We start from the raw sequence: 57,671 nt of genomic DNA on the forward strand, positions 1-57,671 counted from the left end.
ATATAAAACCCTTTTTTAATCCCACAACCCTTTTTTTAATCTTTTTTTATCTTTTTTTTATTTTCCTTTTTTGAACCCTTGTTTTCAGCACTTTACACAGCAAACTTTTTTAATGTTTTTTATTCTCACCCCTACTAATCCCTTTTTATGTAATTATTATAGTGCTTTCTGATTTAATATATAGATAGTTTATCTTTAAAAAACCTCACTGATTTACCCGCGTTAGGGATTAAAAGACTTGTCTGAACTGTTTTTTATCTCCCACAACCTTGATAAACGATATTTGCCCTTGCCTTTTGTAATTACCTCTTTATATAAACATCTTCTCCCCTAAAAAAAGAGAACAGTGAAAGACCTATCCTAAAGGAAACGCTATAAAAAGAAATTCCACACTAAACCAAATCGCACTGCAAAGTCACGGAATGGTTGGTTTGGTGCTGAGTAATAATTATACCCTGTAAAAGCCGAATTGAAGTGTTCTGCTTTTAAAAAGATTCGGGTTTGGCGAATTTTTGCGTTTATAAAAAAGTCTAGTCTTGGAAATCCTCCTAGCTTTTGTTGGTTTTGAGTATAAAATTCTGCTAGTAATGGATCGTATCCATTCATATTGTATTCTGTGAAGTAATTAAAAATGATTCCTGTTTGAAGGAACATTGCTTTTTTAAAGACGTGATTTGAATAGTATAATGTATTACGTGTTACTATTTGAGGTACGTTTAATGTATTATTTTCATCAGAGACATTTTGATATAGTATTGTGTTATCTAAAGCGAAGTTTTTATATCTTATCTCTTTTTGAAGTTTTGCTCTTAGATATGTAATTGTTGCATTGTTTTGAAAAGGCTTTACGTTACCGTCTTCGTTTTTTGCAAAATAGACATTATCTGTTATGGTATTAAAGTCTAAAGATAGGTTTACATATTTATCTGACTTTATATCAAAAACTAGTTGTTGCGTCTTTATATTATTGAAATTGTTTTTCCAATTATAATTTACATAATCACTTTGATATAATAAGGTATTAAAGTTTGGCGCTACAGAATGATGATTTATCCCTACGGACGCATCAAAGTTTTCACTTAGTTTGTACCTTGCTTTTGCTGACAGAAAATTTGAGTCATAGTCACCAACGACATTTAATTGAGCTTCACCAGACAACAAGAATCCTTTATATTGCTTTTTGTACTTACCTCCTACACTTAATATATCCCCTTTAATTCTGTTTGGTATTGTTCCTGAATCTAAATACAATACTTTGTCATAACCATAATTATAATTGTTATGACTTACATTAAATTGAACATTGCCAATTATTCCGTTAGTATAATCTACTCTTAATTGATTATAAAAACGCTCATACTCATTTCTATCTACTAGATTTGAGGTCTTAAAAGCTTCTCCAAAATAATCATCGCTCCTACTTTGTTCAAACTTATATATTTTATCTTCTAACATCATTACATGACCTACTTGTAACTTATTGGTTTGTGTAGAATCGTTTTGTTTAATTATATCATATGTATGGTTAAGATAAAATCGTTTTCCCAAAAATAAACTTTCGGCATTTTCAAAATTTACTTCAAAAACACCTCTATCTAAGAAATCTTCATCTCCAGTTTCAAAAAACTCAATACTTTCATCTGTAATACCTCCATTTTCTTCATTTAAAATATCTTGAGAGGTAAAGTGCATATTAGCTATATATCTATTGTTTTTAGTCTTGTAGCTTGCTGTCATCCTTAAGTTTCCTGTACTTGATAAAGAATTTTGATAAAATCCCAAAGATCGCATTCCTTTGTATGCAATAGATAAATTAAGTCGTTTTGAAGTGTTTACCGTAAAAAAAGCATCTAATTGCTGACCTTGTGTGAAAGCTGTTTTATAGTAAATCTCTGTTAAAGGCGTCGGGACATGGTAATAATTAACATCTTCCGCATTTAGATAATTAAAATGTTTTGCGTTAGCACCAAATTTGGGTAATAAATTATTATCACTAAAATTATGCGTCAAACTATTATACGTTTGTCCAACATTAGCAAAAGGCATTAAACCAAAATCATCACGTCTTAAATAGTTGTACTTGTATTCTTTTTTTATTGAAAGTGTAGTATCTAAATAAGTAGTATCTCTTTCTGAAGTGATTATTAAATAATCTGTTATAACAGCATCTGGATTTTTAACACCTTTTGATTTAGAAAAACTTCTGTTATCTGTAGAATCAGAAAACTTAGAATTACTAGATTTAGGTTCTAAGCTTCTATCATCTCTTAATATTTGTTTGTTTTGAGCGTTAACAGATAACACCACAAAAATTAAAATTATGCTGAAAATTATTTTTTTCATTAAATGCTGACTATTTTAGTCTTTTAATTTTATTAAAATTATCTAAGTGCCAAAAATAGCAAATATCTTTATGGTATTTGATTTTTAGTAAAGAAAGGCATAAAACTATAATTTTTAAACGTTTTATTATTCATTTTATTTAATGCTTAAACTAAATTTTTCTGGTTTAAATCTTGAATGCGGTACAGATGAAGCTGGTCGTGGTTGCCTTGCTGGACCTGTTACTGCAGCTGCTGTTATTTTAAAACCCGATTTTAAAAACTTAATCTTAAACGATTCTAAACAAATAAGCGAAAAAAAACGCGACATTTTAAGACCTATTATTGAAAATGAAGCTTTGTGTTTTGGGTTTTCTCATATTTATCCTGAAAAAATTGACGAGATAAACATTTTAAATGCTTCAATTTTAGCAATGCACAAATCTATTGAAGCTTTAAAAAAAACACCAGAATTTATCATAGTTGATGGTAACAAGTTTAAGCCTTTTAATGAAATTCCGCACGAAACTATTATTAAAGGTGACGGTAAATTTTTAAGTATAGCTGCTGCTTCGGTTTTGGCAAAAACGTATCGTGATGAGTATATGAATAAAATCCATGAAGAATTCCCCATGTATAATTGGAAAAAAAATAAAGGTTACCCAACAAAAGAACATCGCGAAGCCATTAAAAAATTTGGTATCACAAAATATCACAGAAAATCTTTTAGGCTATTACCTGAACAATTGAAATTAGAACTGTAACTTTCTATCTTTGCATAAACCCTCATAATTTATATGAAACATTTTTGGTATTACCTTTCAATAGTATTCTTAGTTTTTTCTTGTAATTCGGATTCAAAAAAAGTTAAGGTTGTAGATTTTATTTCAGAAAGTGCAGATGTTGTTTTAACCATAAACAACCTAGAAGGTTTTACAAACAACCTTAATAATAATGACCTTCTTTCTTCATTAAACAAAACTAAAAGCTATCAAAATACAGTAGCGCAGTTTGCCTTTATAAAAAACCTAAAAACAAAACATCCTATATATATAGGTATAAATTCTGAAAAAGAAACTGTTTTTAGTTTTACAACTAGATTATCAGATTCTATTTTTACTTTAGATAGTACAAAAAGAAAATCTTTACAATTAAAAGGGTTTTCTGCTGAAGAAATTTTAATAGACAGTTTAAAACTTTACGTTACTAAAAAGGATAGCTTATTAATAGGAAGTAATACTAAAACCGAATTAGAGCAAATCATAAACAGCAAGCAAAAACCTGAACACATTAAAAATTTAATTAACGTCCAGGATAAAAATGCTTCATTTTCTGTAATTGCAACAAACAATTCACCAGTAAAAAGTCTATTTAAAAACGAAAAGATTGCATTTTTAAATTTTACTAATTCGCTAACTTTTGATGCAGATGTATCTCAAGACCAAATTATACTAAATGGTATTACAAAAGCAACAGATAGTAGTAACAGTTTAATTAATGTTTTTAAAAACACAATACCACAAACTAACCAACTGGCACAAATTGCACCATCTAACAGTAATGGTTTTTTAAGTTTAACTTATAACAATTACAAAACATTTAAAAACAACCTAAACGCTTTTACTAAGAAAAATGACACTTTAGCAAATTCACTTTTAAAAAATAGTATTGAGTTTGGAGAAGTTTATTTTGAATCTGGCAACCTATTTATCATAAACACCGAAGATATTATTGCTACAGAAGAAGCCTTAATAAGCGAACAACACCTTGTAGAAACTTACCGAAATGTAGATGTGTTTAATTTTAGTAATCCTGAAATTTTCAATAACACATTAGCTCCATTTATTAATAAAGTTGAAGCTAATCATTATTGTGTACTAGATCAATTTGTAGTGTTCGCTAAAACGAGAGAAGCTATAGAAAACGTTATTGCAAACTATCAAAATCAAACCACTTTTAGTCATCGTGATTATTACAAAAACATAAAATCTAAAATTAGCAATGATGCATCAATCTTACAGATTTTAACTCCTGAAAGTTTAGAAACTACCATTAAACATAATTTAGATTCAGAAGAAGATTTCAACTTAAAAAGTTATAAAACGTCTGCTATTCAGTTTATTTATGATCGAGATTTTGCACATTTTAATGCTATTTTCAGAAAAGCAAAACAAAGCTATAGAGACAATATTATTTCTGAAGTTTTCAATATAAAAATTGAAAATGACGTACTTAACACGCCGCAATTTGTTACTAATCATACAAACAATCAAAAAGAAATTATAGTACAAGACATTACTAACAAGTTGTATTTAATTTCTAATAACGGAAAAATCTTATGGACCAAACAACTAGACGGTCCAATTTTAGGTGAAGTCAACCAAATAGACATGTACAAAAACAGCAGGTTACAATTAGCTTTTGCAACTCCGCATCGTGTTTATGTTATAGATAGAAATGGTAAAGACGTAGATCCTTTTCCTCTTAAATTTAGTGACGAAATCACACAACCTTTAGCTGTTTTTGATTATGATAAAAGACGTAAATACAGATTGTTTGTCACTCAAGGTAAAAACGTATTATTATACGATGCAAAAGGAAAAACGGTAAAAGGATTTGAATTTGAATCTGCTAAAGACATCATTAATACACCTCCAAAACATATAAGGATTGGCTCTAAAGACTATATTGTTGTAAAAACAGATAATCATTTACACATTTTATCAAGACGTGGTAAAACCAGAATCAAAGTAAAACAACAGTTAAATTACTCTAATCAACCAGTTTTTGAATTTAATAACGGGTTTATAACCACAACAAACAACGGAAAATTAGCTACAATTGACCAAAACGGGAATGTAAACGTTGCTAATACCAATCTAAAAGAAAAACATCAACTAGTTACAACTACAAAAACATTGGTTTCGCAATCAGAAAACATACTTAATATTAAAGACAATACGCTTAATTTAGATTTAGCAAATTACACGGCGCCAAAGTTATTTTATATCAATAATAAGATATATGTTTCGGTGACTGATGTTCAAAATCAAAAAATACTTCTATTTGATAGTAATGCCGAAATGATTGAAAACTTCCCGGTTTATGGTACATCAAGCATTGACCTAAACAATATTGACACAGACAATAAACTAGAATTTGTTACTAAAGGAGAAAGCAACAATATTTTAGTTTACAAAATCAACTAATAGCTCTAATGATAAACAGAAACAAAGCCAGCATACTTAAATGTATAATACATAAAGTTGGCAATAAACATAACGATACAAAAAATGCATTTTCTGAAAACGAATTACAGTTTGACGAAGAAAGCTACGAGCTAATGTTACCCTTTTTACTAAGACCTTTTACCAGCTTAGTACAAAGTCACAGATTTAATCATCACGCCAATATCGAGTTAAATGAAATTAACGCCTACTCTAAAGAAATTTTTAGTGATGATAATGCATTAGTAGAAACCTCAAAAAACATAGTAAAACATTTATATGAGCAATCTACAAGTGCACAAATTAAAACAGGAGATGTTATTGTAGCGTATTTTGATGGTATAGAATATAATGAAATGGTCATTGATGCAGTTGGTATTTTTAAAATTGAAAACAAGAGCAATTTCTTTCAAACCTATTTAGAAAATAATAGCTACGATGTTATTGTTCAAAAAGGAATCAATGCCAAAAAACTAGACAAAGGTTGTTTAATTTTAAACACAGGTGATGCAGAAGGAAAAGTAGTGCTTACCGTAGATAACAATAATTATGATGCTGCATATTGGACAGACAAGTTTTTAAACATAAAATATGCAGACGATTATAATAGTCATACCCAAAACTATTTAGAGTTATGTAAAGAGTTTTCTACAGAAGTTATAAAAACCAGTTACGGATCTAAAGAAAGAAATGACTTTTTAGCTAAAACCATAGACTTTTTTAAAGAAAATGAAATTATAAATGTAGAGCGTTTTAAAGAAGAAATCTTTGAAGAAGACAAACACATAGATTTATTTGAAAGCTATAAAAAAGATTTTGAAGCAGAGCAAAACATAATTATCAGAAATCAATTTGATGTTTCTGAAAAAGTATTAACCAAAGAAAAAAAGAAAATAAAAACCGATATAAAATTAGATACGCATATCCAAATAAAACTTGATATTGACGCACCAGATGCTGCTAGCGAACATCTAGAACGCGGTTACGACGAGGACAAAAAAATGCATTACTATAAAGTATATTTTAATGCAGAAGATTAAAAACAAAAAAGCGATTTGAAAATTTCAAATCGCTTTTTTTTATACTGTCGCTGTTACAAATTCAGCTTCAAAAAGAGTTTTAAAATGATTAAGCAGTTTTTCTTTTACTTCAGCTTCATCTACTTCCTTTACACCTAACTCTACATTTAAAGAAGTTACTGCTTTTCCTCTTATGCCGCAAGGAATAATATTATCAAAGTATCCTAAGTTAGCATTCACGTTAAGTGCAAAACCATGCATGGTAACCCATCTACTAGCACGTACGCCCATAGCACAAATCTTACGCGCAAACGGTGTACCTACATCTAACCAAACGCCTGTTTCGCCTTCACTACGTGTGGCTTCTAATCCATATTCTTTTAAAGTTAAAATAATAACTTCTTCAAGAAAACGTAAGTATTTGTGTATATCTGTAAAAAAGTTATCTAAATCTAAAATAGGATAGCCTACAATTTGTCCTGGTCCGTGATAAGTAATATCTCCACCTCTATTTATTTTATAAAATGTGGCGCCTTTTTCTTCTAGCTGTTTTTCATCTAAAAGCAAATTAGACATATCGCCACTTTTACCTAAAGTATACACATGTGGATGTTCTACAAAAAGAAAATAATTTGGCGTTTCTAAACAGGCGTCTTCTCTTCTATTTTGTATTTTAATATCAAGGATTTCTTTAAACAAAGCTTCTTGATAATCCCAAGTATCTTTGTAGTCTTTATATCCTAAATCTTGTATTGTTATTTGTTTGTTCAAATCTTAATCTTCTAAAATTACTTCCAAATTTAAAGCTTCTGGATCTGTTACATAGGTTGCAAAAGGAAATTCTACCATTATAGTTTTTCTATCTGCACTAAACATAGCATTATCATTATTTACAGATTTTACTGGTCTAGGAAAATGATAATTTAATTTATACGTAGAAGACCCAAACATAGCCATCATATCTTTAATACTGTCTGCTCCTTTTTGATGAGCTTCTGGATCCAGAATTTTTACAGTTCTTGTAAATGTTTTTCCGTCAAAATTATAGTCTAGTTTTGTAGCTGTATTATCTAATTGACTAAAAGGATTTGCTGGATCATTAATTGGTTGCTTCTTACCCTTTTTATTACCTTCTAACTCACTAAAAGTATTCATAGCTTCAAACATATTTTGCATTTCAGAAGCATTATTAAATTCTGTAAACAACTCAAATGTCATTTGTTCTGTTTCAGGATTCATAACCATATGCATACTAAAGTTTTCTAGCTTTTTAAACTTGGCTTGCTCTTCTTCAGATAATTGTGCAATGCTATCACGCTTTTCGTCAAAAACTTCTTTAAAACTAAAGGTAGAATCTATAGCTTTTTCGCCATCTTCTTTCATTTTATCTCCAGCCATTTGCATTAACTGAGAACCATCAAAAGAAAATGAAATTTTACCAGAACCGTCTTCGTTAATGTAAACATCTTCAGAAAAATTACAGCTGGTTAAAAACAAGGTCATAAGACCAAAAACAAGAGTGAGAAATTTATTCATTTTATATTTCTTTAATTTATGCAAAGATACAATTTATCTGTTAGGATTATTTACAATAATTAAAGCTGCGATTGTTCCAGGAATCCAACCCAAACACCATAATATAAATACGATTAAAATTGATCCGCAACCTTTATCTAAAACGGCTAAAGGCGGAAAGAAAACACATAATAATACGCGCCAAAGTGACATAATTATTTGATTTTTAATGATTGATGATTACCAATAAGACGTTATCTTAACCAGTTTGTTACAGAAAAATTCATTTCATTTTTAACTAAAATTACAACACATGTAATCCCTTAAAAAATAGTTTTAATTCCTCTGTTAATATCTTATCTTTGCTAGCTAAAATTATATTCAAAATAAACATGTCACAATTATCTGAGCAAGAACTTGTAAGAAGAGAAAAACTAGGTAAATTAAGAGAACTTGGTATTAACCCTTATCCTGCGGATTTATTTCCTGTAACCGAAAACTCTAAACAAATAAAATCTCAATTTGAAGAAGGTAAAAAGGTAGTTATTGCCGGTCGTTTAATGAGTCGTCGTATTCAAGGAAATGCTAGTTTTGCCGAACTACAAGATAGCGAAGGTCGTATTCAAGTTTATTTTAATAGAGACGAAATTTGTACTGGCGAAGACAAAACAAAGTACAATACTGTTTACAAAAAATTACTTGACATAGGTGATTTTATTGGTATTGAAGGCGAATTATTTACAACTAAAGTTGGCGAAAAAACAGTTTTAGTAAAAGACTTTACCTTATTAAGTAAAGCATTAAAACCTTTACCATTACCAAAAGTAGATGCCGAAGGTAATATTCACGATAAATTTGATGATCCAGAATTACGTTACCGCCAACGTTATGCAGATTTAGTGGTTAACCCAAAAGTTAAAGACGTATTTGTAAAACGTACTAAATTGTTTAACGCCATGCGTCAATTTTTTAATAACTCTGGTTATTTTGAAGTTGAAACACCAATCTTACAACCAATTCCTGGTGGCGCTGCTGCACGACCATTTATAACGCATCATAACAGTTTAGACATTCCTTTATATATGAGAATTGCTAACGAACTGTATCTAAAACGATTAATTGTTGGTGGTTTTGAAGGTGTTTATGAGTTTTCTAAAAACTTCCGTAACGAAGGTATGGATCGTACGCACAATCCAGAATTTACCGCTATGGAAATTTACGTGGCTTACAAAGACTACAATTGGATGATGGAATTTTGCGAGCAATTATTAGAGCATTGCGCAACAGCTGTAAACGGAACAACAAAAGCCACCTTTGGAGAACACGAAATAGACTTTAAAGCGCCATACGCAAGAGTGACTATGGCAGACTCTATAAAACATTTTACTGGTTTTGATATTACTGGTAAAACAGAAGCAGAAATTAGACAAGCTGCAAAAGACATGGGTATTGAAGTTGATGAAACCATGGGTAAAGGAAAATTAATTGACGAAATTTTTGGAGAAAAATGTGAAGGTAATTACATCCAACCAACATTTATCACAGATTACCCAAAAGAAATGAGTCCATTATGTAAAGAACACCGTGATAACCCTGAATTAACAGAACGTTTTGAACTTATGGTTTGCGGTAAAGAAATTGCAAATGCCTATTCAGAGCTTAACGATCCTATTGATCAAAAAGAACGTTTTGAACACCAATTAAAATTAGCCGAAAAAGGAGACGACGAAGCTACAGAGTTTATAGACTACGACTTTTTACGTGCTTTAGAATATGGTATGCCACCTACATCTGGTATGGGAATTGGTATGGATAGACTAATTATGTTTTTAACCAATAACCAATCTATACAAGAAGTATTGTTTTTCCCTCAAATGAAACCTGAGAAAAAAGCAATACCAATGACAGATGAAGAAAAAGCAGTGTTTGCAATATTAAAAGCAAATAACCCAATAGACCTTAACGAGCTTAAATCTCAATCTGGATTAAGTAATAAAAAATGGGACAAAACCATAAAAGGTTTAACCAAACTTGGTGTTGCAAAAGTCAACAAAACCGACGAAGGTTTATTTGTAGAAATAGCTTAAAACCTAAATTAATTAGCACATAAAACCTAAATTTTATCTATCGATATAATTTAGGTTTTTTTTGTAAATTGTACTAGTAAAGTTATTTTACTTAACCCTAACAAAAGCTTATATCTTCAAAGATCATGTAAGCCAAAACCTATTACAATGTTTAAAACATTAAACAAAAAGATTGTTATATTTCCTTTGGCTACATTTTTAGTAATAACACTAATTGTAATCACTGCATGGCAAGAATCTTTAAATAATAATAAAGATTTAGTTAGAGAAAGCGTCCTGCAAAATGGCAAGTTAATAACTAAAGAATTTAAAAACATCTTTAAAGCTGATGTCGCTAGGCTTGAAAACCTAAAAAATAGAATAGAATTTACCAATGGTTTATATTTAGATTATTGGGAAAAAGATGCAACCATGCTTCTTGAGCAAAACCAATCTTTTAAGTTTTTAGAATGGATTGATAGCGCTATGGTTATCAGAAAAATAAACCCTTTAAAAGGAAACGAAAAAGCTATAAATTTAGATATCTCTAAAGTCGAATATCGAAGACACGAATGGATAAAACACAGTAAAGATAGTTCTGTAAACATAACTCCATGGGCAAAACTAACACAAGGCGGAAATGCTTTTTTAGTAGATGTACCAGTTTATTTTGAAAATAAATTTCAAGGAACGATTACTGGCGGAATGAATTTTAAAGACAATTTTGATAAGCTAGCTAAAAACTTAAACAACCATCTTTCCATACAGCTATTTGACCACAACAACATTTTATTTTACGAATTAAATAAAGACTCAAAAACTAACAATGACATCATCTTTCAAGATAGCATTCTTGTAGATAAACTAGACAACCAAAAATGGAAACTTCAAGTAACTGCTAACAACAACCTGTTTACAGCAAACGGAAGATACATAACTAACATAACATTAATAATAGGTCTTGTTTTAAGTTTTTTAATTAGTTTATTAATTTACTTTTATCAAAGAGCAAGAGCAGAAAGAAAACTTGTTTTAAAATCTAATAAAGAGCTTTTACAAACCAACAAACAACTAAACATAGAACGTAAAAAGGCAGAAAAAGCTTCTTTAGCTAAAACAGAGTTTTTATCTAATATGAGTCATGAAATTAGAACACCTTTACATGCCATATTAGGATTTATAGATCTTTTAAAAAGCAATCTTAAAAAAAGCGATAAAGAATATCTAAATTTAATGAGTAAGTCCTCAAGCAACTTATTAAATATCGTAAACGATATTTTAGATATTGATAAAATCGAGTCTGGCAAACTAGAATTAACAAAAGTTAAATTTAACCCATATCAAAAAATAATTGAATTAATAGAGGTTAATCAATTTTTATTTATACAGAAGGACTTATACCTTAAAGGAAAATACATAAACATAGAAAACAAATTTGTTTTAGGTGACGAAAGTAAATTTATTCAAGTCGTAAATAACATACTTAAAAACGGGTTAAAATTCACAAATAATGGAGGTGTTACACTAACATATAATGAAGAAATCACAAACGATAACAAGTTACATATTAATATATCTATAGCAGATACTGGTATTGGTATACCAAAAAATAGATTAAATACAATTTTTGAAAGGTTTACACAATTAGAAAACAGTGTTAAAAAGCAATATGAAGGTAGTGGTTTAGGACTTGCTATTTGTAAAATCTTTATAAAAATGATGGGTGGAGAAATTTCTGTAAAAAGCACACCTAATAAAGGAACAACGTTTGAATTTTACTTAAAATATCCAATTTTAAAAAACCAAGAAGACAACAATATTAAGTTTGAAAACCAAAAAGACATTAACCTTAAAAATCTAAATGTATTAATTATAGATGACAACAAACTAAACATCATTGTTCTTAAAAAAATTCTTGAAGATTTTGGTGTTAAAGCTGACTCTGCTAATAATGGAAAAGTTGGTCTAAAAAAATTTAAAGAAAAAAATTACCAGCTTATATTTATGGATATACATATGCCAGAAATGGATGGTTGGGAAACAACAAAAAAGATTAGAGAGTTAAATAAAGACGTTATTATATTTGGACTATCTGCTAATGTAACAACAGAAGCTATAGACAAAGCTTTAGAAAGTGGCATGAATAACTATCTTTCAAAACCTTTCAAAAAAGAACACTTGTATAAGCTGTTATTTTTCCACTTCAACAAAGAATAAATAATTACTTCCTTTTATTAATTGATAAAAGTATACCTAATTATCAACAATTAAAATATTCTTTCTTAAAAAGCACAACTAACCTTATACATTAAAGTTAAAGGCAAAAATAAACAAATTGCTATTGTAGTTTAAAGAAAGACAGATTGTTAATTAATTCACAAAAATAAAATACTATTAAACCATTTAACTTTTTAAAGGTCAAAGCAGTAAATAACTTAAAAAAACAAAACAGATGAAAAAATTAGCAATACTAGCTTTGGCTTTGATAACTTTTCAAGCTAATGCACAGGACAAAAAAGAAGTAAGAAAAGAACGTAAAGAAAAAATGATGCAGTTAGAGCCGCAAGAAATGGCAGAGCTTCAAACTAAAAAAATGACTTTACATTTAGATCTTACCGAAGCGCAACAAAAAAAGGTAATGGAACTTAATTTAGAACAAGCTAAACAACGTAAAGCTGCAATGCAAAAACGCATAGAAGCTAAAGAAAAGGGAGAGAAACCTACAAAAGAACAACGCTTAGCTTTTGAAAATAAAAAATTAGATGCTCAAATAGAAAATAAAAAGAAGATGAAAAACATCTTAAATGACGAGCAGTACAAAAAATGGGAAACCATGCTAGAAAAAAGAGCTCATAAAAGAGCTGAAATGAAAGGAAAAATGAGAAGAGGAAAACGCATGGAGGAGAAAAAAATGCAAAAAGAACTTTCGAATGACTAGACTAAAATGTTAATATTTTAGCAATTTTTCACCTTTAAAAGATAAAAAGCATTGATTTGTCTAATCAGTGCTTTTTTATTTGTAATTATTAATCAAAAAGCGTTACTTTGAGATACAATTAATTAACTATTACTACAATGAAAAAATTATTTACTCTTTGTTTATTTGTTTTTGGACTTTTATTAACTACTCAAACGGTTAATGCACAACAACAAAAATTTAGCACCGAAGTTAACCAAAAGGCTTATCAAAAAGCGGTAGAATACGGTAGACACTTAAAAGCAGATCAAGATACACAAGAAGCTATGTACACAGCTTTTCAAGAGTATTATGATAAAACAAACACATTAAACAATACTCATAAAGTTGGCACTAGCGATTATACTGAGTTACAAACTCAAATCAATAAACGCTTACTTTCTTTATTAGAAAACGCTTTAAATGAAGAACAATTTGGAAGATATTTAGAGCTTACAGACCAAATTAAAGAAGAGTAATATTAACTTATATTAATTCATAAAAAAATCCGATTGAAGTTTTCAATCGGATTTTTTTATTTAAATCTATTTTATTTTCTAACTAAAAACAGTATCACAAGCTGCTATAGTTTTATCTAAATCTTCGTAAGTTAAAGCATCGTTTAAAAACCAGCTTTCAAATGCGCTTGGCGCTATATAAATACCCTGGTTTAACATACCGTGAAAAAACGTTTTAAATGTTTCATTATTCCCTTTTGCAGATGTTTCAAAATCTAAAACTTCATCTTCACAAAAATGTACCGAAATCATAGAACCTACTCTGTTAATAGTATAAGTTACATTGTGTCTATCTAAAACTTCTACTAAACCATTATGCAAATACTCTGTCTTTTTGGCCAAGCTTTCAAAAACATTACCTTTATTTAGTTCTGTAAGCATTGCTAATCCTGCAGCCATAGCTAATGGATTTCCGCTTAAAGTTCCTGCTTGGTACACTGGTCCTAAAGGCGCAAGATGATTCATAATTTCGTTTCTTGCTGCAAATGCACCAACTGGTAATCCGCCACCAATTACTTTTCCGAAGCAAACAATATCTGCTCTAATACCAAATAATTCTTGCGCGCCACCTTTTGCTAATCTAAAGCCTGTCATGACTTCGTCAAAAACTAACAAAACATTATTATCGTCACATAAAGCTCTAAGTCCTTCTAAAAAACCTGCTTTTGGTGGTATACAACCCATGTTCCCTGCAACTGGCTCTAGGATAATACAAGCAATTTCATCTTTATTGGCTTCAATTAAAGCCTTTACATTGTCTAAATCATTATATTTTGCCAACAAGGTGTCCTTTGCTGTTCCTTGAGTAACACCTGGACTATTTGGCGTACCAAAAGTAACAGCGCCACTTCCTGCTTGTATTAAAAACGAATCTGAATGCCCATGGTAGCAACCAGCAAATTTGATTATTTTTTCACGTTTTGTGAAACCTCTTGCCAATCTAACAGCGCTCATACAAGCTTCTGTACCTGAGTTTACAAATCTAATTTTATCAATATTTGGAACCATTGATACAGCTAGTTCTGCAATTTTAGTTTCAATTTCGGTTGGCGTACCAAAAGATGTTCCTTTTTTTGCTTTTTCGATTACTGCGTTAACTACAGGCTCATGTGCGTGACCTAAAATCATTGGTCCCCAAGATGCTATGTAATCTATTAATTGGTTACCATCTTCGTCATATAAATAAGCTCCTTTGGCTTCTTTAATAAAAATTGGTGTACCACCAACTGCTTTAAAAGCTCTTACAGGACTATTTACTCCACCAGGAATTACCTTTTCAGCTTCAGCAAATAAGGCACTACTTCTTTTATAAATCATGTATTAAAAATCTTTTGGGATTGGTTTTACAAATAAAACTTGACCAATATTTAAATCGTTACTTTCTAAACCGTTTAACGATTTTAGCTCGTCTATAGTAATATTATATTTTTTTGAAATTGCATAAAGTGTATCTCCTTTTACAACAACATGCTTATCATTGCTAACAGTTTGTTTTCCTAAAACCTCAGCGTCAAACTTATGTAATTGATAACGCTCTATTAGGCTAATTAATTTATCTGGATATTTTCTATCTGTTGCGTAACCTGCTTTTCTAAGCTCTATTGCCCAGTTTTTATAATCGTCTTTATCTAAAGTAAATAGTTTTGCGTAGCGCTTTCTTTCTTTTAAAAATAATGAATGATCTCTAAAAGAGTATTTAGAGTTTTTATACTTTCTGAAACATTCTTGCGAAGCATCATCATCATGGTAGATTTTTGCGCCTGTCCATTCATGACATTTAATACCAAAGTGATTATTAGCCTCTACTGAAAGTCTTCCTTGCCCAGAAGCAGATTCTAAAATACCTTGCGCTAAAGTGATGCTTGCTGGTATGCCGTAATTACGCATTTCTTCTTGAGCTATATCACTGTAAATTGCTATATATTCTTCTGTTTTATTTGCAAAAACCCTAGGTGTAATTTTTGGTGTTACTTCGACAACTACCTCTTTTGTTTCTTCTTTAGGAGTTGTTTTTGGAGTCGTTTTTATAACAACTCTTGGTTTTGTTTTAGTTTTTCTAGTTGTTACTTTTCTAGAACTACCGCAACTTACTATTAATATTGAAAGTAGTAAAAGCGTAAATATTTTCTTCATCAACCTATATAATTAATGGTTTATTTTGTTTTTTTAGTTTAGCGTTCATTCCATCAATTCCTTGTAATCCTCCGGTATGAATTGCTAAGATTTTTGAGTTTGGTTTAAAATACCCTTTTTTAATTAAATCAAAGATACCAAACATCATTTTTCCTGTATAAATTGGATCTAACGGAATTTCAGTTTCTGCTTTAAACTTATTGATAAACGCAATTAAACTGTCATTTATTTTTCCGTAGCCTCCAAAATGATAATCTGTAATTAATTCCCAATTTGTACTTGTGGCAAATTTACTAATATCTTTATTTAAAAAGTCACCTTTTAATGACGAAAACCCTAAAATTTTTTGATTAGATTTTGACGCATTAATTATCCCTGAAACTGTACCACCTGTTCCAACAGCACAACACAAATAATCAAACTTACTATCCTTCTCATTTAAAATTTCTTGACATCCTTTTATGGCTAAATTATTTGTTCCTCCTTCTGGTATTAAATAAAAATCACCAAACCAATCTTTCAAATTTGAAATAAAATTAGGATTAGACTTATCTTTATAGTCTTTACGACTTATAAAATTAAATGTCATTCCGCAAGATTTAGCAAAACTTAGTGTAGGATTAGTGTCAACTTTACCTTTCAATTCCTCTCCTCTAATAATTCCTATAGTGTTAAAGCCTTCAGCTTTACCTGCAGACGCAACTGCTGCAATATGGTTAGAAAATGCACCTCCAAAAGTTAGCAAGGTTGGTTTATTTTCTTCTCTAGCTTGTAAAACGTTGTATTTAAGTTTTCTATACTTATTACCAGATACAAAAGGATGTATTAAATCTTCTCTCTTTATTGAAAGCTCAATATTTTTTTTATCATCTAACCAAACATGCTGATTATCTGATAAAAAATTAGAAGAAAATAAATTTAAACTCATTACTTATTTTATTAAGTACCAAACTTCAAAAAAACTGATTTAAAATAAAAAGAAAAACTATATAAATAAATTTAAATACAAAATTGACCGAAAATTCATTTTTTAGCAATTAAGTGTTTTCTTACAAGGCAAAAAAACTCCAAAAAACCAGCAAAATCAACAAAAAAAGCATATGAACAATTTTAAATAACATGTTTTTTATCGATAAAAAAAGCATATAAATATTAAAAAGTAAAGAACTGATTAATTTTGTTATTTAAAATGTTAAAAAAAACTTAAAGCAATGAAGAGAATTTTCACAAAAAAAAACACACTTGTTTTATTTGCATTTTTAAGCTTTTATTATAGCTACTCACAAGTTGGGATTGGGACTACTGCACCAAGAGGCGCAGTAGATATAGCTTCTACCACACAAGGTTTAGTTTTCCCTAATGTAGCTCTTGTAAATACCATTACAGAAACCGCTGTTAATCCTCAAGGAGGATCTATACCTACAGGAACTGTAGTTTATAACACTGCAACATCTGGTACATCACCAAACAATGTAGCTCCTGGTTTATACTATTGGAACGGATCTAGATGGATTGCTTTTGCAGGCTCTCCTGGTGGATTAGATTGGTCATTAACAGGTAATAGTGGTACAACTGCAGGTACAAATTTTTTAGGAACAACAGATGCTCAAGATTTAAGACTATATACAAATAATGTTGAGAGAGCTAGAATATTAAGCACTGGAAATATTGGAGTTAACTCGGCAGGAACTGCATCAAGTCAAATTTTTGTTGAAGCTGATAATACAGAAGATGCTGTTGCGGGTATAAATGATGACACAGTTGGTAATGCTTTTTGGGGGAGAAACTCAAATAGTGGTGGGACAGCCATCATAGGTGCAGCCAATGGACTTGGTGGTGTTTATCCTACAAAAGGTGCGGGTGTAGCAGGATCAGCTATCGACGGACATGGTATATCTGGTATGGCTGGTAATGGAGCACCAAACAATACTGCTCATGATGGAAATTCTGCAGGATATTTTTCATTGGATTCTGACAATAATCCAAACACAAATAACTCTAGTGCATTTGCTTTAATTGCTGGTAAAACCGAAATTAATCCACCAGGAGGTGGTACTCCTTTAAGCAGATCTTTATTTGGAGGGTATTTCGTTTCTGGAATTGGACCTGGACAAGCTTATGCATATGTAGGAACTAAATATGACCATGATAATACAGGAGCAGGAGGAACAAATTATAAAATTTTAGGTGATGGAACTGTTTCAACTATAGTAAAAGATAAAGATAACAATCCTAGAATTATGTTTGCTCCAGAAGCACCCGAAGTACTTTTCCAAGACTATGGAATTGGTAAACTAGTAAACGGAACAGCAGTGATTAAACTAGATGAAATTTTAAGTAGAAACATCTTAGTTGACAACACTCATCCTCTAAAGGTTTTCATTCAATTAGAAGGAGATTGTAACGGTGTATACGTAACAAACAAATCAGACAAAGGCTTTACCGTTAAAGAATTACAAAACGGAAATAGTGATGTTACTTTTTCTTGGCAAATCGTTGCTACAAGAGCCAATAGTAAAGATACGAATGGAGAAATAACATCTCATTTTGAAAACTTAAGATTTCCTATCGGTCCAAAATTAGTACAAGAACCAGGATTCAAATCAAAAGAAGTAAAGAAAGAAGAAACTAAAAACTAAACATACTTAAAAAAACTCCAAAAAGACCTCCTCTTTAAATAGTCGAGGTCTTTTTCATTTTCATAAGCTTCACGCTCAAAAGAAATATTTCGATATGCCCTACTCCAATTTTTAAATTGTACAAGTCTAATTAAAAACTCAATTCCATACCAAATAAAAAAAGGAAGAACCAATAACTCTAATTGTTGTCTTATGTGAATTTTCTCATGATTAATTAAAATCATGTCATCTTTTTGTCTTTTATGCTTTAACACTATAAATGGATAAATAGTTATAGCCGTATAACCTTTTGGCACCAAATATTTAAAAACTAAAAGCATAAGGTTTTTGATATAAAAGTAGTAGTAAAATTACATTATCTTTGTAAATATGAAGAAAATCATTCCTGTAGAAGAAGGTGATTATTATCTAACACCAGAAGGTTACCGTTGTTTTACAGCGCAATATCACCTTAAACGTGGTTATTGCTGCCAAAGCGGTTGCAGACATTGTCCTTATGGGTATGATAAATCAACCAATACATTAAAAAAAAAGTAATGCAAGCAACAAGTATCTCATTTAAAGAACAAATTTTAGAAGGAATTCCAAATGAATTACCTCAACCTAAACCGTTTGATCATTCTTTAAATCATGCACCAAAAAGAAAAGACATTTTAAATGACGAAGAAAAAAAATTAGCATTAAAAAATGCACTTCGTTATTTTGATAAAAAGCATCATGCAACTTTACTTGCAGAGTTTAAAAACGAATTAGATACCTACGGAAGAATCTATATGTATCGCTTACGTCCTGATTACAAAATGTACGCAAGACCAATAGAAGAATACCCTGCAAAATCTAAACAAGCAGCAGCAATCATGTTAATGATTCAGAACAATTTAGATTATGCAGTAGCACAACATCCGCACGAGCTTATAACTTATGGCGGAAATGGTGCAGTTTTTTCAAATTGGGCACAGTATAGATTAACCATGAAATATTTAGCCGAAATGACCGACGAGCAAACTTTGGTTATGTACTCTGGTCATCCAATGGGCTTATTCCCTAGTCATAAAGAAGCTCCAAGAGTTGTAGTTACTAACGGAATGATGACTCCTAACTACTCTAAACCAGATGATTGGGAAAAATTTAATGCACTTGGTGTTACACAATATGGTCAAATGACTGCTGGTAGTTACATGTACATTGGTCCGCAAGGTATTGTTCACGGTACAACTATTACAGTACTTAACGGATTTAGAAAAATTAAAAAACAACCTAAAGGAAATCTATTTGTAACTTCTGGATTAGGTGGTATGTCTGGCGCACAACCAAAAGCAGGTAATATTGCTGGCTGTATTACAGTTTGTGCAGAAGTCAACCCAAAAATCACACAAGTAAGATTAGACCAAGGTTGGATAGACGAAAAAATTACAGATGTAAATGAATTAGTTACTCGTGTTAAAAAAGCAAAAGCAGAAAAAGAAACCATTTCTATAGCCTATTTAGGAAATGTAGTTGACGTTTGGGAAACTTTTGATAAAGAAAACATACACATAGATTTAGGTAGTGATCAAACCTCATTACACAATCCTTGGGCTGGCGGTTATTATCCTGCTGGATTATCTTTTGAAGATGCCAACACAATGATGGCTAATCAACCAGATTTATTTAAAGAAAAAGTACAAGAATCTTTACGTAGACAGGCTAAAGCAATAAATAAACATACCGCAAAAGGCACGTACTTTTTTGATTATGGAAACGCTTTTCTACTAGAAGCATCTCGCGCTGGAGCAGATGTAATGGCTACAAACGCCACTTTAGGTAGAGAGTTTAAATATCCTAGCTACGTGCAAGATATTATGGGACCAATGTGTTTTGATTATGGTTTTGGTCCATTTAGATGGGTTTGCGCATCTGGAAAACAAGAAGATTTGGCTAAAACAGATGAAATTGCTTGTCAAGTTTTAGAAGAAATTATGCAGCATTCCCCTGAAGAAATCCAGCAACAAATGGCTGATAATATTCAATGGATAAAAGGTGCTCAAGAAAACAAATTAGTTGTTGGCTCTCAAGCTCGAATCTTATATGCAGATGCCGAAGGACGTATGAAAATAGCCGAAGCCTTTAATCAAGCTATAAAAAATAATGAAATTGGACCTGTTATTTTAGGTAGAGATCATCATGATGTATCAGGTACAGATAGTCCATATCGCGAAACTTCAAACATTTATGATGGCTCACGTTTTACAGCAGATATGGCAATACATAATGTAATTGGTGATAGCTTTAGAGGTGCTACTTGGGTTAGTATTCACAACGGTGGTGGCGTTGGTTGGGGCGAAGTTATCAACGGTGGATTTGGTATGGTTCTTGATGGTACTAAAGAAGCATCAACCCGATTAAAACAAATGTTATTTTGGGATGTTAATAACGGAATTGCAAGACGTAGTTGGGCAAGAAACGACGAAGCTATTTTTGCTATAAAACGCGCTATGCAAACCGAGCCCAACTTAAAAGTAACTTTACCAAATGTTGTGGATGATGATTTATTGAATTCAATTTAAAAATACATAACGCTATGAAAACAATCATTAAATTTTTACCAATTGCTCTAATAGCTATGGTAATCACATCTTGTAGCTCGGTTAGAGTTGCTGCTGATTATGATAGACAAGTAGATTTTAATCAGTACAAAACGTTTGCTTTTTTCAAATCTGGTATAGACAAAGCAGAAATAAGCGACCTTGACAAAAAACGTATACTACGTGCTATAGAAGCCGAATTACTAGCAAAAGGCTATACAAAATCAGAAAATCCAGATATGCTAGTTAGTATTTTTACTAAATCAAATCAACGAGTAGATGTATACAACAATTCTTGGGGTTATGGCGCTTGGGGATGGGGCGCACCTGGATGGGGATGGGGCTGGAATATGCAACCTAATGTTTCTACCAGAACACAAGGTGTGTTATTTGTAGACCTTATTGATGCTAAGAAAAAAGAATTAGTATGGCAAGGACAAGGCACAGGTTACTTGAGTACAAACATGGACAAAAAAGAAGAACGCATTAAAGAATTTGTTGCAAAAATCATGGAGAAATATCCTCCAGGAAGCATGCAATAACAACATAAAAAAAGCGACTAAATAATTAGTCGCTTTTTTTATGGATAATACTCTACCGCATGACCATTATCTACCAACCATTGGTTAACCTCTAAACCATCTTCTAAAATAATATTGGCTAAATAACGTCCTTATTTACCTTGTTTATCTTTGTAAGAGCGTATGGTTACTTCTTTATCCAAAACCATTTCTCTAAGTATATCTCTAACAATAATGCCTTGTTCTCGTTCTGGACCTCTAAGTTCTGGAGTATTAATACCGTAAAGGCGTAATTTCATTTCTTGAAAATGTAAAAACCCTAAATCCACCATCGCCGTAACGGTATCTCCGTCATAAACGTCTATAATTTTTGCTTTGTAATTGTACATATCTAATTGTTTAATAGCTGTTTAAATATACAAAACAAACCGAATTATTCATTCATTTTTTTTACTTACCTAAGATTAAAAAGGTTTACATAACAATCAACCTGACTCTTTTTGCAATAAAAAACCCTTAAAACTTTAGCTTTAAGGGTTTGATTTATAACTTAAAAGTATTTACTTAATCTTTATTTTGTTTGAAGTTATCAAACTCACTTGTTTGCTCATCTCTTGGCCAAGTGTTATTTGATGTATCAACATCTGCTGTCTCTAATTTTGGATCTACTGTAATTTTTACAATTTCTTTTTCAGAAGCAACAGCTTTACTTACTTCTTTATCATTAAGTCTCCAAATTTGAGCTGGATAAGTTTCTGTTTTTGAAGTTCCGTCTACATAAGTATATTCTACAATTATTGGCATTACCAATCCTCCTGGTTTTTCAAAAGTCACATTATAAAAATACTTTGGCTCTTTTAATTGCTTTTGTTCTGCAGGAGTAAAGTTATCCATAATGTATTCTTTTAGTGATTGAGAACCTTCCATTAAGCTTTTTGCTTTCATGTCTTCTTTGTAATCTTCACTTCCTTCTTCTACCATGTAAACTAATGGTGGTAAATCGCTTAAACTCATACCACGCGCTTTAACCATGTCTTTGATTTGCTGTGTTGGTTCATTAGATACATAAAACTTTTTAACATCTTTAATTGCTATATCTACATAATCTGTTGTATAAAACCATCCTCTCCAAAACCAATCTAAATCTACAGCAGAAGCATCTTCCATTGTTCTAAAGAAATCCTCTGGAGTTGGGTGTTTAAACATCCATCTTTGCGCATATGTTCTAAAAGAGTAATCAAATAATTCGCGTCCCATAATTGTTTCACGTAAAATATTTAACGCTGTAGCTGGTTTTCCGTAAGCATTATTACCAAACTGATATGTATTTAAACCTTTTGTCATAATTGGTGCTATGTAATCTTGATCACCACCCATGTAATTAACAATTTTTTCTGCAGGACCACGTCGTGATGGATACTTATCCATACCTGGAGATAAAGAAGACGGATACCACTCTGCAAAATCTTGTTCTGCTACGTATTGAGAAAATGTATTTAAACCTTCATCCATCCATGTCCATTGACGCTCGTCACTATTAACAATCATTGGGAAGAAGTTGTGTCCAACCTCATGAATAATTACACTTATCATTCCGTATTTTACACGATCGCTATAATTACCATCTGCATCTGGTCTTCCATAGTTCCAGCAAATCATAGGATATTCCATTCCTTGATTTTTAGCATGAACAGAAATTGCTTTATGATAAGGATAATCAAAAGTCATACGAGAATACGTTTTTAAAGTACTTGCTACTGCTTTTGTAGACCATTCTTCCCACAAAGGATTTCCTTCTTTAGGATATAATGATACTGCCATTACATCTTTATCACCTATTTTAACAGCCATCATATCCCAGATGTAACGTCTTGATGTTGTAAATGCAAAATCACGAACATTTTCAGCATATAGCTTCCATGTTTTTTTCTTTGTTGCTTTTGTTTTTTCTGCTGCTCTTGCTTCTTCTTCTGTTACGATTAAAACAGGCTCTTCATAAGATTTTTTTGCTTTCTCATAACGTTTCATCATTTCTTTAGAAAAAACGTCTTTACGGTTAGTTAATTTACCTGTTCCATCTAACATATGATCTTCTGGGACAGTAATATTAACTTCAAAATTACCAAATGGTAGTGCAAACTCATCACGTCCCCAAAATTGAGAGTTTTGCCATCCTTCTACATCATTATAAACTGCCATACGAGGATAAAATTGAGCTATAACGTATGCTCTATTATCGTCCTCCTCAAAGTATTCGTAACCAGAACGACCTCTTCCTTCTACGTGATTGTTAATGTTATACCACCACTTAATTTTAAAAGTAAATTGGTCTCCAGATTTTAATACTGAAGGCATTTCTACTCTCATCATGGTACGATTAATCATATGTGGTAAAGGATTACCTTTTTCATCTTTTACAAATTCAATATTAAAACCTCCATCAAAACCTTCTGTCATGTAGCTATTAGCAAATGATGAAGTTTGTTGTGCTGGTGCTATACCGCTTCCTTGTATTAAAGGTGTTTTAGAGTCTTTAGCACGCATATTTTGGTCTAACTGTACCCATAAATATTCTAAATTATCTGGTGAGTTGTTAGTGTACGTAATTGTTTCTTCACCGTAAATTCTAGCGTTAACATCGTCTAACTCGATGTCCATTTTATAGTCTGCTTGTTGTTGGTAATAAGCAGGACCTGGAGCACCAGATGCTGTTCTAAACATATTTGGCGTAGAAAACTCGTCGTATAACTGTTTAAACTTGTTGTTGTTTGTGTGACCTGGTTGACGTTCTGTCTTTTCCTCAGCTTGATCTTGTGCTAATGCACTTGCAGAAATGAATAAAGCTGAAAGAAATAAATACTTTAATTTTTTCATTGTGAGAATTAGTTATAAGGGCGTGAAATTAACAAATTTTAACGTTGCTTAAAAAGCTTTTACTAAAAGTTTAACAAACCTTTATCGTTCTGTGCGTTAAGGACTACTGTCTTGTTTTTACCATTTATATTGGTTCTTATTACATTTTTTTGATCGTCAAATATATCAAACAAGACCTTATTTTGTATTTGAAACGTAGATATTGACTCCACATTTTCTAACTCTAAATAGCAGTGCATGATGCCATCATCATATTTTTTACCAATAAATTCTGGGATCATTTCTTTCCCGTTTATAGATATTTCAATTTTAGTTAAAAGGTATTTTTTTATGTAGCTATCAATAAGTTTTTCATCTTGACCATTGTCTAAAGTTATACTTTCATCATATCTTTTTCTTAGCAGCTTTTCAAAATCATCTATAAATATTCTTGAAATGATTTGTACAGATTTTTTTTCTTTTACATACTCAATCTGCGTGATACTTACATAATATTTGTGAACTGCGCTGAAAGAACAAAAAAAGAAAATTCCTAATAAGGCTAAATATTTAATAGATTTCATGAAGTGAATAATTTAGAATTGCAAATCTAATGGATACTTAACAAAAAACATTCCAATTAGTTTTGATTTTGAGATTGCTTCTGGTTTTTGATAAACTGATTATACTTTTCTGTAAAAAATTGCAACGCCTCTAAATTGCTTTTTGTGCATCTAGAACGAAAATCTGAATCTTCTTGACAGAAATAAAAAAACTCATCTTTTTTGTCTTCTGCTAATGGATTTTCTTTAAAAAAATCTTCAACTAAGTCGTTTTTTAATCTAGCTAATAACGCGTCGTTGCTTTCTAATCTTACGCGTTCTTTTAGCATTTTTGTGCGACCGGTAATAGTGTTTAAAAACTTATTAAAGTTAACAGCAGCACCTAAGCCTATTGCAAACATTTTTTCGTTTCCGCCTGCTTCATTAAGTCGGTTTTCGTTTTGGGTTAATGGTTTTCCTTTGTAACCAGGTATACCTACATCATAAAAGTTAATATCTGCTTTTGCTGTTGAGGAAGAAACATCTTTTGTTAAATCTCCTGAAAGTTGCTTGGTTAAAAACACCTCATCTAAATCATTTGTAAACAATTTTAACTTTGCTTTTAATGATTCTGTTTTTATGTTTTCTTCTGAGATTACTTTAATTAAAACCTGATACTGTACTGCCGAAAACACAATTGTATCATTAAGTTTTGCATTTATTTTAAAAACGCCTAAACTATCTGTAGTCGCATTAGTAAAGGATGTTTTATTTAAAACGTGAATATTTTCTAAGTCATCATCTGCAATAACTTGACCTTTAATTGTTACGGTTTGAGACACCGCTACATTCACAATAAAAAAAAGAGTTACTATAAAAAGTTGTCTAATCTTTTTCAACTGAATTTTTACTTAAAAACACTTTACTTTTTGCATTTAAATGCTCTATTAATTGCATTTCATTTCCTTTTTCTAAAAGTGAAACGTCAAAATCATTTTTCTGCACGTACGCTATAAAAGCTTCTACCTTTTCTTCAGGAATATCAAAATTTGTAGTGTAATACGCATGATCATATTTATCTGCCAATGTTTGGGTTGGTATTTTTCTTTCTTCGGTAGTCGTGTTTTTAGATTTCTTTTTAGGTTTAAAAATCAAGTTTACTAAACCTTCTACAATTGCTACACCATTGGCTTGATAGCGTATACGGTCGTTTTGATTCATTGCTGCATAGTTTTCAACTTTACTGTATTGATCATCAGAAAACTCATAAACCGAAATATCATCTACACCAAAGTAAATAGCATCTAAATCTGGATTAAACACCTCAACACTTTCTACATCTTCTTTTAAAACACCTGTTAAATCGTAAGGAAGTATCACAACTTCATCTAACTTATTAATTTGCTCTACTAAAAAAACCGTCATTTGCTTATTTTTTATAATAGATTCTGTTACCGTCAAACTAAAATCTTTAAACTGAAGCGCAGACACTTCTATCTTATCATTAAGCATTACTTTTAAGGTAAATTCACCTTTCTCGTTAGTAATCGTTCCTTTGTTTGACGAAATATTAAAAACTGTAACACCTTCAATATCTGGTGTATCTACAATAATTTTACCCTTTACAGCAACTCTAGTCGAGTCTTGTGAAAAAGCAAAAACAGTTAAAAAAAATAATGATAGGGATAGAAAGTATTTCATGATGGTTGATTTTACTGTAAATTACGCATTTTTACTCTTAATTTAATTCTAATTAGTCACTAAACTTTTGTTAAAAGCAAGCTTTACCTAAATTTACAAAAACTATTTATCAAAATGAAGCAAATAATTATTGCAAGTACTTCTACAGTTCATGGCGGACAATATTTAGATTACCTTTTAGATACCTTAAAAATTCATTTTAAAGACACAAAAGAAGTTATCTTTATTCCATACGCTAGACCTAGCGGAATCACACACGACCAATACACCCAAAAAGCAAGCGAAGCTTTTAATAAAATTGAAAAAAAGCTAGTTGGCTTACATACTTTTAACAACCCAAAAGAAGCTATTAAAAACGCAAAAGGCATCTTTGTTGGTGGCGGAAACACCTTTGTTTTAGTTAATGCACTTTACAAGTTTAATTTAATTGAAAGTTTGCAAGACGCCATAAAAAAAGGAACTCCGTATTTAGGAACCAGTGCTGGAAGCAACATTTGTGGTCTTACCATGAATACAACTAATGATATGCCTATTGTTTATCCGCCAAGTTTTAAAACATTAGGTTTTGTGCCATTTAATATTAATCCACACTATTTAGATCCAAACCCAAGTAGCAAACACATGGGTGAAACTAGAGAAACCAGAATAAAAGAATTTCATCAATTTAACACACAACCAGTAATTGGTTTACGCGAGGGAAGTTGGATAGAAGTTAAAGACAACAATTTACAATTAAAAGGAAATTTACAAGCACGCATTTTTGAGCACAATCAAGAACCTTACGAAGTTGATCCTGATACATTCTTAAATGAATTGAAGTAAAGCACAAAAATTTAAAAAAATTATTTTTCATCAAAGTATGTCATTCCGAACGAGGTACGAGGAGGAATCTCATATTCATATTATTAAGATGAGATTTCTCAATATGCTCGATATGATAAAAGCATCACAATAAATTATAAGGATTAAAATAAAAAAAGTCTCATCAAATTGATGAGATTTTTTTTTTAGCGGGAGACCGGTTTTACTTCGACTACGCTCAGTATAAACTTCTCACCCTAATCTTAGAGCGTTTAAATATTTCTTGAAATAAAAAAGCTTCATCGTTTTTGATGAAGCTTTTTGAGCGGGAGACCGGGTTCGAACCGGCGACATTCAGCTTGGAAGGCTGACGCTCTACCAACTGAGCTACTCCCGCTTTTTGCGGTGGCAAATATAAACAAAGATTTTAATTATTTGCAAAAAATTATAATTTCTTTAAAAAATGGTAGCCCAAAATTTCAAAACCTTCGTTATAATAAAATTTGTGTGACGGGTAATTTTGAACGTAAGTATTTAATTCACAAGTAGAACAACCTTTACTTTTAGCATAATCATATAGCCACTTAAAAAATAATTTACCAAGACCATTTCCTCTATATTTTTCTTCAATGTATACATGATCTACTTCCATACTTCTACCAACGTAATGTCTTGTTTGAAACCACATTCCTGACATACCAATCAAAGTATCGCCATCAAAAACTCCTGCACACTCATAATTTTGGGTAATCATTTCGGCAAAACGTTCTTTTAAAACAGCATCAGAATTAGCATTATTAGTTAATTTTTGCATTAACGGTATAATGTTATTTATTTCAGTTTTATCTAATATTTTAAACTTAAAAGACATCTCAATTTTTATTGCAAAATTAGTTAATTTTGAAAGACTATTACACAAATAATGCAAATCATAGCAACTACACAACGGTTATATTTAAGAGAATTATCTGTAGACGATGCTGTTCATTTTTATAAAATGAATTCTGACCAAGAGGTACTAAAATATACTGGTGATAAGCCTTTTTCTTCTTTAAATGAAGCAGAGCAATTCCTATTAAACTACAAAGAATATGAAAAACATAATATGGGAAGATGGGCAGTTTGCGATAAAAAAACAGATGTATTTTTAGGTTGGTGCGGATTAAAATTTCATCCTAACGAAAACAAAGTTGAAGTTGGTTACCGCTTTTACAAAACCAATTGGAACAATGGTTATGCAACCGAAAGCTGCCAAGCTGCAATAAATTATGGTTTTAAACACCTTAATCTTAAAACCATATATGCGCATGCACATATTGATAATTATGCTTCACATAAAGTCTTAGAAAAATGCAATATGAATTTTATAAAAACCTTTAATTACACAGGTATGCCAGCAAATCTATATAAAATCGAAAATCCTGATATTAAAATTAAACAAATCACTGCTTTAGAAACCTATCCTGTTCGTCATCCTGTTTTAAGAACTGGCAGACCTATTGATGATTGCAAGCTAACTTTTGATGACCACGAAGACACATTTCACTTAGGTTTACACTATAAAAATAAGTTATCTGGCGTAGTTAGTTTAATGAAACTAAACAACGAAAAATTTGAAGAACATGACCAATATCGCTTACGCGGAATGGGCGTATTAGATCAATTTCAAGGTTTTGGTTTTGGTAGATTACTAGTAGAAACAGCCGAAACAATGGTAAAACAAAAAGGTGCCAAACTACTTTGGTTTGATGCTAGATTAATTGCTGTTGGGTTTTACAAACGATTAGGTTTTACAATTATTGGCGACCAATTTGAGGTACCAAAAGTTGGCCCACATTATGTGATGTACAAACGATTATAGGTTTTATTTGTATTTCGTCTAAATTCATTTAATATAAAAAATAAACTCAATATTTATTGATTAACTTTTGTAAATTGATTCATCTAAACCAATTAACATGAGAAATTTTAAAGGAAGACTTTTAATTGGCGTTGTTATAGCCGCATTTGCTTTGTTTAAGTATTACAATTCGATGGAAACCAACGAATACACAGGAAAGAAACAAGCTATTTCTATGACGCCAGATCAAGAAATCCAAATGGGTTTACAAAGTCGAGATCAAATGGCAGCACAGCATGGTGGATTATATCCAAACCAAGAGTATCAAGCATTTGTAGACAGAGTTGGCAATAAATTAGTACAAAATAGTGTTGCAAAAAACACGCCTTATAAATATGAATTTCATTTACTAGCAGATAAAAATACTATTAATGCTTTTGCCTTACCTGGCGGACAAATTTTTATCACCTATGCCCTATTTTCTAAATTAGAAAACGAAGACCAATTAGCAGGTGTTTTAGGACATGAAATTGGTCATGTTATTGGTCGTCATAGCGCAGAGCGTATTGCCAATTCCGAGCTTTGGCAAGGTTTATCAACAGCAGGTTCTGTTGGTGGCGACATGGGAGATGTGGTTAGTCAATACGGTATGTCTAAATTATTAAAAAATGGTCGCGGTGATGAGTTAGAAAGTGACGATTTAGGTGTGCGTTTTATGTTGCGTTCTGGTTATGATCCAGAAGAAATGATTGGTGTTATGCAGATTTTAAAACAAGCTGCAGGACCTAACCGTGTCCCAGAATTTCAGAGTACACATCCTGATCCAGAAAACAGAATTGAAAAAATTAGAGAGTCCATAAAAAAGTACTCACTTAACTAAAACGATTTAGTAGAAAACCAACAAAGTCCTGCCAATGCAGGACTTTTCTATTTATCTTTGTAGTATAATTTTACAGTCATGAACAAAAAAGTAATCTTAATGATTTTAGATGGCTGGGGAAAATCTCCAGACCCTAAAGTCTCAGCAATAGACAACGCAAACACACCTTTTATAGATAGTTTATATACCAAATTTCCTAACGCACAATTGCGTACCGACGGACTACATGTTGGTCTACCAGAAGGACAAATGGGTAATAGTGAAGTTGGACATATGAATCTTGGTGCAGGACGTATAGTTTATCAAGATTTAGCCAAAATTAATCTAGCAGTAGAAAATAACACACTTGCTAAAGAACAAGTATTAATAGATGCTTTTAATTACGCTAAAGCGGAAGGTAAAAACGTTCATTTTTTAGGATTAGTTAGTGATGGTGGCGTACACTCGCACATTAACCACATCAAAGGATTAATTACAGCTGCAAAAAATGCTGGCGTGACAAATAGTTATGTACACGCATTTACAGATGGTCGTGATGTAGACCCAAAATCTTGTAAAGGTTTTATTGAAGGTTTAGAAAATTTCACTTCAAACACAAACACTCAAATTGCAAGTATAACTGGTCGTTATTATGCAATGGACAGAGATAAACGTTGGGAACGTGTTAAATTGGCTTATGATGCTGTTGTTAATGGTTTAGGTGAAAAAACGCAGGATTTATCTAATGAAATTCAGAAGAATTACGATAATGATGTTACAGACGAATTTATCAAACCAATCATCAAAACAGATGCTGAAGGTAACCCAATAGCAACTATTAAAGAAGATGATGTGGTTATCTTTTTCAACTTTAGAACAGATCGTGGTCGCGAATTAACAGAAGCGTTATCTCAACGTGATTTTCATGAGCAAAACATGCATAAGTTGAATTTATACTACGTGACTTTAACTAATTACGACGAAACGTTTACAGGCATCAACGTTGTTTTCAACAAAGAAAATTTAACCGATACTTTAGGTGAAATTTTAGAAAAACATAACAAAACTCAAATCAGAATTGCAGAAACCGAAAAATATCCTCACGTTACATTTTTCTTTTCTGGTGGACGCGAAACACCTTTTGAAGGCGAAAAACGTATTTTAAAAAATTCGCCAAAAGTAGCAACTTACGATTTAAAACCAGAAATGAGTGCTTACGAGCTTACCGATGCTTTAGTACCAGAATTAGAAAACGAAACTACAGATTTTGTTTGTTTAAATTTTGCAAACGGAGATATGGTTGGTCATACTGGTGTTATGGAAGCTGCAATTAAAGCTTGTGAAGCTGTAGATAAATGTGTAGAAAAAGTGGTTACCACTGCTTTAGACCATGGCTACACAACACTTTTAATTGCCGATCACGGTAATTGCGAAACCATGATTAATCCTGATGGTAGCCCAAATACCGCACATACTACAAACCCAGTTCCTGTCATTTTAATTGATAACGAATTAAAACACATTGAAAACGGAATTTTAGGAGATATGGCGCCTACCATTTTAAAATTAATGGGTGTAGAACAACCTGAAGCAATGACGCAAAAACCTTTAGTGTAATACTAAATAAATATAATTGTGATTAAAAAAATCCACTTCGCTTTGAAGTGGATTTTTCATTTTAAAAACAATTTCAATTTAAAAATTAAGAAATTAAAATTATCGTACTTTTACAGACCTATTTAGATGTAAATGAATATACAAGGAAAAATAATAGCTGTAGATTTTGATGGTACTATTGTAGAAGACGCATATCCTAACATTGGCAAACCACGTTTGTTTGCTTTTGAAACTTTAAAACGTCTTCAAAATGATGGTCACAGATTAATCCTTTGGACTTACAGACACGGTAAACGTCTAGAAGAAGCTGTCGATTTTTGCAAAGACAACGGTATAGACTTTTACGCCGTTAATAAAAGTTTTCCTGAAGAAACTTTTAAAGGTGATGTAAGCCGAAAAATTAACGCCGATTTATTTATTGACGATCGTAATATTGGCGGTGTTTTAGGTTGGGGTGAAATTTATCAAATGCTTACCTACGAAACTCCAGAACAATCAAAACCAAAGAAAAAAGGTTGGTTTAATTTTTAACAACCAATCATTTCAAAATACGCTTTATCTATTGCTTCTCTGTGATCTGGATGTGCAATATTTACTAACGCTTTTATACGCTCTTTTATAGTTTTTCCGTAAAGGCTAGCTACACCAAACTCAGTAACAACGTAATGCACGTGAGACCTTGTAGTTACTACACCTGCTCCTGGTTTTAAAGATGGCACAATACGGCTTACACCTTTTCTGGTTACAGATGGTAACGCTATAATAGCTTTACCGCCTTCACTTAAAGAGGCACCTCTAATAAAGTCCATTTGTCCACCAACACCAGAGTACATATGCGCACCAATAGAATCGGCACAAACCTGTCCTGTTACATCTACTTCAATCGCTGAGTTGATAGCCACCATTTTTGGGTTTTGCTTAATTATCGATACATCATTTGTGTAATTAGATGCACGCATCTCTACAAACGGATTATCATCTACATAATCATACAATCTTTGAGAACCTACTAAAAATGTTGCTAAAGCACGACCACGGTTTATTTCTTTATAATTTCCGTTAATAACATCTTTCAAAATTAAATCTATCACACCATCAGAAAACATTTCGGTGTGTAAACCTAAATCTTTGTGATTAGTTAATCTTGCTAAAACTGCGTTTGGAATACTACCAATACCCATTTGCAAGGTGCTTCTGTCTTCTATTAAATTAGCAACATACTCACCTATTTTTGCTTCAACTTCATTTGGTGGTAAAGCATCATGACTTGGTAATGGCTCATTGTGTTCTACAAATTGATCAATTTCAGAAATATGGATAATACCAGCACCATGCGTGCGTGGCATATATTTATTGATTTGTGCGATTACAATTTTAGCGTTATCTATTGCTGCTAAAGTCGCTTCAACAGAAACACCTAAAGAGCAATATCCGTGTCTATCTGGAACAGACACATGGATTAATGCTACGTCTAAATCAATTATATTTCTTTTGAATAAAAGCGGTAATTCACTTAAAAAAACTGGTGTATAAGAGCCATTTCCTGCTTTTAAAGTATGACGTACATTTTTTCCTATAAAAAATGAGTTAACATGAAAACTATCTTTAAGTTCCGGATTTGCGTAAGGCGCTTCTCCTTCGGTATGTAAGTGGCAAACTTCAACATTTTTCAGTTCTTCATGTCTTGCCGACATTGCTTTTACTAAAGCTTGCGGTGCTGCAGCTGCTGCTTGCACATACACTCTATCATTAGACTTTATAACTTTTACTGCTTCTTCTGCGGTTACTGGGGAATACATATTGGTTTTGTTTTTATTTTACAAAGTTACAATGCTTAGTATGGATAAATCCTGCTAAAAGTCATATTTCTAAAAGAAATTTGACTTTTATTTTAAGTATATTTGCAGATATTTTAGAGATTATGATTATTGTAAAAACAAAAGAAGAAATTGAATTAATGCGCCAAGCCGCTTTAGTAGTGTCTAAAACTTTAGGCGAAGTTGCTAAAGCTGTAAAACCTGGTGTAACAACACTTCAACTAGATAAAATTGCTGAAGAACATATTAGGGATTTAGGAGCTATTCCTGGGTTTTTAGGTTTATATGATTTTCCTAATACACTTTGCATGAGTCCCAATTCTCAAGTTGTACATGGTATTCCTAATGACAAACCTCTGGAAGAAGGCGATATTATATCTATTGATTGTGGAGCAAAAATGAATGGTTTTTACGGTGATCATGCGTATACATTTGCTGTAGGAGACATTGATCCTGAAACTGAAAAGTTACTTAAAATCACAAAAGAATCTTTATATGTTGGTATCAGAGAATTTAAATCAGGAAATCGCGTTGGAGATGTTGGATACGCTATTCAAAAATATTGCGAAGATCACGGTTATGGTGTGGTAAGAGAATTAGTTGGTCATGGATTAGGACGCACAATGCACGAAGATCCTGAAATGCCAAACTACGGAAAACGTGGTAGAGGTAAAAAGTTTATTGAAGGCATGGTAGTTGCTATTGAGCCTATGATTAACTTAGGTACTAAGCGTATTAAACAGCATCGTGATGGCTGGACTATTACAACTTTAGACGGCAAACCAAGCGCACATTTTGAGCATGATGTAGCATTAGTAGACGGCAAACCAGAGCTTTTATCTACCTTTAAATATATCTACGAAGCTTTAGGTATTGAAAGTGATGAGGAAGATGAGTTTAGACAGCAAGCTTTAGTGCTTTAAAATGAAAGGTCTTTTTAAACTTATTTTAAACATAATCCCAAGACCAATTTTAATCAGGCTAAGTTATTTAGCTAGGCCTTTTTTTGCTTTTGTCTTAAAAGGAAACAAATATACAGACCCAATAGACGGTAAGAGTTTTAGGTCATTTTTGCCATATGGGTATGGTAAACAAAGACCTAATGTTCTTTCGCCTTCAACATTAAGTTTAGAAAGACATAGACTTTTGTGGTTGTATTTAAAAAATGAAACAGATTTTTTTACTTCTAATAAAAAAGTGCTTCACTTTGCTCCAGAACAAGCTTTTTACAAACGCTTTAGGCTACTTAAAAATTTAGATTACACGACAACAGATTTACTATCTCCATTAGCTGATGTTAAAGCAGATATTTGCAATCTTCCTTTTAAAGACAATAGTTACGATGTTATTTTATGTAATCACGTTTTAGAGCATATTCCAGACGACACTAAAGCAATGCAAGAATTATATCGCGTTTTAAAACCTAACGGAATGGCGATTTTGCAAATTCCGCAAGACTTAAATCGAGCTACTACTTTTGAGGATGACACTATTACTGATAAAAAAGAACGTGCTGAAATTTTTGGTCAATACGATCATGTACGTATTTATGGTCGAGATTATTTTGATAAACTAAGAAGTATTGGTTTTAAAGTTGATGAAGTAGATTATACTGCTCAGCTTTCTTTAGAAGAAATAGATAAATACCGTTTAGCAAAAGGTGAAATTATTCCTGTTTGTTACAAATAGAAACCAAAATGACACAACAAACTTTTATTATTACTGGTGCTTTATTTGGAATGTTAGCCATTATTTTTGGAGCTTTTGGTGCGCATGCTTTAAAGAAAATACTTTCTGAAGATCAATTAAAAAGTTTCGAAACTGGTGTAAAATACCAAATGTATCATGCTATAGTATTAGTTACATTAGGCTTTAACTATCAATTTTCTACTACTGTAATGTATTGGTGTTTTACTTTAGGAACAATCTTATTTTCTTTTAGTATTTACGGTTTAGTATTGAGTGATGCCAAAGGAAAAAAACTAAAATTTCTTGGTCCAATTACGCCTATTGGCGGTTTACTTTTTGTTGTAGGATGGTTGTTGTTAATACTTAGGACAATAAATATCTAAGATTATTCCGGAAAACCATTAAAAGACTTCGTTTCTAACTCATCATTTTCATTTTCAAAAATCAAATACGCTTGTAATTCTGGATGTTTTGCTAAAAAGTAATCTACCTTTTTTATACCCATTGCCTGAAATGCTGTAGCATAGCCATCTGCAATCATACATTTATCTGCTATTACAGATACACTTAAAATATTGGTACGTGTCGGGTAGCCCGTTTTTGTATTTATAATGTGTGCGTATTTATTTCCGTTTTCGTCTACTTTAAATTTTCTATAAGTACCAGAAGTTGCCATAGCTTTATCTGTTATCCCTATAATTTTGGAGTAACTTTGCGAGCCATCAAAATTTGGATTTTCTATCCCAATTGCCCATTCTTTTTGTTTATTTAGATGAATACCTTTCGCACGAAGTTCGCCACCAATATCAACCAAATAATTAGTGATGCCTTTACTTTCCAAAAAATCTGAAATCACATCAACACCATAACCTTTTGCAATTGCATTAAAATCTATAAACGTATTGGTACGTTTCATAATCACACCGTTTACAACGCCAACGCGATTAAAACCTACAGACTTCATTAAACTATCTACTTTAGTACTATCTAAAGCGGTTTTATTATTTTCAGAACCAAAATTCCAAGCATTGACCAACTTACCAATAGTTGGATCAAAAACACCTTCTGTCTCTCTATAAATCTGTTTTGCCGCACTAAAAACAGTATCAAAATGAGGATCTGTATTTACTCTTTCATTCTTATTAATTTTTGAAATATGTGAAGACGGAATATAATTTGACATGGATTGGTTTAATACTTCAAAAATGCTATCAAATTGTTTTTGATAACTTTTATTGTCTAAATCGTAATATTGAATTTGATACGAGGTACCAAAAACAGGACCTTGAATTTTTACTAATTCAGGTTCGTTTTTACACGATATAAAAACAACTAACAATAATAAAATTGAAGCAAAACGATGTAACATAAATTTTAATTTAAATGAGTTTCTATAACCTGAATACCGTTGTATTCTATCAAGTATTCTTCGTTTAAGTAAATTGGTAAATCTTCGCCATTAGGATTACCCAAACCAACACCTGCATATAATATTTTGGCATTATGATCTTGTGCATGTTTTTTAAAAGATTCCATCCAAACAATGTCATAATTATTAGCATTTTCGGGTAAAATCACAGCTTTTACAATAACAAAATAGTACTGTTTATTTTTATCCATACACACAAATTGCGGATGTTTTTTTAGCTTACTGTTTATTGCTATAAATTCAAAACCACGTTGTTCTAAATCTTTTCCAACATGATTCATCGCTAAATTATGTAGTTCTTGTTTTGTTAACGGTTTACTCATAGCACAAAAATACGCTTTAACATTTATTTGCTGAAATTTTCTTATTTTAAAAGAAGAAAATCGCTAAGAAATTAAAAATGAAAACGACTAAAAGATTTGAAAACGCTATAAATAAACTATATATAGCTTTTAATGAAAACACATTAAATCCTGAATGCTGCAAACAATGTGCTGTTGGAAATATTTTAGATCAAAAAGACGCTTGGAAACATTTATCTGATGATCATGGTTCTTTAAAGTTGAATTACCTTGGATTAGTACATCAAAATTTAGGAAGAACTTTTAACGGATATTCGCCATTAGAATTACTAAAAATTGAAGCTGCTTTTTTGAGAGGTTGCGGTTACGAACTACCGCTTCATCATAAAAACAAAAGACCACATGATCTAACAAATAAGAATACATTATTTAACGGCTTAAATGAAGCTATCAAAGTGCTTTGTATTTTTGATAACATTGAAGATGTTACGAATTATTCAAATTTATTTAAAGCTTTAATTACAAAAAAAAGAGAGTTAAAACCTATAAATTTTGAGCTTGAAAAAGTGTAATATATTGCTTAATAATGAGCCAAAATAAAAAAGCCAATGTAAACACATTGGCTTTTATTATTTGAAGAGGTTTTATACTATCCTCCAAAGTCATCAAATCGGATGTTTTCATCTGGAATACCAAAATCTTCACCCATTTTTTGTACTGCTTTATTCATTAAAGGAGGACCACAGAAATATAACTCTATATCCTCTGGTGTATCATGATGATTTAAGTAGTTATCTATTACACAATTATGAATAAACCCTACAAAACCATCTCCTTCTTCATCATGTATATCTTTCTTAACTTTCCAGTTATCTTCTTCTAAAGGTTCTGAAAGTGCTAAGTAAAATTTAAAGTTAGGGAAGTCTCTTTCTAACTCACGGAAATGTTCAATATAGAATAATTCGCGCTTAGAACGACCACCATACCAATATGTTACTTTACGTCCTGTTTTTAATGTTTTGAATAAATGATATAAGTGAGAACGCATTGGTGCCATACCTGCTCCTCCACCAACGTAAAGCATTTCTGCATCAGATTCGTTAATAAAGAACTCTCCATAAGGTCCAGAGATTACACACTTATCACCTTTCTTTAAGTTAAATATGTATGATGATGCTACACCTGGATTTACGTCCATCCATCCATTTTTATTTCTATCCCATGGTGGCGTTGCAATACGAACATTTAACATTATCTCTCTACCTTCTGCTGGGTAAGAAGCCATAGAGTAAGCACGTTCTACAGTTTCGTCATTTTTCATTACTAATGGCCATAAATTGAATTTATCCCATTCTGCCTGAAACTTATCTGGTGAATCGTGTTCTTCTGGATGTGCGGTAATATCCATATCTGAATATTTCACTTCACATTTAGGAATTTCAATTTGAATATATCCACCAGCCTTGTAATTCATATCCTCAGGGATTTCAACTACAAACTCTTTAATAAAAGAGGCTACATTGTAATTACGTACAACTGTTGCTTCCCATTTTTTGATACCAAATACTTCTTCTGGTATCGTAATTTCCATGTCTTGTTTAACTTTTACTTGACAAGCTAAACGTGCACCATGTTGTAATTCTTTTCTTGTAAAGTGAGGTGTTTCTGTTGGTAAAGCTTCTCCACCACCATCTAAAACGTGACATTCACATTGGATACAAGTTCCACCACCACCACATGCAGATGGCAAGAATATTTTTTGGTTACCTAATGTTGATAATAATGTACCACCTGATGATACTTCAATTTCTTTTTCACCATTTATTTTTATAGTTACAGGACCTGATGGTGATAATTTTTGCTTAACATATAATAATAATGATACTAATACCAATGTTATTACTAAGAATGCGATAACAGTTGTTAAAACTGTTCCTAATGTACTTGCTGCTAAAATCATATTACTCTACTGTTGTATTGTTAGCTATAGTTGAGTTATTCTCTATAACCTTAGTTTCGGTTTTATCTTGCTTTTCAATTTGAGCTGCTTGTTCTGTTTTTTTAGAACCTTCATCATCTCCTCCAGTTAACATTCCTCCAAAACTCATAAATCCAATTGCCATAAGACCAGTAATAATAAATGTAATTCCTAGTCCTCTTAAAGGAGCTGGTACGTTAGAATAACGAATCTTTTCGCGGATTGCTGCGATAGCTAAAATTGCTAAGAACCAACCTATACCAGAAGCTATACCATAATTAAATGCTAAACCTATAGTTTCGATTTCTCTTGACTGCATAAATAAAGATCCTCCTAAAATTGCACAGTTTACTGCAATTAGCGGTAAAAATATACCTAGTGAATTATACAATGAAGGTGAAAACTTTTCTACAACAATTTCTACTAATTGTACCATGGTTGCAATAGTTGCAATAAACATGATAAATGATAAGAAACTTAAATCATAACTAGCATATTCTTCTCCTAACCAAGATAATGCACCTGGTTGTAATACATATTGATCTAAAAGCCAGTTTATAGGCACAGTAACTGCTAATACAAAGATTACTGCAGCACCTAAACCTACAGCTGTTGATACTTTTTTAGATACTGCAAGGTAAGAACACATCCCAAGGAATGTTGCAAATACCATGTTATCTATAAAGATTGATTTGAAAAATAATTCTATATGTTCCATATGTTATTTTTTGATGTCTTTTTGAAATATTTCAAAAAACGAGTCAATGTTTAGTCTTCTATTAAATCTTTGTTTCTGCTACGTTGTACCCAAATAATAATTCCTACAACAATTAATGCCATTGGCGATAATAACATAAATCCGTTATTTTCATATCCTATTGCATACAATCCTGATTTTTCGATTGGATCTCCTAAAACTTTAAATCCTAATAAAGTACCAGAACCTAATAATTCTCTAAAAAAACCTACTATTATTAATATAACACCGTATCCTAATGCGTTACCTATTCCATCAAGGAAAGATTTCCACGGTCCATTACCTAAAGCAAATGCTTCAAAACGTCCCATAATGATACAGTTTGTAATAATTAAACCAACGAATACAGAAAGTGTTTTACTTAACTCGTAAGCAAAAGCTTTTAGCACTTGGTCTACAATAATTACAAGAGCAGCTACAACAATAAGTTGTACAATAATTCTAATTTTTGAAGGAATAATGTTTCTCATTAAAGAGATAACAACGTTACCAACTCCTAATACAAATAATACAGATATTGCCATTACGATAGATGCTTTAAGCTCTGCAGTAATTGCTAATGCAGAACATATACCTAATACCTGAATGGTAATTGGGTTATTATCTGCTAATGGATCTGTAATTAATTTAGCGTCTTTTTTTGAAAGTAGTCCCATAATTAATTCGCTTGATTTTTTAATGTTTCAAAATAAGGCATGTATAACTTTAAGTCATTTTTAATCATAGCACTTACTCCATTACCAGTAATGGTAGCTCCTGCTAGAGCATCAACCTCATAATCTGTTTTGTCTTCGTTTTTAGGATCGTTATTTCCTTTGGCAACTGTTATACCTTTAAACACTCCATTATCTGTTAATAAGTGCTCGCCATAAAAGTCATCCATAAAATAACGTTGCTTAATGTTTGCTCCTAAACCAGGTGTTTCTCCTTTGTGATCAAAATATACACCTTGAACAACCATGTCTTTATTCATAGCAACATAGCCCCAAATAGCATCCCAAAGTCCTTTACCATATATTGGTGCTACGTAAAATGTTTTACCATCTTTTTCTCCAATAAATAAAGGCAAGCGTCTTGTTCCTCCATTTTTAGCTTTTGCTTGTTCTTTTTTAACATCGATTAAGTAAGCCTCATTGTTTTCTTTTACATCATTACCATCTATTACAACTTGCTTAGTGATGTATTTTGAAAAAGCTTCACTTACTTTATCTGTAGAAATAAATGTAACATCTGTTTCACCATTGTCATTTACTCCCATAGCGTAAAGAATGTTTTGTTGCTTTTCCATCCTTTCGTTTTCTGTTATAGTTGGCTTTAAAGATGCTGCAGTAAATGCTAATAAAGCACCAACAACAACTACCATTCCTATAGCAAATAATACCGTATATAAATTACTTTCTGTTCTGTTTGACATCACTATGCGGTTTTAACTTTTAAACGTTTCATTCTACGTTTTACATTTCCTTGTACAACGTAATGATCAATTGTTGGAGCAAAAACATTCATTAAAAGAATGGCTAACATTACTCCTTCTGGGTATGCTGGGTTAAATACACGAATCATGATAGATAAGAAACCTACTAAAAATCCGTAAATCCATTTTCCTTTATTTGTTTGAGATGCTGTTACTGGATCTGTTGCCATAAATACAGTACCAAAAGCAAAACCTCCTATTAATAAGTGGTGCCAAAACTCGGTACTCATTAACCCATAAAACTTGCTAGATTCTGTAATCCAACCAGAGCTAACAACACCATTAAAGATTAATCCCATTGCTAATGCACCAAGTACTGATGATAACATGATTCTCCAACTTCCTATCTTAGTAAAGATTAAGAATAAACCTCCTAAAAGGATTAATAATGCTGAAGTCTCTCCTACAGATCCTGGAATAAATCCGAAAAACATATCCATTACCTCATAACCTGCTGCTTTACCTTGCGCTAGATTACCTAAAATAGTTTCTCCTGAAATAGCATCTGGTGTACCTGCTCTTTCTACTGCTTCATGTACCCATACTTTATCTCCTGACATCCAAGTTGGATAAGCAAAGAATAAGAATGCACGAATAGTTAATGCTGGGTTTAAGATATTCATCCCTGTACCACCAAAAACTTCTTTACCAATGATAACACCAAAAACAACTGCTACTGATAACATCCATAACGGAATGTCTACAGGTACAATTAATGGTACTAACATACCTGTTACTAAGTATCCTTCTTCTACTTCATGACCTTTAATTACTGCGAAAATAAATTCGATTAAAAGACCAACTCCGTAAGACACTATAACTAAAGGTAACACTGTCCAAGCACCAACTACAAAATTATCCCAAGTTAAAAAGTTTCCGAATAAGGATACTTCTCTTGTGATACCTGCAGCTGCATCGATAGCTGCATAATGTTGGTAACCTGCATTAAAAATACCGAAGATTAAACATGGTATTAATGCCATGATTACAGTATTCATTGTACGCTTTAAATCGTCTGCTGCCTTTACATGAGTTCCTCCGTGAGTCGTTTCATTTGGCAGATATAAGAAAGTATGAATTGCATTAAAAGCTGGCGCCATTTTGGTGCCTTTATACTTTTCTTTTAAGTTGTGTAAGTTACTTTTTAAACCCATTATCCTATCTCTTTAAGCATTAAGTCTAATCCTTCTCTAATTATTTTTTGATGTGGTTGTTTTGACACACAAATAAATTCTGTTAACGCAAAATCTTCTGGTGCAACCTCATACATTCCTAAAGCTTCCATTTCATCTAAATCTTGATACATACAAGATTTTAAAATTTGTAATGGATAAATATCTAAAGGAAATACTTCTTCATAACTTCCTGTTACTACAAAAGCTCTATGCTCTCCGTTTGTATTAGTATCTAAGTTATATTTTTTGTTTGGCGATAACCAAGAAAAAGTTAAAGCTCTAGATGTTGAAATCTTGTTAAAAACAGGCTTGTTCCATCCAAAAAACTCGTAATCGTCTCCTTCAGGAATTACTGTAATTATATTGCTATAATAGTCTAAGTAACCGTCTGGTTTAACTTGTTTACCAGACAACACATTTCCTGAGATAATACGGTCATTACCGTCTTTATCAACACCGTTATCATAAACCATAGTAGACACTTCACTTCCTATTTTAGTACGGAAATATCTTGGTTTTTTAACAGATGCTCCTGCAAGTGCTATAACACGCTCTGCATTAAACTTACCTGTTAAAAGCAATTCACCTATGATTACTAAATCTTGTGCATTTACTGTCCAAACAACTTCACCTTTATTAATCGGGTCTATTTTGTTGATTTGTGTTCCTACATTACCAGATGGATGAGGACCAGACACTTTGTGTACCGTTACATTATTTAAGTTAGCTAATGGCGAGTTACCATTTTTACCAACCGAAACATGTACTGCTCCTTCTGTTAATTTACTTAAAGCAGTTACCGCAGCTTGCAATTCTGCTTCTTTACCTTGAAGCGTATAATCTAAATCTGCAGCTAACGGCGCACTTGCGTAAGCTGAGATAAAGATAGACTTTGGCGTACCTGTTGGCTTTGCAACTACATCATAAGGACGTTGCTTAACAAAAGCCCAACAACCTGATTCTAAAAGTCTAGATTTAATAGCATCTGCATTTGCAGTTTCTACGTCTAACTTTCCAAAATCTTCGTAAGCTTGCTCTTTGTCTGCTTTAATTTTGATTGTTAAAATTCTTCTCTTAGCTCCACGTTCTATTTCTACGATTTCACCAGAAACTGGAGAAACAAATTTTACGCTTTCGTCGGATTTATCATAAAAAACAGTGGTTCCTGCCTTTACTTTATCTCCTGCTCTAGCAACTAACTTTGGAGTAACTTGATGAAAATCTTCTGGTCTGATTGCGTAAAAGTTGCTTACTATGGCATTTTCAGTAGCCTTTTCTGCTTCTCCTTTTAACTTTATATCTAGACCTTTTTTAATCTTAATGTCGTTTGACATGTTATAAATCTATTAGTTAATAGTTATACTGATTGAGTTTTTGAGGAATCAAAAATCCGTGCAAATTTAAGAATAAATACATAATTATATCACAAATAATCAAGAAAAACTTTAAGGCACAGATTTTGTTTATATTTGTTATATAAAATCATCGTTAAATGCAACAAAAACTTAAACAACTTATCCTGCTATTAATCATTCCTTTAACTAGTTTTTCTCAAGTTGAAGAAATTATCCCGCCAGACTACATCAAAACTATTTATTTTAATGGAGGAACTGCTGAAAGCCAATTACCTATCATAAGATTAGGCGAGTCTCTTAATTTAGAATTTGACGCATTAAACGGAAACGAAGACGATTATTATTACGAAATAAAGCACTATAATTTTGACTGGACACCATCACAATTAGTAGAATCTGAATATTTAGATGGCTTTGACGAGCAACGCATAAGAACTTATCAAAACTCTTTTAACACACTACAAACTTACTCGCATTACAAACTAACTATACCAAATCAATTCACCCAAGCTATTAAAGTTACAGGTAATTACATGATTACTATTTATGATGATTATGACGATATTATTTTCTCAAGAAAATTTATGGTTTACGAGCAATTAGCTAATGTTGGAGTTACTATAAAACGATCAAGAAATGTAAAAGAAATAGATAAAAAACAATCTGTAGACATTACCATTAACTCAAGTCAAATTCAGTTTGTAAACCCAAAAGAAACCGTAAAAACTGTGGTTATTCAAAACAACAATTTAAAAACTGCAATTACAGATTTAGAACCACAATACATCTTAGCCAACGAGCTAACTTACAGATATAATGAAAAGTCCAGTTTTTATGGCGGTAACGAATTTTTCTTCTTCGAAAACAAAGAAATTAGAGCCGCAAGTAACGGCGTTCAATTTATAGATTTACAGGATTTATATCACTCCTATTTATTCACAAACATATCTAGAGCAAATCAAAGATATACTTACAATCCTGATATTAATGGTAATTTTGTAATCACCGCATTAGATGTTGATAATCCTGATGTAGAAGCAGATTATGCTGAAGTTCACTTCAGTCTTCAATACCCAAAATTAGAAGACGGACAAGATATCTTTGTCTACGGAAACTTCAATAATTACGAACTTGAAGAAGCCACAAGAATGGAATATTTTGAAGAAGAAGGCATTTACACTACTTCTTTCTTGTTAAAACAAGGGTTTTACAACTACAAATACGTTATTTTAAACAAAGACAACACCATTGACCATGATAAAATAGGTGGAAGTTTTTGGCAAACAGAAAACAATTACAAAGTTATAGTTTACTACAGAGAACTTGGTACTAGATATGACAAAGTCATTGGTTTGGGTGAAAAAAACTCGGTTGGAATCACCAATTAATCCTAAAATTATTCTAATAAACTATAAAAACAATCAACTTTACTGATAATTTGCTATTTTTGCAACAGCAGAAAACCAGTTAAACAATTATGGTACAGCAAATTACTAAAGGCATAAAAATTTCAGTAGAAACAAATTTTGAAGGTACATTTTACAAAAACTACAAACTTCATTATGCTTTTGGTTATCAAGTAACTATTGAAAACCAAGGTAAAGACGCTGTACAACTTAATTCAAGAAAATGGACTATTTACGATGCTTTAAACAATATTGAAGAAGTTGAAGGCGAAGGCGTAATTGGTCAAAAACCCGTGATTAAACCTGGTGAATCTCATACCTATTCTTCTGGATGTTTATTAGCTTCTCCTTTTGGTGCTATGTCTGGATTTTACAATATGGTAAATTTTACAACCACCAAAAACTTCGAGGTAGCTATTCCTAAGTTTTATTTAAGCGCACCATTTGCGACTAATTAATTTTAGTGTTTTTTTCAAGAAGCTCTCTTTCTGATAAATCAAAAGCCATGTTTTTGACTCTATTTAATTGATCTTTAGTTTGAAACCAAGCAAATATTAGAAATACTATAAAAATTATTATGTGAGCAATTAAATAACTTGGATTCTCAATTCCGTCTGGTTTATTAAATGCTATCGTTACAGCACCTCCGTAAATAGCTAAATACATAAGTAGATTTAAATAAATTACATAATTTTTTATCATGTATTTACCTCCAATATGGCTATATGTTATTAAATTTTGACCAACCAATTTATTAATTTTAATTTCTAAATATTGCTTATAACCGTGAAAACCTAAAGTTCTCTGATATTGATATAATATTGCTGCAAGTATCATTAAAACTAAAATAGGTAGAAATTGCAAATACAATTTTGTATTGTTCTTATCTAAATTACTATCATCTACTAAACCTATACCTTCGACTAAGAAAAATATATATCCAGCTGTTAAAGCCAACGCTCCTTGTGTGTATAAAAATTGATTTCCTACAAATTTCTCAATCTTATTATTTATTAATTCATATTCTTTTAATAACACATCAAGCCTACTCTTTTCTAAGTTTAAATTCATAATTAATACAAATAAATTTTAATAAATATAGTCAATAAAAAATTATCAATAATAGTCAGAACATATAAGTCCTCTAATATTAAAATCATCTTGATTATACATTAAGTAACCTCACTTAAAACCCATAAAAAAGTTGTACCTTTGTGTGACAAAATTTTTGAATTAAAAATACAACATTAAACTATGGGAAAAGGATTTTTTAACGTACCTATTGCTGTTAATGAACCAGTAAAAAGCTACGCGCCAGGTTCGCCAGAACGTGAAGCTGTTTTAAAAGCATACAAAGAAATGATTAACACAACTGTTGATGTACCAATGTATATTAACGGTAAAGATGTTACTACAGGAAACACCAGAACAATGTCTCCGCCTCACGACCATAAACATGTTGTTGGAACCTACCATTTAGCCGAAAAAAAACATGTAGACGAAGCTATTGCAACCGCATTAGAAGCTAGAAAAACATGGGCAAACACACCTTGGGAACAACGCGCTGGAATATTTTTAAAAGCTGCCGAATTAATTGCAGGTCCATACCGTGCTAAAATTAATGCAGCAACCATGATTGCACAATCAAAAACAATTCACCAAGCTGAAATTGATTCTGCTTGTGAGTTAATTGACTTTTTACGTTTTAACGTGCAATACATGACAGATATTTATCACGATCAACCAGAAAGCACAAGTGATGCTTGGAATCGTTTAGAATATCGCCCATTAGAAGGATTTACTTATGCGGTAACTCCATTTAACTTTACTGCAATTGCAGGAAACTTACCATCTTGTATGGCATTAATGGGTAATGTTGTGGTTTGGAAGCCTAGTGACTCACAAATCTACTCTGCTAAAGTTGTGATGGATGTATTTAAAGAAGCTGGTGTACCAGACGGTGTTATTAACGTTGTTTTTGGTGACCCAGTAATGATTACAGATACTGTTTTAGACAGTCCAGATTTTTCAGGACTTCACTTCACAGGATCTACTTTTATCTTTAAAGAACTATGGAAAAAAATAGGTAACAACATTCACAACTACAAAACATACCCTAAAATTGTAGGTGAAACTGGAGGAAAAGATTTTATCGTTGCTCATAAAACCGCAAACCCAAAACAAGTAGCTACTGCAATTGTTAGAGGCGCATTTGAATTTCAAGGTCAAAAATGTAGTGCCGCTTCTAGAGCATACATTTCTGAAAGTATTTGGGATCAAGTTAAAGATTACGTAGTTGAAGATGTAAAATCATTTAAAATGGGTTCTCCAGAAGATATGAGCAACTTCTTTACTGCAGTAATACACGAAGGATCTTTTGATAAATTAGCTAAGTATATTGACCAAGCAAAAGCTGATGACAATGTTGAAGTTGTAGCTGGAGGAAATTACGATAAAAGTAAAGGTTACTTTATAGAACCAACTGTACTTTTAACAACAGATCCAAAATACACAACAATGCAAGAAGAGTTATTTGGTCCTGTAATCACAATTTACGTGTTTAAAGATGATCAATTCTCTGAAACCTTAGAATTAGTAGATGGCACTAGCGAGTATGCTTTAACAGGAGCTATTTTAGCACAAGACAGATATGCTATTGTAGAAGCAACAAAAGCATTACAAAATTGTGCTGGTAACTTCTACATTAACGATAAACCAACTGGTGCTGTTGTAGGACAACAACCTTTTGGTGGTGCAAGATCATCTGGAACTAACGATAAAGCAGGAAGTGCTTTAAATTTATTACGTTGGGTATCACCAAGAATGATTAAAGAAACATTTGTAACACCAACAGATTACAGATATCCGTTTTTAGGTGAATAATCTATAAAGTATTCAATAAAAAAAACCGAAGCAAATAGCTTCGGTTTTTTTATTTTAAATTATGATGCGGTTATTTTTTCAATTCAAGTTTTTCTGCAAAGTAATCGCAAAAATCTTTCATGGTTGCAGACATTTTTTCATCTTGTGTGGCTCTATGAAATGTGTTACTCATAGCCACTAATGTTTGATGAAAAAACACTTTCATTTCGTCTACTGGCATATCTTTGGTCCATAAGTCTATTCTTAAAGATTCTTGTGCTTTACTATCCCAAACAGAAAGCATCATTGCTTTAGCTTCTGCATTTGATATTCCTCCATCTTCTGCTGTCCAGTTTAATTTCTCTGGAACTCGGTTTTCATCTAACTCTACGTTTAATTTTATTTCTGATGTAATATTTGCCATTATTAATTTGGTTTATATTTTGCTTTATTAAAAATTGTTTGCGCTGGCGTGTTTAATAACTGCGTAAAATCTACGTCGTTTTTTTCTGCATAAGATTTCACAATCTGCCAACCTATATATCTTCCTACACGACCAGGTGACTCGTTATCTATCTGCTCTAAATAAAACTTAGAAAAAGGTGCTGGATTGATAAATCTACCAGGCAATTTGGCATCTGTACTAAAAAGTAATTCTTTATCTACAAAGTAACGCCAAATGTACTCTTCGTTAGATTTAACCCATTCTAGTTGTTCTGGTGTGTATTTTATTTTTTCTGCATCGGTTTTAAAAGGAATAATCTTGTCTTTGAAATACAATATTTTTCCGTGGTAAATCATTTCTTCTAACAGATTTTTACGCTTTGTATCCAATATTATTTTTTCTGCATAAGCTTCAGTCAAATCAGAAACAATATACTCTGGCTCCATCTGACTTGCTATATACTTTTGCATGCCTTGATAAAATTCATGATCTTTTCCTAAATAAGTATCAAGCTCTATTAAAGTAACGGTATCTGTTACAAAAACTCTATTTTGGTAAACTACTCTATCATTAAAAGTGATAATTCTCGGGATTTTTGTATCCGGAAAATAATATTTTAAATGTTGATACATTTTTGTGATATCAACTGTTTCTTCTTTAAAGTCGGGGAAAGCTTTTCTAGTTTTCTCAGCAATTAAAACATCTAAAGTATCTGTCATTCTGTTTAACCAAAATTCATCTTCATATTTATCAGAAAACATAAAAGGATATGCCTTTTTCAATTTTGGAAAATCTGCTTCGGAAGTGTTTGAAAAAGCTAAATCAAAACGTTCTACATCTAAATTCACATTAATTTTAGATATTTCTTCTTCTATTTTATTATCGTCTTCACAAGAAAACAGACTTAAAAAAATAAAAACATAAAAAATATAAACTCTCATAGACTTAAACTACTCTTAATTTTTATTACTTAAAGCTTTACTTTACTTTTGTTAAACAAAGGTACTACACTTTAACTTAAATTCTTTGATTATGCAAACAGAAAAAGTTGTTAAACATATTGTAAATTGGTTAAAAGACTACGCTAATAACGCAAAAGTAAATGGTTTTGTTGTTGGTATTTCTGGCGGAATTGACAGCGCAGTAACATCTACTTTGTGTGCAGAAACTGGTTTAAAAGTTTTATGCATAGAAATGCCAATACACCAAGCTGCTAGCCACGTAAGCAGAGCACAAGAACATATTAAACAACTTAAAGAACGTTATGATAATGTTGTTGACGTTAGAGTAGATTTAACACCTGTTTTTGAAGAATTTAAAACTGAAGTTTCTTTAGAAGGTAAACAAGATACCGTAGACATGGCGCTTGCCAACACAAGAGCAAGATTACGCATGACTACTTTATATTATCATGCTGGTTTATACGGATTACTTGTTGCTGGTACAGGTAATAAAGTTGAAGATTTTGGTGTTGGTTTTTACACAAAATACGGAGATGGCGGCGTAGATTTAAGTCCGATTGCCGATTTAATGAAGAGTCAGGTTTATAAAATTGGCGAATTTTTACACGTCCCAAAATCGATAATTGAAGCTGCTCCAAGCGATGGTTTATTCGGAGACGCAAGAAGCGACGAAGACCAGATAGGCGCTAGCTATCCTGAGTTAGAATGGGCAATGACAATGGATGCCGAAGGAAAAACACTTTCTGATTTTTCTGGAAGAGAATACGAGGTTTTTAAGATATACAAACGATACAATATCAGTAATTTACACAAAATGATTCCTATTCCTGTTTGTAAAATCCCTAATGACATACTATAATATTTGAGAATCTTCTATTTTTTACATAACTTTACTCTCGCTATTATTATTTCTATAATCTAGTTTATCAACTTTTGATAGACCCTTAAAAACTTGTACCATGGTCAAACTATTGGTTGCAGACCAGTACCCTATTATTACAAAAGGGCTACAATTGGTCTTTTCGGACTCACGCGATGTAAAAATTGTCGCTACAGTAGCGGACGGGGAAGCTATATTTGATGCTTTAAAAGAGCATCATGTAGATATTCTTATGTGCGATATTGATCTTCCTAAGCTTAACGGAATTAGCGTTTTGAGACGCTTAAAAAAAGAATTTCCTAACATTAAAACTATTGTTTTTACAGGACAACAAGAAGACGTCTATGCTATTAGCACTATTAAAGCTGGAGCAGATGGTTTTATTTCTAAAACAGAAAACTTACTAACCTTAAAAGATGCCATTATGAAAGTTCATCTTGGCGGAGTTTATCTTAGCCCAACTCTTTCTAAAAAAATAGCTTTAAATAAAGCTAAAGGAAGCAAAGGTGGTTATTTTAAAAAGTTATCTACAAGAGAAGTTGAAGTTTTAAAACTTCTATCTAACGGACAGCGTAACAAAGAAATAGCCGAAGAACTATCTATTAACGAGAAAACAGTAAGCACATACAAAGCAAGATTGATGAAAAAGCTTAATGTATCTAACCTAATAGATTTAGTTAATCAAGCTAAAAATTTAAATCTATAAAGGTTTTCCTAATCTTCTAGATAAAATATTATCTAGTTTTTTGTAATCCATTACATCTTCAATGATAGATCTGTTTTGAACAGTTAAATCACTATCTGTTTGTTGTAATAAACTATCAATTTTTTTAGTTATCAAAAAGCATCTTAAATGTAAAATAGTTTGACTAACTAATTGAGACAAACTTATTGTTTTGTCCTTGGGGAATATATTATTTCTTTGCCAATCTGCAAGACTGTATTTTTCATCTTCCATCATAATAGAAGTAATTTCTTGAGATAAAATAGGATCTATAGTATTGATAAGATTTTCTATTTTAAAGTTTGGATCTTGATTTAAACCATTTATCACTTCATAATAAATAGCTTTAAATTTTGGATTTAAAAACTCCATTTCATCCTCCTGAAGATCTAAATAAATTTTCTCAAATACTTTAGCTTCTTGAATAACAGTTTCATCAACTAATTCTCCTTTTTCATTTTCTTTTAAAACAGAATCTTCAAACTCTTCTGTTCTGTTCCCGTAAAGCAATAAGATTTCGATAATTTTTCGCTCTAATTCATATTGAACGTCTACTTTTTTTACAGATTGTTCGGTCTTAATAACATCAAACGCTTTGCGTGTTGTTACTTTTTGCTTAGAAGCTTCATTTAAATCTTTATTTTGAAGTTGTGCCAAGGTTGTAAACAGCACATCTTCACTTATATCCATAATGCGAGCACATTCTTGAATATAAACTTCAGTCTTGATTCTATCTGGTATTTTAGAAATACTGGTTACAATATCTCTAATAGTTTCGGCTTTTTGAATTGGATCATCTTTAGCAGATTGATATAAAACCGAAGCCTTAAACTGAATAAAATCTTTTGCGTTTTCTTCTAAATAAGTAGTTAGCTCTTCTAATGTATTTGATTTTGCAAAACTATCAGGATCTTCACCTTCTGGAAAAGTACAAACCTTTACATTCATACCTTGCTCTAAAATCAAATCTATACCACGTAACGATGCTCGCATACCTGCTGCATCTCCATCAAACAGTACAGTTATATTTTTGGTTAGCCTGTTAATTAACCTAATTTGATCACTTGTTAAAGCCGTACCAGAACTTGAAACTACATTTTTAATTCCTGTTTGATGAAACTGAATAACGTCTGTATAACCTTCTACTAAATAGCAATTATCTTCTTTTGCAATGCTTTGTTTAGCATGATAAATACCATAAAGTACTTTACTTTTATGGTAAATTTCACTTTCTGGACTATTTAGGTATTTGGCAGCTTTTTTATCGTTTGTTAAAATACGACCTCCAAAACCTAAAACACGACCACTCATACTTTGTATAGGAAACATCACTCGACCCTTAAAACGGTCAAATTGTTTGTTTTCTTTAACTATTGTAAGTCCTGTTTCTTCTAAAAACTCTAATTGATATCCTTGTTTTATAGCCTCATCTGTAAAAGCACTCCAATCGTCTAAAGAATAACCTAAATCAAACTTTTTTATAGTTTCTGATGTAAAACCACGTTCTTTAAAATAGCTTAATCCAATTGCTTTACCTTTATCTGTATTATGTAATATATTTTGAAAATATGTGTTTGCATATTCACTTACCAAATAAAGACTTTCTCTTTTATCTTGCGCTTCTTTTTGAGCGTTAGTTTGCTCTGTTTCTTGAATTTCAATATTGTATTTTTTTGCTAAATACTTTATTGCTTCAGGATAAGTAAAATGCTCATGCTCCATTAAAAAAGCTACTACATTTCCTCCTTTACCTGTACTAAAATCCTTCCAGATTTGCTTTACTGGAGATACCATAAAACTTGGTGTACGCTCGTCTGAAAACGGACTTAAACCTTTAAAGTTACTACCAGCTTTTTTAAGCTGAACGAAGTCACCAATAACCTCTTCTAGTCTAGCGGTTTCATATACTTGATCTATGGTAGTTTTTGATATCAAAAGATGTGTGTTTTTTAATGCTTATTTAGATTGTAAAAGTAATAATATTTTACTTCTTCTTTTAATAACAAAACAATCTAAACAAAAAAAGCCTCTTAAGTTTTTAAGAGGCTTTAATACTAACTTATTAGACTTAACCCAAATCTACTCTAATACCTAATGAAATATTGTTTTGATCTACTGTTGCGTCTTTAAAAATTGTAGACAGGTCATATTTAGCATATAAACTTAAATCTCCGTAACCTATATAAGCCGCTAAACCATAAACAAAAGTATTAGTATTGTAGCTTGTTTTTATTTTTTGTTTTACACGATCACCAAATTCATCTTCGTAAACTAGCTTTTGTTGCGTCCCTAAATTAACACCACCATAACCACCTATACCTATTTTAAAATGATCATCTGTAAAATATCTAATACGATCTTTATATTCTTTTTTAGTTGAAGGCCCAAACTCAAAAAACACAGGTATTACAAGATTTGTAGTTCTAAATTTTGCTTTTTTTAGGTCGTTAGGAAAAACCTGCAGAGTTGTTTCTTCTGTTCCTTTTTCAAAATACAAATTGTCTTTTATATCCAATTTATTCCACTGAAAAGATAACCCGTATTTAAATCTCAAAAAGTTTGATTCCTTAAAAACACGAGTATTCCATAACCAACCAAGCTCTACAAATCCTGATCCTCCTAATTTGTATGGAGAATCATCTAAAGAAACACCATCTATAATTGCGTTATTAAAACCCATTGCAAAAAGCAATTGATTACCAGTTCTTATATCATATTTTGGAGGTGATTTTTTAGCTTTAACTTCTACTATTTCTTTTTGCCCATCTCCTATATTGATAGAAAACACTGTTGACTTTTTATCTGGATCTGGCAGATCATTATTACGCTCCATTAATTCGAACTTATTTTCTAAAATAATATAGCGGTTTTCTATGTTTTTAGCATGTTTTTCTGCAGCTTCTTTTTTAAGCTTTTCTGCTTCTTCAAAAGTAATATCTTCTCTATCTAAACGGTCATTAATTTTATCTACTTCTTCTTTTAAAGTTTCAAGTTCGGCATTTTTAATACGTTCTTTATAATCTTCAATCATTTTAGAAACGTCTTGTTTTGCAACCGTTAAAGTGTCTTGCGCTTGTAGTTGACTAACCACAAAAATTGAAATAACTAGCGTTAGGTGTTTAATAATGTTTTGCATAATTGTTCGTGTTAATTTTGTTAGATGAAATATTAATTATCGTTACTAACTACTGTACTTTTAACGGTTTCATAGCCTGATTTTACGACATGAAACAGTCTGTGCTTTAATGACTTTTCTGAAGTCATTTCTACTTCTTCCAATAGATCGTTAGCGTTAATTTTTTCTGTTACATTTTTATAATCATCTGCAGAAAATTGGTTCATTGCATTTTCTAAAAGTTGATTTGCTTCATCTAAAGACGGCTGTTCTTTAGACACTTCTGCAACTGTATTTTCTGATATTTGATTATTTAATTGATTGTTATTTTCTTCTTTATTTTTAGGGTTAACTGCTGCTAAATATTGCTCTAGTTTTTTCTGTTTATTAGCTACTGATGTTTTAGGTTTTTCTGTTTTTAATTTAGAGGTTTCAACTTCATCATTAGTATTAACTAAAGGTGTGTTTTCTAAATTTTCTCCAACTTTATCTTCAATTTTATTTTTTATAATTGTAGGCTGTTCTTTGCTTTTTTGGTCTTTTTCTTGATTAACAATGGTGTTTTCTGGCATTACTTCTTCTTTATTAAACAAAGTAATTGCTAACATTACACCTACTAAAGTTGCTGCAACACCTATCCACCAAACAGATAACTTTCTCTTTTTATCAGACTGTTCCAGTTTATTATTTAACTGCGTCCAAGCGTCTTGACTTGGTGTTATGGTACGGCGTTCTAAAACGTCTTTAGCTTTCTTTTCAAATTTATTTGGTGCCATACTCTTTGGTATTTTGGTTATTAATTTGGGTTTGTAATAATTGGCGCGCTTTGTACAATTGTGATTTTGATGTGCCTTCTGTAATGTTTAATTCTTTTGCAATTTCTGAGTGTTTATAACCTTCTATTGCATACATCACAAAAACCATTTTATAACCATCAGGTAAATTATCTATCATTTTTTGCAAGTGCGCCACATCATATTGTTGTGATGTACTATCCTCTATCTCGGTATAAGGATGCGTATCTTCTGTAAAAAATAACTGGTTGTCTTGACGTAAGAAAGAAATGCTTTCTCTTATCATAATACGTCTTATCCATCCTTCAAAACTTCCTTCGCTTTTAAATTGTTTAAGATTGGTAAACACTTTTAAAAAACCGTTAAGCATGACTTCTTCTGCTTTTTGTAGGTCTTTTATATAGTAACGACAAACGCTTAACATTTTTGGCGCATGCATCTCGTATAGCGTATGCTGCGCTTTTCTGTTATGCTGAATTGCTTTTTTTATCAGCTTTGTTTCGTTATTAAAAAGTGTTACTACTTTCACAAAAACGTGTTTAGTTGGACGTTGTATTTATAAAGACGCAAAAACTATGAAAAAGGTTGCCTGAAGTTGAAAAAAAAAATTATTTTTTTCTTTCTATTACGTAATTTACCATCAGTTTTAATGATGCTTTATAGTCTGATTCCGGGAAAGTTTCAAGGATATTTAGGGCTTCTTTTTGAAAAGATTTCATTTTAGAAACTGCGTAATCTAGTCCGTCATTTTCTTTAACAAATTCTATAACCTGATCAACTCTTTTTTTATCCTTGTTATGATTTTTCACTGAATTGATTAACCAGTTTTTATCTTTTTTAGAGCAATTATTAAGCACATAAATAAGCGGTAAGGTCATTTTTTGCTCTTTGATATCTATACCTATAGGTTTACCAATGCTTTTAGATCCGTAGTCAAACAAATCGTCTTTGATTTGAAAAGCCATTCCTATTAGCTCTCCAAATTTTCGCATCGTTTCTACCTCTACTGAATTAGGTTTTACAGAAGCTGCACCTAGACTACAACAAGCAGCTATTAAAGTTGCTGTTTTCTGGCGGATGATTTCGTAATAGACTTCTTCGGTAATATCTAATTTTCTAGCTTTTTCTATTTGAAGTAATTCGCCTTCACTCATTTCTCTTACTGCAACCGAAATGATTTTAAGTAAATCAAAATCGTTATTATCGATGGAAAGCAATAACCCTTTTGACAGTAAAAAGTCTCCTATTAAAACTGCTATTTTGTTTTTCCAAAGTGCGTTGATCGAGAAAAAACCACGACGTTTATTACTATCGTCAACAACATCATCATGTACTAAAGTTGCTGTATGAATAAGCTCTATAACAGATGCGCCTCGATAAGTACGCTCGCTAATCTCTCCGTTTGCTACCATTTTTGCAACTAAAAAAACAAACATTGGTCGCATTTGTTTTCCTTTTCGGTTTACAATGTAATAGGTAATACGATTAAGTAATGCGACTTTAGAAGACATTGACAACCTAAATTTTTGCTCGAAAAGATCCATTTCAAACGCAATAGGTTGTTTTATTTGTTCGGTTATTTTCAAAAAAGATGGCTTAAATTATCGATTTCAAAAATACGAATAAAGTAAGATATGATATTATTAATATTTTGTAATTTTTAAAACTCTTTATAATTACTGATTTATTTTGTTTAACTTTAAGCTTATTTATTAATCAATAACACTCTAGCTTATGAGAAATTTTACTTTGTTTTTATTTTTAATATCATTTTCATTTACTTTTGGACAAGTTGTACTAAATGAAAATTTTGATACAGCTTTGTCATTACCAACCGGATGGACAAATAACGATATTGCTACAAGTGGAGAACTATGGACTTTTGAAACAGGTGGTAACGCGCCTTATTTAGGAACTGGAAACACTGCTTTTTATACTACTGCTGGATTTTCTGGGAATTACCCTATTTTCAACAGTGATGCTAATGGAGCTGGAGCTGCTGAAAATACTGCTCTAGAAAGCCCTTCTTTTGATTGCTCTACTTTAACCACTGTAATTTTATCTTTTAAACACCTATTTGTTAGTGGCTATGGAGGTGAAGGACATATAGAAGTTTTTGACGGAACACAATGGGTTGAAGTTGGACTTTATTCTGAGACAAACGTAACAGTTGACACATACACATCTGGTGAAATCATTATTGACGTGAGTACAGAATTAGCTGGTGTATCTAATGCTCAAGTTAGATTTAGATGGGTTGGAAATTACTCTTACTATTGGGCTTTAGATGATGTAACAGTTCAACAACCAACTATAAATCCTCCTGATGCTCCAACAACACCAACACCTATTGATGGCGCTGTAGACGTACCTATAGACACTTCTGCAAATCCTACTTTAACAATATCTCCTTTTGAGTGGATTGCTGCGACAACTGGAGATCCTGCCTCGTCATTTAATCTTAGCTTAGGAATAACTCCTTCTGGAGATGATATAGGTTCACTTACTGGATTTAACAGTGGTGGAGGTGTTAATTATAATTGGGCTTATAGCACAACTTATTATTGGAGAATTGATGCAGTAAATATAGCAGGTACAACTCAAGGTACTGTATGGAGCTTTACTACTGAAGCAGATCCTAACTTATCAACTGATGACTTTAACATAAAGCCTTTAAGCATTTATCCAAATCCGACTTCAGATTTTGTAAATATAAAAACAGACATGACTATTAACTCTGTTGAAGTATTTAATCAATTAGGACAAAGAGTAATTAATCTTAAAGGAGATTCTTTATTAGAAAACACTATTGATG

General features: G+C 31.6%; 57 protein-coding genes and 1 tRNA gene (1 of these 58 running past the window's edge). 26 read left to right on the forward strand and 32 right to left on the reverse strand.

Translation table 11 applies throughout. The annotated features are described in order from the left end of the window. Positions 1-372: 372 nt before the first annotated feature. Entirely contained in the window at positions 373-2,343 is a 1,971-nt protein-coding gene (locus tag WA327_RS04665) for a putative porin (RefSeq protein WP_336066975.1), read from the reverse strand. 142 nt (positions 2,344-2,485) lie between these two features. On the opposite strand from WA327_RS04665, the gene WA327_RS04670 reads away from it, so the two are divergent. The 3 genes from WA327_RS04670 to WA327_RS04680 are packed head-to-tail and all read left to right on the forward strand — an operon-like array spanning position 2,486 to position 6,588. Then, positions 2,486-3,085 (forward strand): ribonuclease HII, encoded by a 600-nt coding sequence (locus WA327_RS04670; RefSeq protein WP_336066977.1) that lies wholly within the window; start codon positions 2,486-2,488, stop codon positions 3,083-3,085. 33 nt (positions 3,086-3,118) lie between these two features. Next, positions 3,119-5,530 (forward strand): DUF3352 domain-containing protein, encoded by a 2,412-nt coding sequence (locus WA327_RS04675; protein WP_336066978.1) that lies wholly within the window; start codon positions 3,119-3,121, stop codon positions 5,528-5,530. An 8-nt stretch (positions 5,531-5,538) separates the two neighbouring features. Then, positions 5,539-6,588: a nucleoid-associated protein gene (locus tag WA327_RS04680; RefSeq protein WP_027881142.1), complete on the forward strand. Its 1,050-nt coding sequence runs from the start codon at positions 5,539-5,541 to the stop codon at positions 6,586-6,588. A gap of 39 nt (positions 6,589-6,627) precedes the next feature. Here the strand turns inward: WA327_RS04680 and lipB are convergent, their stop codons facing one another. The 3 genes from lipB to WA327_RS04695 are packed head-to-tail and all read right to left on the reverse strand — an operon-like array spanning position 6,628 to position 8,295. Beyond that, positions 6,628-7,338, reverse strand: coding sequence for a lipoyl(octanoyl) transferase LipB (lipB, locus tag WA327_RS04685; RefSeq protein ID WP_336066980.1), 711 nt, complete (start codon positions 7,336-7,338; stop codon positions 6,628-6,630). Positions 7,339-7,341: 3 nt separating this feature from the next. Further along, a complete protein-coding gene (locus tag WA327_RS04690) occupies positions 7,342-8,103 on the reverse strand; it encodes a hypothetical protein (RefSeq protein WP_336066981.1) in 762 nt (253 codons plus the stop codon). A gap of 33 nt (positions 8,104-8,136) precedes the next feature. After that, on the reverse strand, positions 8,137-8,295 hold the full coding sequence (locus tag WA327_RS04695) for a YqaE/Pmp3 family membrane protein (protein WP_336066982.1): 159 nt from the start codon (positions 8,293-8,295) through the stop codon (positions 8,137-8,139). A 179-nt stretch (positions 8,296-8,474) separates the two neighbouring features. Here WA327_RS04695 and lysS point away from each other — a divergent pair, with 179 nt between their 5' ends. The 4 genes from lysS to WA327_RS04715 all read left to right on the forward strand — a co-directional run bounded on the left by lysS (position 8,475) and on the right by WA327_RS04715 (position 13,583). Continuing rightward, on the forward strand, positions 8,475-10,169 hold the full coding sequence (lysS, locus tag WA327_RS04700) for a lysine--tRNA ligase (RefSeq protein ID WP_336066984.1): 1,695 nt from the start codon (positions 8,475-8,477) through the stop codon (positions 10,167-10,169). A gap of 147 nt (positions 10,170-10,316) precedes the next feature. Beyond that, entirely contained in the window at positions 10,317-12,365 is a 2,049-nt protein-coding gene (locus tag WA327_RS04705; protein ID WP_336066986.1) for a response regulator, read from the forward strand. 235 nt (positions 12,366-12,600) lie between these two features. Next, positions 12,601-13,086: a hypothetical protein gene (locus WA327_RS04710; protein WP_336066987.1), complete on the forward strand. Its 486-nt coding sequence runs from the start codon at positions 12,601-12,603 to the stop codon at positions 13,084-13,086. A gap of 137 nt (positions 13,087-13,223) precedes the next feature. Next, positions 13,224-13,583 (forward strand): hypothetical protein, encoded by a 360-nt coding sequence (locus WA327_RS04715; RefSeq protein WP_336066989.1) that lies wholly within the window; start codon positions 13,224-13,226, stop codon positions 13,581-13,583. Between the two features lie 78 nt (positions 13,584-13,661). On the opposite strand, the gene hemL is transcribed toward WA327_RS04715, so the two are convergent. From hemL to WA327_RS04730, 3 genes are read right to left on the reverse strand one after another with little or no spacing between them, the layout of a single operon-like run. Beyond that, positions 13,662-14,939, reverse strand: coding sequence for a glutamate-1-semialdehyde 2,1-aminomutase (gene hemL / locus WA327_RS04720; RefSeq protein ID WP_336066990.1), 1,278 nt, complete (start codon positions 14,937-14,939; stop codon positions 13,662-13,664). Between the two features lie 3 nt (positions 14,940-14,942). Further along, positions 14,943-15,755, reverse strand: coding sequence for a glucosaminidase domain-containing protein (locus tag WA327_RS04725; protein WP_336066991.1), 813 nt, complete (start codon positions 15,753-15,755; stop codon positions 14,943-14,945). Between the two features lie 4 nt (positions 15,756-15,759). Continuing rightward, positions 15,760-16,683, reverse strand: a complete 924-nt coding sequence (locus WA327_RS04730) for a pyridoxal-phosphate dependent enzyme (protein ID WP_336066992.1) — start codon at positions 16,681-16,683, stop codon at positions 15,760-15,762. A 283-nt stretch (positions 16,684-16,966) separates the two neighbouring features. On the opposite strand from WA327_RS04730, the gene WA327_RS04735 reads away from it, so the two are divergent. Beyond that, positions 16,967-18,394, forward strand: coding sequence for a hypothetical protein (locus tag WA327_RS04735; RefSeq protein ID WP_336066993.1), 1,428 nt, complete (start codon positions 16,967-16,969; stop codon positions 18,392-18,394). On the opposite strand, the gene WA327_RS04740 is transcribed toward WA327_RS04735, so the two are convergent. Continuing rightward, positions 18,391-18,714, reverse strand: a complete 324-nt coding sequence (locus tag WA327_RS04740) for a hypothetical protein (protein WP_336066994.1) — start codon at positions 18,712-18,714, stop codon at positions 18,391-18,393. The two genes, WA327_RS04735 and WA327_RS04740, sit on opposite strands and share 4 nt — an antisense overlap. Before the next feature lie 49 nt (positions 18,715-18,763). Between WA327_RS04740 and WA327_RS04745 the strand changes: the two genes are divergently transcribed. Genes WA327_RS04745 through WA327_RS04755 form a run of 3 tightly spaced genes read left to right on the forward strand, consistent with a single transcriptional unit; the run spans position 18,764 to position 21,500 of the window. Next, a complete protein-coding gene (locus WA327_RS04745; RefSeq protein ID WP_162138988.1) occupies positions 18,764-18,931 on the forward strand; it encodes a DUF5522 domain-containing protein in 168 nt (55 codons plus the stop codon). A gap of 14 nt (positions 18,932-18,945) precedes the next feature. After that, on the forward strand, positions 18,946-20,940 hold the full coding sequence (locus tag WA327_RS04750; RefSeq protein ID WP_336067587.1) for a urocanate hydratase: 1,995 nt from the start codon (positions 18,946-18,948) through the stop codon (positions 20,938-20,940). 14 nt (positions 20,941-20,954) lie between these two features. After that, entirely contained in the window at positions 20,955-21,500 is a 546-nt protein-coding gene (locus WA327_RS04755) for a DUF4136 domain-containing protein (RefSeq protein WP_336066997.1), read from the forward strand. Between the two features lie 131 nt (positions 21,501-21,631). Here WA327_RS04755 and WA327_RS04760 read toward each other — a convergent pair whose 3' ends face one another. From WA327_RS04760 to WA327_RS04780, 5 genes are all read right to left on the reverse strand, one after another. Next, positions 21,632-21,868 carry a hypothetical protein gene (locus WA327_RS04760; protein WP_336066999.1) on the reverse strand — a complete coding sequence of 79 codons (237 nt, stop codon included), beginning with the start codon at positions 21,866-21,868 and terminating at the stop codon, positions 21,632-21,634. A gap of 175 nt (positions 21,869-22,043) precedes the next feature. After that, a complete protein-coding gene (locus WA327_RS04765) occupies positions 22,044-24,353 on the reverse strand; it encodes a M1 family metallopeptidase (RefSeq protein ID WP_336067001.1) in 2,310 nt (769 codons plus the stop codon). A gap of 62 nt (positions 24,354-24,415) precedes the next feature. Then, positions 24,416-24,916, reverse strand: a complete 501-nt coding sequence (locus WA327_RS04770; RefSeq protein WP_336067003.1) for a DUF6702 family protein — start codon at positions 24,914-24,916, stop codon at positions 24,416-24,418. Between the two features lie 56 nt (positions 24,917-24,972). Continuing rightward, entirely contained in the window at positions 24,973-25,773 is an 801-nt protein-coding gene (locus WA327_RS04775) for a hypothetical protein (protein ID WP_336067005.1), read from the reverse strand. After that, entirely contained in the window at positions 25,760-26,575 is an 816-nt protein-coding gene (locus WA327_RS04780) for a carboxypeptidase-like regulatory domain-containing protein (RefSeq protein ID WP_336067007.1), read from the reverse strand. The genes WA327_RS04775 and WA327_RS04780 overlap by 14 nt, the downstream gene beginning before the upstream one ends. A gap of 114 nt (positions 26,576-26,689) precedes the next feature. Between WA327_RS04780 and pepE the strand changes: the two genes are divergently transcribed. Then, positions 26,690-27,397 carry a dipeptidase PepE gene (gene pepE, locus WA327_RS04785; protein WP_336067009.1) on the forward strand — a complete coding sequence of 236 codons (708 nt, stop codon included), beginning with the start codon at positions 26,690-26,692 and terminating at the stop codon, positions 27,395-27,397. Between the two features lie 303 nt (positions 27,398-27,700). On the opposite strand, the gene WA327_RS04790 is transcribed toward pepE, so the two are convergent. Both WA327_RS04790 and WA327_RS04795 read right to left on the reverse strand, forming a co-directional pair. Then, positions 27,701-27,773: transfer RNA gene (locus tag WA327_RS04790), tRNA-Gly, on the reverse strand. A gap of 48 nt (positions 27,774-27,821) precedes the next feature. Continuing rightward, positions 27,822-28,190, reverse strand: a complete 369-nt coding sequence (locus WA327_RS04795) for a GNAT family N-acetyltransferase (RefSeq protein WP_336067011.1) — start codon at positions 28,188-28,190, stop codon at positions 27,822-27,824. Between the two features lie 108 nt (positions 28,191-28,298). Here WA327_RS04795 and WA327_RS04800 point away from each other — a divergent pair, with 108 nt between their 5' ends. The 4 genes from WA327_RS04800 to WA327_RS04815 all read left to right on the forward strand — a co-directional run bounded on the left by WA327_RS04800 (position 28,299) and on the right by WA327_RS04815 (position 32,223). Further along, entirely contained in the window at positions 28,299-29,237 is a 939-nt protein-coding gene (locus WA327_RS04800; RefSeq protein ID WP_336067013.1) for a GNAT family N-acetyltransferase, read from the forward strand. Between the two features lie 97 nt (positions 29,238-29,334). Continuing rightward, positions 29,335-30,096, forward strand: coding sequence for a M48 family metalloprotease (locus WA327_RS04805; RefSeq protein ID WP_336067015.1), 762 nt, complete (start codon positions 29,335-29,337; stop codon positions 30,094-30,096). 78 nt (positions 30,097-30,174) lie between these two features. Next, positions 30,175-31,692: a 2,3-bisphosphoglycerate-independent phosphoglycerate mutase gene (gene gpmI / locus WA327_RS04810; protein ID WP_336067016.1), complete on the forward strand. Its 1,518-nt coding sequence runs from the start codon at positions 30,175-30,177 to the stop codon at positions 31,690-31,692. Positions 31,693-31,824: 132 nt separating this feature from the next. Beyond that, positions 31,825-32,223: a BT0820 family HAD-type phosphatase gene (locus WA327_RS04815; protein WP_336067018.1), complete on the forward strand. Its 399-nt coding sequence runs from the start codon at positions 31,825-31,827 to the stop codon at positions 32,221-32,223. Here WA327_RS04815 and WA327_RS04820 read toward each other — a convergent pair. Beyond that, entirely contained in the window at positions 32,220-33,491 is a 1,272-nt protein-coding gene (locus WA327_RS04820; protein ID WP_336067021.1) for an acetyl-CoA hydrolase/transferase C-terminal domain-containing protein, read from the reverse strand. The two genes, WA327_RS04815 and WA327_RS04820, sit on opposite strands and share 4 nt — an antisense overlap. Positions 33,492-33,613: 122 nt before the next feature. On the opposite strand from WA327_RS04820, the gene map reads away from it, so the two are divergent. From map to WA327_RS04835, 3 genes are read left to right on the forward strand one after another with little or no spacing between them, the layout of a single operon-like run. After that, complete coding sequence (gene map, locus WA327_RS04825) at positions 33,614-34,432, forward strand: type I methionyl aminopeptidase (RefSeq protein ID WP_336067589.1); 819 nt, start codon at positions 33,614-33,616, stop codon at positions 34,430-34,432. 1 nt (position 34,433) lies between these two features. Continuing rightward, positions 34,434-35,198: a methyltransferase domain-containing protein gene (locus WA327_RS04830; protein WP_336067023.1), complete on the forward strand. Its 765-nt coding sequence runs from the start codon at positions 34,434-34,436 to the stop codon at positions 35,196-35,198. 8 nt (positions 35,199-35,206) lie between these two features. Further along, complete coding sequence (locus WA327_RS04835) at positions 35,207-35,581, forward strand: DUF423 domain-containing protein (RefSeq protein WP_336067026.1); 375 nt, start codon at positions 35,207-35,209, stop codon at positions 35,579-35,581. 2 nt (positions 35,582-35,583) lie between these two features. Here WA327_RS04835 and WA327_RS04840 read toward each other — a convergent pair whose 3' ends face one another. Together WA327_RS04840 and WA327_RS04845 are read right to left on the reverse strand one after the other, a co-directional pair. Next, positions 35,584-36,567 carry an FAD:protein FMN transferase gene (locus tag WA327_RS04840; RefSeq protein WP_336067029.1) on the reverse strand — a complete coding sequence of 328 codons (984 nt, stop codon included), beginning with the start codon at positions 36,565-36,567 and terminating at the stop codon, positions 35,584-35,586. 5 nt (positions 36,568-36,572) lie between these two features. Further along, entirely contained in the window at positions 36,573-36,950 is a 378-nt protein-coding gene (locus WA327_RS04845) for a Na(+)-translocating NADH-quinone reductase subunit F (RefSeq protein WP_336067032.1), read from the reverse strand. A gap of 77 nt (positions 36,951-37,027) precedes the next feature. Here WA327_RS04845 and WA327_RS04850 point away from each other — a divergent pair, with 77 nt between their 5' ends. Next, the gene (locus WA327_RS04850) at positions 37,028-37,501 is read left to right on the forward strand and encodes a Na(+)-translocating NADH-quinone reductase subunit F (protein ID WP_336067033.1); all 474 of its coding nucleotides are present in this window, start codon (positions 37,028-37,030) and stop codon (positions 37,499-37,501) included. Positions 37,502-37,578: 77 nt separating this feature from the next. Here the strand turns inward: WA327_RS04850 and nqrF are convergent, their stop codons facing one another. The 6 genes from nqrF to WA327_RS04880 are packed head-to-tail and all read right to left on the reverse strand — an operon-like array spanning position 37,579 to position 43,647. Then, a complete protein-coding gene (gene nqrF, locus WA327_RS04855; protein ID WP_027881110.1) occupies positions 37,579-38,889 on the reverse strand; it encodes an NADH:ubiquinone reductase (Na(+)-transporting) subunit F in 1,311 nt (436 codons plus the stop codon). Position 38,890: 1 nt separating this feature from the next. Then, positions 38,891-39,625, reverse strand: a complete 735-nt coding sequence (gene nqrE, locus WA327_RS04860; RefSeq protein WP_027881109.1) for an NADH:ubiquinone reductase (Na(+)-transporting) subunit E — start codon at positions 39,623-39,625, stop codon at positions 38,891-38,893. A 50-nt stretch (positions 39,626-39,675) separates the two neighbouring features. Further along, positions 39,676-40,320 carry an NADH:ubiquinone reductase (Na(+)-transporting) subunit D gene (locus WA327_RS04865; RefSeq protein ID WP_027881108.1) on the reverse strand — a complete coding sequence of 215 codons (645 nt, stop codon included), beginning with the start codon at positions 40,318-40,320 and terminating at the stop codon, positions 39,676-39,678. Positions 40,321-40,322: 2 nt separating this feature from the next. Further along, positions 40,323-41,078 (reverse strand): Na(+)-translocating NADH-quinone reductase subunit C, encoded by a 756-nt coding sequence (locus WA327_RS04870; RefSeq protein WP_336067038.1) that lies wholly within the window; start codon positions 41,076-41,078, stop codon positions 40,323-40,325. A gap of 2 nt (positions 41,079-41,080) precedes the next feature. Then, positions 41,081-42,292 (reverse strand): NADH:ubiquinone reductase (Na(+)-transporting) subunit B, encoded by a 1,212-nt coding sequence (locus tag WA327_RS04875; protein ID WP_336067040.1) that lies wholly within the window; start codon positions 42,290-42,292, stop codon positions 41,081-41,083. Beyond that, positions 42,292-43,647, reverse strand: a complete 1,356-nt coding sequence (locus WA327_RS04880; protein WP_336067043.1) for a Na(+)-translocating NADH-quinone reductase subunit A — start codon at positions 43,645-43,647, stop codon at positions 42,292-42,294. Before WA327_RS04880 ends, WA327_RS04875 begins: the two co-directional genes overlap by 1 nt. 158 nt (positions 43,648-43,805) lie before the next feature. Between WA327_RS04880 and WA327_RS04885 the strand changes: the two genes are divergently transcribed. Both WA327_RS04885 and apaG read left to right on the forward strand, forming a co-directional pair. Next, positions 43,806-45,056 carry a type IX secretion system plug protein domain-containing protein gene (locus tag WA327_RS04885; RefSeq protein WP_336067046.1) on the forward strand — a complete coding sequence of 417 codons (1,251 nt, stop codon included), beginning with the start codon at positions 43,806-43,808 and terminating at the stop codon, positions 45,054-45,056. 89 nt (positions 45,057-45,145) lie between these two features. After that, entirely contained in the window at positions 45,146-45,532 is a 387-nt protein-coding gene (gene apaG / locus WA327_RS04890) for a Co2+/Mg2+ efflux protein ApaG (protein WP_336067049.1), read from the forward strand. Here the strand turns inward: apaG and WA327_RS04895 are convergent. Then, positions 45,525-46,145, reverse strand: a complete 621-nt coding sequence (locus WA327_RS04895) for a hypothetical protein (RefSeq protein ID WP_336067051.1) — start codon at positions 46,143-46,145, stop codon at positions 45,525-45,527. The two genes, apaG and WA327_RS04895, sit on opposite strands and share 8 nt — an antisense overlap. 183 nt (positions 46,146-46,328) lie before the next feature. On the opposite strand from WA327_RS04895, the gene pruA reads away from it, so the two are divergent. Next, a complete protein-coding gene (pruA, locus tag WA327_RS04900) occupies positions 46,329-47,957 on the forward strand; it encodes an L-glutamate gamma-semialdehyde dehydrogenase (protein ID WP_336067053.1) in 1,629 nt (542 codons plus the stop codon). Between the two features lie 70 nt (positions 47,958-48,027). Here pruA and gldC read toward each other — a convergent pair whose 3' ends face one another. Beyond that, positions 48,028-48,360 (reverse strand): gliding motility protein GldC, encoded by a 333-nt coding sequence (gldC, locus tag WA327_RS04905; RefSeq protein WP_336067055.1) that lies wholly within the window; start codon positions 48,358-48,360, stop codon positions 48,028-48,030. A gap of 2 nt (positions 48,361-48,362) precedes the next feature. Continuing rightward, positions 48,363-49,322, reverse strand: a complete 960-nt coding sequence (gldB, locus tag WA327_RS04910) for a gliding motility lipoprotein GldB (RefSeq protein ID WP_336067057.1) — start codon at positions 49,320-49,322, stop codon at positions 48,363-48,365. A 91-nt stretch (positions 49,323-49,413) separates the two neighbouring features. On the opposite strand from gldB, the gene nadE reads away from it, so the two are divergent. Both nadE and WA327_RS04920 read left to right on the forward strand, forming a co-directional pair. Beyond that, positions 49,414-50,202 carry an NAD(+) synthase gene (gene nadE, locus WA327_RS04915; protein ID WP_336067059.1) on the forward strand — a complete coding sequence of 263 codons (789 nt, stop codon included), beginning with the start codon at positions 49,414-49,416 and terminating at the stop codon, positions 50,200-50,202. Positions 50,203-50,302: 100 nt separating this feature from the next. After that, complete coding sequence (locus WA327_RS04920; RefSeq protein ID WP_336067062.1) at positions 50,303-50,929, forward strand: response regulator transcription factor; 627 nt, start codon at positions 50,303-50,305, stop codon at positions 50,927-50,929. On the opposite strand, the gene dnaG is transcribed toward WA327_RS04920, so the two are convergent. The 5 genes from dnaG to WA327_RS04945 form a co-directional block, all read right to left on the reverse strand. Further along, positions 50,924-52,882, reverse strand: coding sequence for a DNA primase (dnaG, locus tag WA327_RS04925; RefSeq protein WP_336067065.1), 1,959 nt, complete (start codon positions 52,880-52,882; stop codon positions 50,924-50,926). The genes WA327_RS04920 and dnaG overlap by 6 nt on opposite strands. A gap of 133 nt (positions 52,883-53,015) precedes the next feature. Continuing rightward, complete coding sequence (locus WA327_RS04930; protein WP_336067067.1) at positions 53,016-54,083, reverse strand: hypothetical protein; 1,068 nt, start codon at positions 54,081-54,083, stop codon at positions 53,016-53,018. A gap of 32 nt (positions 54,084-54,115) precedes the next feature. Further along, positions 54,116-54,838: a hypothetical protein gene (locus tag WA327_RS04935; RefSeq protein WP_336067070.1), complete on the reverse strand. Its 723-nt coding sequence runs from the start codon at positions 54,836-54,838 to the stop codon at positions 54,116-54,118. Then, positions 54,825-55,385, reverse strand: coding sequence for an RNA polymerase sigma factor (locus tag WA327_RS04940; protein ID WP_336067072.1), 561 nt, complete (start codon positions 55,383-55,385; stop codon positions 54,825-54,827). The genes WA327_RS04935 and WA327_RS04940 overlap by 14 nt, the downstream gene beginning before the upstream one ends. A 79-nt stretch (positions 55,386-55,464) precedes the next feature. Further along, positions 55,465-56,442: a polyprenyl synthetase family protein gene (locus tag WA327_RS04945; protein WP_336067075.1), complete on the reverse strand. Its 978-nt coding sequence runs from the start codon at positions 56,440-56,442 to the stop codon at positions 55,465-55,467. A gap of 148 nt (positions 56,443-56,590) precedes the next feature. On the opposite strand from WA327_RS04945, the gene WA327_RS04950 reads away from it, so the two are divergent. Continuing rightward, a protein-coding gene (locus tag WA327_RS04950; protein WP_336067078.1) for a T9SS type A sorting domain-containing protein crosses the window boundary here: on the forward strand, positions 56,591-57,671 show its 5' portion. Its footprint extends 83 nt past the window's final position; the window shows 1,081 of its 1,164 coding nt (coding positions 1-1,081); the start codon lies at positions 56,591-56,593; its stop codon lies off the right edge, out of view.

This window comes from Mesoflavibacter sp. CH_XMU1404-2, assembly GCF_037029465.1.
Lineage (GTDB): Bacteria > Bacteroidota > Bacteroidia > Flavobacteriales > Flavobacteriaceae > Mesoflavibacter.

Excerpts from the sequence above, each read along its gene's own strand:
- WA327_RS04665 (WP_336066975.1), bottom strand. The coding sequence starts at position 2,343 with ATGAAAAAAATAATTTTCAGCATAATTTTAATTTTTGTGGTGTTATCT.
- WA327_RS04670 (WP_336066977.1), top strand. The coding sequence starts at position 2,486 with ATGCTTAAACTAAATTTTTCTGGTTTAAATCTTGAATGCGGTACAGAT.
- WA327_RS04675 (WP_336066978.1), top strand. The coding sequence starts at position 3,119 with ATGAAACATTTTTGGTATTACCTTTCAATAGTATTCTTAGTTTTTTCT.
- WA327_RS04680 (WP_027881142.1), top strand. The coding sequence starts at position 5,539 with ATGATAAACAGAAACAAAGCCAGCATACTTAAATGTATAATACATAAA.
- WA327_RS04690 (WP_336066981.1), bottom strand. The coding sequence starts at position 8,103 with ATGAATAAATTTCTCACTCTTGTTTTTGGTCTTATGACCTTGTTTTTA.
- WA327_RS04695 (WP_336066982.1), bottom strand. The coding sequence starts at position 8,295 with ATGTCACTTTGGCGCGTATTATTATGTGTTTTCTTTCCGCCTTTAGCC.
- lysS (WP_336066984.1), top strand. The coding sequence starts at position 8,475 with ATGTCACAATTATCTGAGCAAGAACTTGTAAGAAGAGAAAAACTAGGT.
- WA327_RS04705 (WP_336066986.1), top strand. The coding sequence starts at position 10,317 with ATGTTTAAAACATTAAACAAAAAGATTGTTATATTTCCTTTGGCTACA.
- WA327_RS04710 (WP_336066987.1), top strand. The coding sequence starts at position 12,601 with ATGAAAAAATTAGCAATACTAGCTTTGGCTTTGATAACTTTTCAAGCT.
- WA327_RS04715 (WP_336066989.1), top strand. The coding sequence starts at position 13,224 with ATGAAAAAATTATTTACTCTTTGTTTATTTGTTTTTGGACTTTTATTA.
- hemL (WP_336066990.1), bottom strand. The coding sequence starts at position 14,939 with ATGATTTATAAAAGAAGTAGTGCCTTATTTGCTGAAGCTGAAAAGGTA.
- WA327_RS04725 (WP_336066991.1), bottom strand. The coding sequence starts at position 15,755 with ATGAAGAAAATATTTACGCTTTTACTACTTTCAATATTAATAGTAAGT.
- WA327_RS04730 (WP_336066992.1), bottom strand. The coding sequence starts at position 16,683 with ATGAGTTTAAATTTATTTTCTTCTAATTTTTTATCAGATAATCAGCAT.
- WA327_RS04735 (WP_336066993.1), top strand. The coding sequence starts at position 16,967 with ATGAAGAGAATTTTCACAAAAAAAAACACACTTGTTTTATTTGCATTT.
- WA327_RS04740 (WP_336066994.1), bottom strand. The coding sequence starts at position 18,714 with ATGCTTTTAGTTTTTAAATATTTGGTGCCAAAAGGTTATACGGCTATA.
- WA327_RS04745 (WP_162138988.1), top strand. The coding sequence starts at position 18,764 with ATGAAGAAAATCATTCCTGTAGAAGAAGGTGATTATTATCTAACACCA.
- WA327_RS04755 (WP_336066997.1), top strand. The coding sequence starts at position 20,955 with ATGAAAACAATCATTAAATTTTTACCAATTGCTCTAATAGCTATGGTA.
- WA327_RS04760 (WP_336066999.1), bottom strand. The coding sequence starts at position 21,868 with ATGTACAATTACAAAGCAAAAATTATAGACGTTTATGACGGAGATACC.
- WA327_RS04765 (WP_336067001.1), bottom strand. The coding sequence starts at position 24,353 with ATGAAAAAATTAAAGTATTTATTTCTTTCAGCTTTATTCATTTCTGCA.
- WA327_RS04770 (WP_336067003.1), bottom strand. The coding sequence starts at position 24,916 with ATGAAATCTATTAAATATTTAGCCTTATTAGGAATTTTCTTTTTTTGT.
- WA327_RS04780 (WP_336067007.1), bottom strand. The coding sequence starts at position 26,575 with ATGAAATACTTTCTATCCCTATCATTATTTTTTTTAACTGTTTTTGCT.
- pepE (WP_336067009.1), top strand. The coding sequence starts at position 26,690 with ATGAAGCAAATAATTATTGCAAGTACTTCTACAGTTCATGGCGGACAA.
- WA327_RS04795 (WP_336067011.1), bottom strand. The coding sequence starts at position 28,190 with ATGCAAAAATTAACTAATAATGCTAATTCTGATGCTGTTTTAAAAGAA.
- WA327_RS04800 (WP_336067013.1), top strand. The coding sequence starts at position 28,299 with ATGCAAATCATAGCAACTACACAACGGTTATATTTAAGAGAATTATCT.
- WA327_RS04805 (WP_336067015.1), top strand. The coding sequence starts at position 29,335 with ATGAGAAATTTTAAAGGAAGACTTTTAATTGGCGTTGTTATAGCCGCA.
- gpmI (WP_336067016.1), top strand. The coding sequence starts at position 30,175 with ATGAACAAAAAAGTAATCTTAATGATTTTAGATGGCTGGGGAAAATCT.
- WA327_RS04815 (WP_336067018.1), top strand. The coding sequence starts at position 31,825 with ATGAATATACAAGGAAAAATAATAGCTGTAGATTTTGATGGTACTATT.
- WA327_RS04820 (WP_336067021.1), bottom strand. The coding sequence starts at position 33,491 with ATGTATTCCCCAGTAACCGCAGAAGAAGCAGTAAAAGTTATAAAGTCT.
- map (WP_336067589.1), top strand. The coding sequence starts at position 33,614 with ATGATTATTGTAAAAACAAAAGAAGAAATTGAATTAATGCGCCAAGCC.
- WA327_RS04830 (WP_336067023.1), top strand. The coding sequence starts at position 34,434 with ATGAAAGGTCTTTTTAAACTTATTTTAAACATAATCCCAAGACCAATT.
- WA327_RS04835 (WP_336067026.1), top strand. The coding sequence starts at position 35,207 with ATGACACAACAAACTTTTATTATTACTGGTGCTTTATTTGGAATGTTA.
- WA327_RS04840 (WP_336067029.1), bottom strand. The coding sequence starts at position 36,567 with ATGTTACATCGTTTTGCTTCAATTTTATTATTGTTAGTTGTTTTTATA.
- WA327_RS04845 (WP_336067032.1), bottom strand. The coding sequence starts at position 36,950 with ATGAGTAAACCGTTAACAAAACAAGAACTACATAATTTAGCGATGAAT.
- WA327_RS04850 (WP_336067033.1), top strand. The coding sequence starts at position 37,028 with ATGAAAACGACTAAAAGATTTGAAAACGCTATAAATAAACTATATATA.
- nqrF (WP_027881110.1), bottom strand. The coding sequence starts at position 38,889 with ATGATTTTAGCAGCAAGTACATTAGGAACAGTTTTAACAACTGTTATC.
- nqrE (WP_027881109.1), bottom strand. The coding sequence starts at position 39,625 with ATGGAACATATAGAATTATTTTTCAAATCAATCTTTATAGATAACATG.
- WA327_RS04865 (WP_027881108.1), bottom strand. The coding sequence starts at position 40,320 with ATGGGACTACTTTCAAAAAAAGACGCTAAATTAATTACAGATCCATTA.
- WA327_RS04870 (WP_336067038.1), bottom strand. The coding sequence starts at position 41,078 with ATGTCAAACAGAACAGAAAGTAATTTATATACGGTATTATTTGCTATA.
- WA327_RS04875 (WP_336067040.1), bottom strand. The coding sequence starts at position 42,292 with ATGGGTTTAAAAAGTAACTTACACAACTTAAAAGAAAAGTATAAAGGC.
- WA327_RS04880 (WP_336067043.1), bottom strand. The coding sequence starts at position 43,647 with ATGTCAAACGACATTAAGATTAAAAAAGGTCTAGATATAAAGTTAAAA.
- WA327_RS04885 (WP_336067046.1), top strand. The coding sequence starts at position 43,806 with ATGCAACAAAAACTTAAACAACTTATCCTGCTATTAATCATTCCTTTA.
- apaG (WP_336067049.1), top strand. The coding sequence starts at position 45,146 with ATGGTACAGCAAATTACTAAAGGCATAAAAATTTCAGTAGAAACAAAT.
- WA327_RS04895 (WP_336067051.1), bottom strand. The coding sequence starts at position 46,145 with ATGAATTTAAACTTAGAAAAGAGTAGGCTTGATGTGTTATTAAAAGAA.
- pruA (WP_336067053.1), top strand. The coding sequence starts at position 46,329 with ATGGGAAAAGGATTTTTTAACGTACCTATTGCTGTTAATGAACCAGTA.
- gldC (WP_336067055.1), bottom strand. The coding sequence starts at position 48,360 with ATGGCAAATATTACATCAGAAATAAAATTAAACGTAGAGTTAGATGAA.
- gldB (WP_336067057.1), bottom strand. The coding sequence starts at position 49,322 with ATGAGAGTTTATATTTTTTATGTTTTTATTTTTTTAAGTCTGTTTTCT.
- nadE (WP_336067059.1), top strand. The coding sequence starts at position 49,414 with ATGCAAACAGAAAAAGTTGTTAAACATATTGTAAATTGGTTAAAAGAC.
- WA327_RS04920 (WP_336067062.1), top strand. The coding sequence starts at position 50,303 with ATGGTCAAACTATTGGTTGCAGACCAGTACCCTATTATTACAAAAGGG.
- WA327_RS04930 (WP_336067067.1), bottom strand. The coding sequence starts at position 54,083 with ATGCAAAACATTATTAAACACCTAACGCTAGTTATTTCAATTTTTGTG.
- WA327_RS04935 (WP_336067070.1), bottom strand. The coding sequence starts at position 54,838 with ATGGCACCAAATAAATTTGAAAAGAAAGCTAAAGACGTTTTAGAACGC.